The following is a 57,671-nucleotide window of genomic DNA, read 5'->3' as shown; positions in this document are numbered from 1 at the left end:
TGTCCAGGAAATGCCAGAACAGGCTCAGGCAGGCCAGACGCGTGCTGTTGCGCGGGGTCAGGCCGTTCTTGGAGATCTGGATCACCAGCACTGCCATCCACAACAGACCCGAGGCCACGTGCAGACCGTGCGTGCCCACCAGGGTGAAGAAGGCCGACAGGAACGCGCTGCGTCCCGGGCCGGCACCTTCGTGGATCAGGTGGTTGAACTCCCACACTTCCATGCACAGAAAGCCGATGCCCAGCAGCGCGGTGACGCCCAACCAGGCATACAGCCCGGTCATGCTGCGCTTGTGCGCGGAAATCATCGCGACGCCGAAGCTCAGGCTGCTGAACAACAGCAGGAAGGTTTCCACCAGCACGAACTTCAGGTCGAACAACTCCTTGGCCGTCGGCCCGTCCACCGTGGCGCCCGAGAGCACCGCATAGGTGGCGAACAGACCGGCGAACAGCAGGCAGTCGCTCATCAGGTAGACCCAGAACCCGAAGACGGTGTTGCCACCGGCGTCGTGATGCTCGTGGTCGTCGTGGCCGCCCGCGTGGGCGGCGTGGTCAAGCGTGGTCGAGGAAGACATGGTCATACCACCTTCGCGGCCTGCGCCGCATGTTGCTGTTCGAGCAGGGCAAAGCGCGCGTTTTCGATGCGCTCCACTTCGTCGGCCGGCACCCAGTAATCGATGTCGTCATCGAAGGTACGTGCGATGAAGCTGCCGATCATGCCGACCAGGCCAATGATCGCCAGCCACCAGATGTGCCAGATCAACCCGAAGCCCATCAGCACGCTGAAGGCACCGATATACACGCCTGCACCAGTGTTGCGCGGCATGTGGATCGCTTCGTACTTGGACGGACGCACCCAGCCCTTGCCGTTCTGCTTGTCGGCCCAGAACTGATCGCGGTCGTCGATATGCGGCAGCACGGCGAAGTTGTAGAACGGCGGCGGCGAAGAGGTTGCCCACTCCAGCGTGCGGCCATCCCACGGATCGCCCGTGTAATCCATGTGCTCCTTGCGCTTCCAGACGCTGTAACCGATCTGCACCAGGTTCAGGAAGATACCCATGCCGATGATCGCAGCACCCGCAGCGGCCACGTACAGCCACGGCGCCCACTCGGGGTGGTTGTAGGTGTTCATGCGGCGGGTCATGCCCATGAAGCCGAGCACGTACAGCGGCATGAAGGCCACGAAGAAGCCGATGATCCAGCACCAGAACGAGGCCTTGCCGATCTTCTCGTTGAGCTTGAAGCCGAACGCCTTCGGGAACCAGTAGGTCAGACCTGCCAGGTAACCGAACACCACGCCGCCGATGATCACGTTATGGAAATGCGCGATCAGGAACAGGCTGTTGTGCAGCACGAAGTCCACCGCCGGAATCGCCAGCATCACGCCGGTCATGCCGCCGATGGTGAAGGTGATGATGAAGCCGATCGTCCACAGCACCGGCGAGGTCATGTGCACACGACCGCGGAACATGGTGAACAGCCAGTTGAAGATCTTCACACCGGTCGGGATCGAGATGATCATCGTCGTGATGCCGAAGAAGGCATTGACGTTGGCACCCGAGCCCATGGTGAAGAAGTGGTGCAACCACACCACGAACGACAGCACGCCGATGCACGAGGTGGCGTAGACCATCGAGGTGTAGCCGAACAGCCGCTTGCGGCTGTAGGTCGCGATCAACTCGGAGAAGATGCCGAACGCCGGCAGGATCAGGATGTAGACTTCCGGGTGGCCCCAGATCCAGATCAGGTTGACGTACATCATGGCGTTGCCGCCACCGTCGTTGGTGAAGAAGTGCGTGCCCAGGTAACGGTCGGCACCCAGCAATGCCAGCGCCACGGTCAGGATCGGGAACGCGGCGATGATCAGGATGTTGGTGATCAACGCGGTCCAGGTGAAGATCGGCATGCGCATCAGGGTCATGCCCGGCGCGCGCATCCGCATGATCGTCACGAAGAAGTTGATGCCGGTCAGCAACGTGCCTAAACCTGAGACCTGCAACGCCCAGATGTAGTAATCGACACCAACCCCTGGACTGTATTCCAGCCCCGACAACGGCGGATACGCCAACCAGCCGGTCTGCGCGAATTCACCGACACCCAACGAGATGTTGATCAGCGCCGCACCGGCTACGAACAGCCAGAAGCTCAGCGAGTTCAGGAACGGGAACGCCACGTCGCGTGCGCCGATCTGCAGCGGCACGATCAGATTCAACAAGCCCGTCATGAACGGCATGGCCATGAAGAAAATCATGATCACGCCGTGCGCGGTAAAGATCTGGTCGTAGTGATGCGGCGGCAGCACACCTTCGCCGCCGTTACCCGCCAACGCCTGCTGGGCACGCATCATCGCCGCATCGGCAAAGCCGCGCAGCAGCATGACCAGCGCCACGATGATGTACATCACACCGATGCGCTTGTGATCCACCGAGGTGAACCACTCGTTCCACAGGTAGCCCCACAGCTTGTACTTGGTGATGGCGCCCGCGATGAGCAGGCCGAGCAGGCCGGCGCCACCGAGAGCGACCATGATGATCGGCTCGTGGTACGGAACCGCCTCGAGCGTAAGTTTGCCTAGCATCACTTGTCTCCAGAAGTGCACATGGCAACCGGCTCTGCAGCCGATGCCTGATGGTCGCCGTGGCCTTCGCCATGGCCTTGCGGACCGTGACCCGGACCATTCATGTATTTGTCGACCAGCGAGCGGAACATGCCGTCCTGCACCGACGAGTAGTAGGTGACCGGATACTGTTCTTTATCGTTGCGATTGGCGGCCAGCACCTGGTACTCAGCGGCAGTCAGCGCCTTCGGCGATGCCTTGACCTTGGCTACCCATGCATCGAAGCCGGCCTGATCGACCGCATGCGCCTTGAAGCTCATCTTCGAAAAACCGTGACCGCTGTAGTTGGTCGACAGGCCGAAGTATTCGCCCGGCTCGTTGGCCACCAGATGCAGCTTGGTTTCCATACCGGCCATCGCGTAGATCATCGTGCCCAGGTGCGGGATGAAGAACGAATTCATCACCGTGTCTGAGGTGATCTTGAAGTTCAGCGGCGTGTGCACCGGGAAGGCGATTTCATTGACCGTGGCGATGTTCTGATCCGGGTAGATGAACATCCACTTCCAGTCCAGCGAGACCGCTTCGATGGTGAGCGGCTTGACGTCCGAATCCAGCGGCCGGTACGGATCCAGCGCATGCGAGGAGCGCCAGGTCAGCACCGCCAGCACCAGGATAATCACGCACGGGATCGACCACACCACCACTTCGATGGCGGTGGAGTGTGACCAATCCGGCTCGTAGCGCGCCTTCGTGTTGGACGCGCGGTATTTCCACGCGAACGCGATCGTCATCACGATCACCGGGATGACCACGATCAGCATCAGCACCACCGAGGTGATCAGCAGTTGCTTCTCGTCGTGGCCGATCTGGCCTTTCGGATTGAGGATGGCCGAGTTGCAGCCTGCCAACAGCAGGAACGGCAACATCAGGCCTGGACGAAGTACACGCCCGAGATGTTTCAACGGAATCATCGGTCGATCCAAGTGCGAAGGAACGCCAGCCTCATGCGTCGCATCCCCTTTCGGGACATGTCCGGCAGCGCTCTTCCTGAAGAAAGATGACCGCGCAGACCGAAGACACGGGTTAGCTTCCTAATTTTAAACTTTGCTGCACCTGCACGAAACCCATCGGCCATGATCTGCCGCAATTAATACGCGCAAACGTATGCGACATGTTGTCGCAGCGCTGCGCAGGGCAGAAATGATGCGATTGCGGACCTGCGCAATCAGGCCTGCGTAATGTGCAACGTCTATGGCTGCGCGTGCGCTGAGGTGTACGTGCATCCGTCCAAAACGCAACTGGGCCGACCAATGGCCGACCCAGTATTGAAGCGATGGTGCCGGAAATAGGAATCGAACCTACGACCTACGCATTACGAATGCGCCGCTCTACCAACTGAGCTATTCCGGCGAGCCGTGAATTGTAGGAGCGGAGCCAGTCCCCGGTCAATCGCCGCAGTTGGCGGGCTGGGCATGGCGGTAGCCGGCATTGCGTCATGTCCTGGCGACTGCCGGCTGTCTCCCAGCGCGAAAATCCGTCAACCAATCGCTGCATCCATCACACCGATCAACTCGGCCTACTCGACTAAAACGCAGGCGGTCGTCTGAAGGCAACCCGGCAAGCGGGTCAGCCGACTTCAGCTAACCAGACGCAACCGCAGTTCCTTGGGCAGCGCGAACACCATCGATTCCGGCTCGCCCTCCAGCTCGGAGACGCCCTCGGCGCCCAGTTCGCGCAACCGTGCCAGCACACCGTCGACCAACACCTGCGGCGCGGAAGCGCCGGCGGTCAGGCCGATGTGCTGCTTGCCGACGATCCAGGCCGGGTCGATCTCGCTGGCGTTGTCGATCAGGTAAGACTCCACCCCGTCGCGTCGTGCCAGCTCGCTGAGACGGTTGGAGTTGGAGCTATTGGGCGAACCGACCACCAGCACCAGATCGCATTGGCGCGCGAGATCGCGCACCGCGTCCTGGCGGTTCTGGGTGGCGTAACAGATATCGTCGTGGCGCGGCCCCTGCATCGCCGGGAAGCGCGCACGCAGGGCCTCGATGATGCCCATGGTGTCGTCCACCGACAGCGTGGTCTGGGTGGTGTAGGCAAGGTTTTCAGGCTGGCGGATCTGCAGCGTGGCGACCTGCTCGATGTCTTCGACCAGATAGATCGTGCCCGGGCCGCGCTCACGGCTCCACTGCCCCATCGTGCCTTCCACTTCCGGATGCCCGGCATGGCCGATCAGCACCACATCGCGGCCGGCCCGGCAGTGCCGCGCCACCTCGAAGTGCACCTTGGTCACCAGCGGGCAGGTCGCGTCGAACACCTTGAGCCCGCGGCGCTCGGCCTCCAAACGCACAGCTTGCGAGACGCCGTGTGCGCTGAAGATCACCGTGGCGTTGTCGGGCACCTCGTCGAGTTCTTCGACGAAGACCGCGCCGCGCTGCTTGAGGTCGTCGACCACGAAACGATTGTGCACGACTTCATGGCGCACATAGATCGGCGCGCCCAGCGTCTCGATCGCACGCTTGACGATCTCGATCGCACGGTCGACGCCGGCACAAAAACCACGGGGATTGGCGAGCAGGACTTCCATGGCGGGCATTCTACGGGAATGGGGAATCAGGAATCGGACCGGGCGGCGTGCGCCCGCAGGAACACTTCAGCCTCGATTGCTAATTTTTGATCCCTGACTCCCGTTTGCCGCCCTTGTCGAACAGCCCGAACACTGCGATGCCGATGGCGCCGCCCACGATCGCCGAGTCGGCGATATTGAACGACGGCCAGGTGTGGCTGCCGATGTACCACTGGATGAAATCGACCACGTGGCCATGCATCAGGCGATCGATCACATTGCCGATCGCCCCGCCGATCACCAGCGCATACGGCAGCGCGCTACGCCACTCGCCGCGCGCGGTGCGCGACAGCCAGAACGCCAGCAGCCCGCTGATGCCCACCGCCAGCGCGGTGAAGAACCACAGCTGCCAGCCGCCGGCATCGCTCAGAAAGCTGAAGGCCGCGCCGGTGTTATAGGTGCGGTACCAGTTCCAGAAGCCGTCGATCACCGGCACGGCGGTGTACTCGGGCAGGCTGGACAGCACCCAGGCCTTGCTCCACTGGTCCAGCCCGACCACAAGCGCAGACAACAGCAACCAGATCAGGGCGGAGGGTTTGGGGCGTTGACTCATGTCGAGAGGTCGCAATTGGTTGTGATTTCTCCGACGCCGGAGAAGATGCCTGGATGGCGTTGGAGATGGCGAAAACTAAACAACGATGATCAAAGGTGGATGACAGGCAAGCGAGGATGGCATGGACGCTTCAGCCAGCTGCCCTGCCCCGCTCTGCCGCAAGCGCGAGCTTCAGCAAGCGCCACAACGCATCAGGCATAGCGGTCAGCGCCGCGTAAGCGTGTGGCGCAGTAGCCTGCAAATAAAGCAGCGGCCCGTTCCAGCGCAGCACGTTCTACGAAAAACATCGGCAACGTGTCGCGGAATCTTCCGCGACGCGTTGCCGTCGATGCGCGCATCAGAACCAGCGACGCGCCTCGCCCGGGCCTTCGAGATTGCTCACGCAGCGGCTGCACAGTTCCGGGTGACGCGGATCGCTGCCCACGCTGGCCTGGTGGTGCCAACAGCGCACGCACTTGGCCTTGGTGGTCGGCTGCGCGCTGACGAAGATGTCGTCGGTGCTGGCTGCGGTGACGGTGACATCGCCACTGATGAACAAAAAGCGCAGCTCCTCGGCCAGCGGCTGCCAGCGCGCGGCGGTCTGCGCATCGGCGGCGACGGTGATCTCCGCTTCCAGCGCCGCACCGATCGCGCCATTGGCACGCATCGGCTCCAGCACCTTGGCCACCTGCTCGCGCAAGGCCAGCAATTTGTCGAAGTCGGCACTGGTCAACGCTGCAGCGGCCGGCAGTGGCGCCAGGCCGTCGTACCAAGTGGCGAACAGCACGTTGTCGGTGTGCTTGCCCGGCAGATAGCCCCACAGTTCTTCGGCAGTGAAGCTCAGCACCGGCGCGATCCAGCGCACGAACGCCTCGGCCACGTGATACATCGCGCTCTGCGCCGAACGGCGGCCGCGCGCATCCTCGGCCATCGTGTACAAGCGGTCCTTGGTCACATCCAGATACAGCGAACCCAGGTCCACGCTGCAGAAATTCAGCAGCGCCTGCACGATCTCGGCGAAGTCGTAACGCGCATACGCGGCGGCGATCTTTTCCTGCAGCTCGTGCGCGCGATGCACGATCCAGCGGTCCAGCAGCACCATGTCGTCCAGCGCCACCAGATGCTGCAACGGATCGAATCCATGCAGATTGCCGAGCAGAAAGCGCGCGGTATTGCGCAGGCGGCGATACGCATCGGCGTTGCGCTTGAGGATCTCCTGCGACAGCGACATCTCGTTGCTGTAATCGGCCGAGGCGATCCACAGGCGCAGGATGTCCGCGCCCAGGGTCTTCATGATGTCCTGCGGCTCGATGCCGTTGCCCAGCGACTTGGACATCTTGCGGCCGTGCTCGTCCACGGTGAAGCCGTGGGTCAGGCACTGCTTGTACGGTGCGGCCTTGTCCATCGCCACGCCGGTCAGCAGCGAGGACTGGAACCAGCCACGGTGCTGATCGGAGCCTTCCAGATACAGGTCGGCCGGCTTGGGCAGGCCGCGATCCACCAGCACTGTTTCATGGGTCACGCCGGAGTCGAACCACACGTCCAGGATGTCGGTGATCTTGTCGTAATCGGCCGCCTCATCACCCAGCAGCTCGGCCGCGTCCAGCGTGTACCACACGTCCACACCGCCCAGTTCCACCCTGTCGGCGACCTGGCGCAGCAACTCGGTGCTGCGCGGATGCGGCTCGCCGGTTTCGCGATGCACGAACAAGGCGATCGGCACGCCCCAGGTGCGCTGGCGCGAAATCGTCCAGTCCGGGCGCCCGTCGACCATGCCGGCGATGCGCGCCTGGCCCCAGGACGGATACCAATGCACGTTTTCGATCGCCTTGAGCGCATCGGCGCGCAGGTTGGCCTGCTCCATCGAGATGAACCACTGCGGCGTAGCGCGGAACGCGATCGGCGTCTTGTGGCGCCAGCAATGCGGATAGCTGTGCTCCATCTTGCTGGCGGCCAGCAGCACGCCGGTGTCGCGCAACGCATCGATGATGATGTCGTTGGCCTTCCAGATATGCAGCCCGGCCAGCACGGTGTCGCCCAGCGGCGGCGTCGACGGCAGATACACGCCGCGCCCATCCACCGGGTTGATCTGCGCAGCGCCGTAGCGCTCCAGCAACCCATACTGCTTGGAAACCTGATAGTCCTCCTGACCATGACCGGGTGCGGTATGTACAGCGCCGGTACCGTCTTCGGCGGACACGTGATCGCCCAGCAGCAGCGGGATCTCGCGCTCGGCATAGAACGGGTGGTTCAGCAGCATCTGTTCCAGCGCCGCGCCCTTGGCATGGCCGTGCACTACCACTGTTTCCACGCCGTAACGCAGCAGTGCCTTGCCGGCCAACGCCTCGGCGATCACCAACCAACGCGGCTGGCCGCGATCGGCCGGGCCTTCGACCAGCACGTAATCCAGGTCCGCGCCCAGGCTCACCGCCAGCGAGGCCGGCAGCGTCCACGGGGTGGTGGTCCAGATCGGCACCGCCACGCCCACGCCCGCCGGTAGCGTCGCGCCGAATGCGGCAGCGACAGCGCCCGGATCGCGCGCCGGATAGGCGATATCCACCGTCGGCGACACCTTGTCGGCGTATTCGATCTCGGCCTCGGCCAAGGCCGAGCCGCAATCGAAGCACCAGTGCACCGGCTTCACGCCGCGGGTCAGATGGCCGTTGTCGACCACCTTGGCCAGCGCGCGGATTTCATTGGCTTCGAAGCGGAAATCCAGCGTCTTGTACGGGTTGTCCCAATCGCCGATCACGCCCAGGCGCTTGAAGTCGCGCCGCTGCAGATCGATCTGCTCGGTGGCGTATTCGCGGCACTTCTGGCGGAACTGCGCCGCATCCAGCTTGACGCCGACCTTGCCGTACTTCTTCTCGATCGCGATCTCGATCGGCAGGCCGTGGCAGTCCCAGCCCGGGATGTACGGCGCATCGAAGCCAGCCAGATACTTCGACTTGACGATGATGTCCTTGAGGATCTTGTTGACCGCATGGCCCAGATGGATCTGACCGTTGGCATACGGCGGGCCGTCGTGCAGCACGAACAGCGGGCGCCCGGCCGCGTTGGCGCGCAGTTGCGCATACAGCCCCTCGCGCTCCCAGCGTTCCAGCATCGCCGGCTCACGCTTGGGCAGGTCGCCGCGCATCGGAAATTCCGTCGCGGGCAGATGGAGCGTGGCTTTGTAGTCGTGGGTCACAGGTCTCTACCGTTGCGCTGCGTTGTCTGAAGCGTCTGCACTTGCATGTGCAGACGTTTGCGAGGAGCTCGCATGTTTATTGTCCGCACATGGAGGTGCGGGCTCTCGCGAGGGACTCGCATTAAGTACCGCACGCGCCTGCTCGGCATCGCGATGCATCTGCACGGTCAATGCCTCCAAGCCATCGAACTTTTCTTCGTCGCGCAGCTTGGCGACGAATTCGACTTCGAGGTGGCGGCCGTACAAATCGCCCTGAAAATCGAACAGATGCGCTTCCAGCAGCGGTTCCACACCGGCCACCGTCGGTCGCGTGCCAAAGCTCGAGACCGACGGCCACGGCCGATCGGCCACACCATGCACCCAGGTCGCGTAGATACCCGACAGCGCCGGCGTGCGCGGAAAGCGCAAGTTGGCAGTGGGGTAACCCAGCGTGCGGCCGAGTTGCTTGCCGCGCACCACCCGCCCGCCGATGGCGTACGGGCGGCCAAGCAGTTCGCCGGCATGCGCAAACTCGCCCGTGCCCAGCAGCTCGCGAATGCGCGTGGCAGAAATACGCTCGCCGCGCAGATGCACCGGGGCGATCTCGCCGGCCGCGAAGCCGTACCGCTCACCGAGCGCGCGCAGCAGGCCGATATCACCGCCACGCCGATGGCCGAAGCGGAATTCCGGGCCGATCCAAACCTCTTTGGCGCACAGCCGGCCAACCAATGCCAGCCGTACGAAATCCTCAGCGCTCATTGCCGCCAAGTGGCCGTCGAAACGGATCATGCCCACGCTGTCGGCGCCCAGGCCGTACAGCCCTTCGATCTTGGCGCGGGCCAGCGTCAACCGCGGCGGCGGCGCTGCCGGAGCAAAAAATTCGCGCGGCAACGGCTCGAAGCTCACTGCCACTGCCGGCACGCCCAGCGCGCGCGCGCGTTCGACCGCGTGCTGCACCAATGCCCGATGCCCCAGATGCAGGCCATCGAAGGCGCCGATGCAGACCACGCTTCCGTGCGGGAACAGCGTCCCGCCCTCGACGTCTCTAAACAGCCTGCTCATTGCTCGATCCAAACAGATGCCGGCCTGCGGGCCGACCCTCACTGATACATAACCTGCAAGTATAGCCGTGCCTGTCAACCCGCATGGGCGCGCGCCGCGCAGTGAGCAACGCTTGGCCAGGCGCAATGAGTATTCCGGCTGCGCGAAGTCAGAATTCCGCACAACACAGGCGGCTTCGCAGTGCGCTTGGCCGGTCCGCTAGGCTGCCTACCCTTCGCGCAGATGCCGCGGCCGCAGCCCCAATGCCAGCTGCGCCGCCAGATAGGTGGCCCCACCGCTGCCGACCAGCACCGCCAGCCAGCCGATGCGATCCCACTTTTCCATCACGGTGAACGAGGGCAACCACCACAGCAGGCCCAACAGCACCACCACCATCGCCGCACAGGCTAGCAGCAGGCGCAGCGCATAGCCGCCCCAGCCCGGCCGCCGCTGGTACACGCCGGACTTGCCCAGCCAATACCACAGCAAGCCCAGGTTGAGATAACTCGACAACGCACTGGCGATCCCCAGCGCCAGATGCAGGCCCGGCTGCTTGCCCAGCGCCTGCATCACGCCCTGCGCCTTGAGCTCGGGCGGCACCATGACCTGGTAGACCACCGCCAGCAGCGCGAAGTTGAACACCATGTTGGCGATCAGCGCCGCCACACCCGCGCGCACCGGCGTACGGGTGTCCTGGCGCGCGTAGAACGCCGGCAGCACCACCTTGAGCATGGCGTAGGCCGGCAGGCCGAAACTCAGGCCGTAGACCGACATTGCGGTCATGCGCGTCTCGAACGCGGTGAACTGACCGTACTGGAACAACGTCGCCACCAGCGGTTCGGCCAGCAACAGCAATCCGAGCATCGCCGGCATCGCGATCAATAGCGTGGTGCGAAAGCCCCAATCCAGCGCGCCGGAAAACGCGCTGCGGTCGGTCTTGACGTGATGGCGCGCCAGCGCCGGCAGGATCACCGTGCCCAGCGCTATCCCGAACACGCCCAGCGGCAGTTCCAGGAACCGGTCGGCCAGCGACAACCACGACTGCGAGCCATCGGCCAGCCGCGCGGCGATCACCGTGTCCAACAGCAGGTTGATCTGCGCTACCGATGAGCCGAACAGGGTCGGCACCATCAGGGTCAGCACCTTGCGCACGCCCGGATGTCGCCAGCCCCAGCGCGGCAGGATCAGCAGGTTGATCCCTTTCAGCGAAGGCAGCTGGAACAGCAACTGCAGCATGCCCGCCGCCAGCACCGCCCAGCCCAGTGCGAGGATCTGCTTCTCGGGAGTTCCGCCCAGCCGCGGCGCCAGCCACAAGGCGCCGGCGATCATGCATAGGTTGAGGATCACCGGGGTCAGCGCCGGCATGGCGAACTTCTGGAAACTGTTCAGTGCCCCGCCGGCCAGCGCGGTCAGCGAGACGAACAGCAGGAACGGGAAGGTCAGACGGAACAGGTCCACCAGCAGGCCATGCTTGGCCGGGTCGGTATCGACGCCGCTGGAGAACAGCGTGGCCAGCTGCGGCGCAAAGATCAGCGCCAGCGCAGTGACCAACAGCAGCACTCCTCCGAGGGTACCGGCCACGCGCGACATCAGTTCGCGCAGATCGTCATGCGGCCGGGTTTCCTTGACCTCGGTGAACACCGGCACGAAGGCGGTGGCGAAGGAGCCTTCGGCAAACAGCCGACGCAGGAAATTGGGGACCCGGAAGGCCGTCCAGAACGCATCGGTCAGCGCATTGGTGCCGAAGGTGGTGGTGATGACCTGGTCGCGCACCAGCCCCAACACCCGCGACACCATGGTCATGCTGCTAAATGAGAGCAGGCTTCTCAACATGCCGGGCTTGCTCACGCTGTATCCCTCTTGACAACTGACTTGACGTACATAACTAAGTCCATCATACTTTCCCGCTTGCTTTTTCCACCATACCGATTTTTCAGGAACCCACCACCGTGGCCAATATCAAGTCCGCCAAGAAGCGCGCCAAGCAGACCGTCGTGCGCAATGAGCGCAACACCGGCCAGCGTTCGATGCTGCGCACCGCCGTCAAGAAGGTGATCAAGGCCCTTGACGCCAACGATGCTGCAGGCGCCGAAGCTGCTTTCGCCGTTGCTCAGCCCATCCTCGACCGTTTCAGCGCCCGTGGCCTGATTCACAAGAACAAGGCTGCGCGTCATAAGAGCCGTCTGACCGCTCGCATCAAGGCCATCAAGGCCGCGTAAGCGATCGGTTTCGGCACTACCGGAAGCCTGGCTTTCGGTGGAACAGAAAAACCCGGCCTTGGCCGGGTTTTTTGCTTGGCTGCGATACCACTCAGCCGGCATTGCGCGCCTCGAGTTCGTCCTCGCGCTGACGGTCGAAGAACGCCATGATGTCCTTCATGATCGGGAAGGTGCCATCGCGGCCCAACGCCGAGACCAGATACCACGGCGAGGTCCAGCCAAGTTCGGCCACGATCGCCTCTGCCGCCGTACGCGCCTCGTCCTCGAACATCAGGTCGGCCTTGTTGAGCACCAGCCAACGCGGCTTGGCCAGCAACTCCGGATCGTGCCGCTCCAGCTCGCGCTCGAGGGTACGCACCTGATCGGCCGGCGACACGCCATCCACGCCACCTTCCATGGGCGAGATGTCTACGAGGTGCAGCAGCAAACGCGTGCGCTGCAGATGGCGCAGGAACTGCGTGCCTAGCCCCGCACCATCGGCCGCGCCCTCGATCAGGCCCGGGACGTCGGCGATGACGAAGCTGCGATACGCCTCGACACTGACCACGCCCAGATTCGGATACAAGGTGGTGAACGGGTAATCGGCCACCTTCGGCGTTGCCGAAGACACCGCGCGGATCAGCGTGCTCTTGCCGGCATTGGGGAAGCCCAGCAGGCCGACGTCGGCCAGCAGCTTCAACTCCAGCTTGAGCAGACGCTCCTCGCCCTCTTCGCCGGTGGTGGACTGGCGCGGGGCGCGATTGATCGAGCTCTTGAAATGCATGTTGCCCAGGCCGCCCTTGCCGCCCTTGGCCACCAGCAGACGATCGCCGTTCTGGGTCAGGTCGCCGATGATTTCATCGGTCTGCACGTTCATCACCACGGTGCCGACCGGCACCACGATGATGCGGTCTTCGCCGCCCTTGCCGTAGGCCTGACGGCCCATGCCATTCTCGCCGCGCTGCGCCTTGAAGGTGCGCTCATGCCGGAAGTCGACCAGGGTGTTGACGTTCTCGTCGGCCACGATCCACACGCTGCCGCCACTGCCGCCATCACCACCATCCGGCCCACCGAGCGGGATGAACTTCTCGCGGCGAAAGCCGACACAGCCATTGCCGCCATTGCCGGCACTGACCAGGATTTCCGCTTCGTCGACTAACTTCATGAGATTTGGGATTCGTAATTTGGGATTGGTAACACCACCGCAGGACGCCGCTTGGCGGCCGCGGAAACAGCAGGAAGCGACGGCATCGGGACTATCGAAATCCGCCGTTGCGAATCCCAACTCCCGAATCCCCACTCCCGGCCGTCAAACGAAAAACCCCGCAAAAGCGGGGCTTTCCGTCTCGTCCGTCAGGCATCGGTGCCTGGCGGACTGGCCTGCATGGAGCGGGCGATTACGCCTCGACAACCACGCTGACGGTACGACGCTTCTTCGCACCCTTGACCGAGAACTCCACCTTGCCGTTCACCAGGGCGAACAGGGTGTGGTCACGGCCGAGGCCAACGCCGCTACCCGGGTGGAACTGGGTGCCGCGCTGACGCACGATGATGTTGCCGGCATCGATGGCCTGGCCACCGAAGATCTTCACGCCCAGGTACTTCGGGTTGGAATCGCGACCGTTGCGCGAGGAACCTACGCCTTTTTTATGTGCCATGACTGGTTCTCCTTACTTCTTATCGCCACCGGCAATGCCGGTGATCTCGATTTCGGTGTAGTACTGACGGTGTCCCTGACGCTTCATGTGGTGCTTGCGGCGACGGAACTTGATGATGCGCACCTTGTCGGCGCGGCCATGGGCCACAACCTTTGCGGTGACCGAGGCGCCCTTCAGCGCATCGCCCAGCTTGATGCCATCGCTATCGCCCAACATCAGGACGGTGTCGAACTTGATCTCGTCGCCAGCTTCGACTTCGAGCTTTTCCACGCGGAGCGTTTCGCCCTGCGCGACGCGGTATTGCTTACCGCCGGTTACCAGAACTGCGTACATGACCAGGTTTTCCTCTGTAGTTATTATGGTCGCACTGACGTGCCCTAGGGCAGACAGGAGCGGGATTGTACTGGCATATCGGGTTTTGGGTCAACCCGCAAGCCTGGCGCCGGCCGGTTTCCGATCGACGGCACGTCGACCTGCCGCAGGCGACATCGATCCGGCTCCATGCAACGCATCATCCGGCCGCCACAACGCTCCGGTCAGACTGGCATTTCGGGCAATTGCCCTCACCTAGGTCGGCGGGTAGGCTGATCGACTGCCACTCATTCCTGCTGAGCACGCTCGCACCACCGCCGGTTCGCCGGCCCGACATCGGATCCCCCATGGCGATGGATTTCATCCGCATCCGCGGCGCGCGGACGCACAACCTCAAGAACATCGACCTCGACCTGCCTCGCGACAAATTGATCGTGATCACCGGCCTGTCCGGCTCGGGCAAGTCGTCGTTGGCGTTCGACACCATTTATGCGGAGGGCCAGCGCCGCTACGTCGAGTCGCTGTCGGCGTATGCGCGCCAGTTCCTCAGCGTGATGGAAAAGCCCGACCTGGACCATATCGAAGGTCTGTCCCCGGCGATTTCGATCGAACAGAAATCGACCTCGCACAACCCGCGCTCCACGGTCGGCACGATCACCGAGATCTACGACTACCTGCGCCTGCTGTACGCGCGCGTCGGTCAGCCGCGTTGCCCGGACCATGGGTTCCCGCTGGAGGCGCAGACGGTCAGCCAGATGGTCGACCACATGCTCAACCAGGACCAGGAGCAGCGCTACATGCTGCTGGCGCCGGTGATCCGCGACCGCAAGGGCGAGCATGCGCAGGTGTTCGAGCAACTGCGTGCGCAGGGCTTCGTGCGCGTGCGCGTGGACGGCGAGTTGTACGAGATCGATGCGGTGCCGGCCTTGGCGCTGCGCCAGAAGCACACCATCGAAGCGGTGATCGACCGCTTCCGTCCGCGCGAAGACATCAAGCAGCGGCTGGCGGAAAGTTTCGAGACCGCGCTCAAGCTTGGCGAAGGCATGGTCGCAGTGCAGTCGCTGGACGATGCGGCCGCCGCGCCGCATCTGTTCTCGTCCAAGTACAGCTGCCCGGTCTGCGATTACTCGCTGCCCGAGCTGGAACCGCGGCTATTTTCGTTCAACGCACCGGTGGGCGCCTGCCCGAGTTGCGATGGCCTGGGCGTGGCCGAATTCTTCGATCCGGATCGCGTGGTGGTGCATCCGGAGCTGTCGCTGTCGGCCGGTGCGGTGCGTGGTTGGGATCGGCGCAATGCCTATTATTTCCAGCTAATCGCCTCGCTCGCCAAGCACTACAAGTTCGACGTGGACGCAGTGTGGAACTCGCTGCCGGCCAAGGTGCGCCAGGCTGTGCTGTTCGGCAGCGGCGATGAGGTGATCAGCTTCACCTACTTCACCGATGCGGGCGGGCGCACCACGCGCAAGCACCGTTTCGAAGGCATTTTGCCGAACCTGGAACGGCGCTACCGCGAGACCGAATCGCCGGCTGTGCGCGAAGAGCTGACCAAGTACGTCAGCCAGCAGCCCTGCCCTGCGTGTAACGGCACGCGTCTGAATCGTGCTGCGCGCAATGTGTTCGTGGCCGACCGACCGCTGCCCGAATTGGTGGTGCTGCCGGTCAACGAGGCGCTGAGCTTTTTCCGCGGTTTGTCGTTGCCCGGTTGGCGCGGCGAGATCGCCAGCAAGATCGTCAAGGAGATCGGCGAGCGGCTGGGCTTCCTGGTCGATGTGGGCCTGGATTACCTGACCCTGGAGCGCAAGGCCGACACCTTGTCCGGTGGCGAGGCGCAACGCATTCGTCTGGCCAGCCAGATCGGCGCCGGCCTGGTCGGTGTGATGTATGTGCTGGACGAGCCCTCGATCGGCCTGCATCAGCGCGACAACGAACGCCTGCTCGGCACGCTGACGCGGCTGCGCGATCTGGGCAATACGGTGATCGTGGTCGAGCATGACGAAGACGCGATCCGCCTGGCCGATTATGTGCTGGACATCGGCCCCGGCGCCGGCGTGCACGGCGGCGAAATCTGCGCGCAAGGCACGCTGCAGGACATTCTGGATGCGCCGCGTTCGCTGACCGGTCAGTACCTGTCGGGCAAGCGCCGCATCGAGATTCCCAAGCAGCGCCACAAGCCCAACCCGAAGATGATGCTGCATCTGCGCGGGGCGACCGGCAACAACCTGAAGAATGTCGATCTGGGCATTCCGGCCGGCCTGTTGACCTGTATCACCGGCGTGTCCGGCTCGGGCAAGTCCACGCTGATCAACGACACGCTGTTTTCGCTGGCGGCCAACGAGATCAACGGTGCGTCGCATCCGGTAGCGGCGCATCGCGAGGTGGAGAATCTGGACCTGTTCGACAAGGTCGTGGATATCGACCAGTCGCCGATCGGGCGTACGCCGCGCTCCAATCCGGCTACCTATACCGGCATGTTCACGCCATTGCGCGAGCTGTTCGCGCAGGTGCCGGAATCGCGCGCACGCGGCTATTCGCCTGGACGTTTCAGTTTCAACGTGCGTGGCGGGCGCTGCGAAGCCTGCCAGGGCGATGGCCTGATCAAGGTGGAGATGCACTTCCTGCCCGACGTCTACGTGCCTTGCGATGTCTGCCACGGCAAGCGCTACAACCGCGAGACGCTAGAGATTCGCTACAAGGGCTACAACATCAGCGACGTGCTGCAGATGACCGTGGAAGATGCGCTGCGCCTATTCGAGCCGGTGCCGTCGATCGCGCGCAAGCTGGAAACGCTGGTCGATGTCGGCCTGAGCTACATCAAGCTGGGGCAGAGCGCGACCACGCTGTCCGGCGGTGAAGCGCAGCGCGTGAAATTGTCGAAGGAGCTATCGCGTCGCGATACCGGACGCACCTTGTACATCCTCGACGAGCCGACCACCGGCTTGCACTTCCACGACATCGAAGCGCTGCTCGGCGTGCTGCACAAGCTGCGCGACGAGGGCAACACGGTGGTGGTGATCGAACACAATCTGGACGTGATCAAGACCGCCGACTGGATCGTGGATCTGGGCCCGGAAGGCGGCCACCGCGGTGGCAGCATCCTGGTCTCCGGCACGCCGGAAGAGGTGGCTGCACACAAGGCGTCCTACACCGGGCAATTCCTGGCCAAGATGCTGCCGTCGGTAAAGGCGCGCGAGACGCGTCCGGCGGCAATGGCCAACAAGCCCGATGCGCGCCCGCCGCGCAAGATCAAACCGGAAAAGGTGGCGAAAGTCGCCAAATCCGCCACCAAGAAAACCGCAAAGAAGAAGGCAAGCTGATGAGCGAAGAGCACAAGGTGTTGGCACGCATCCCGATCAGCGTGCGCTGGCGCGACATGGACAGCATGGGCCATGTCAACAACGCCAAGTACATTTCCTATCTGGAAGAAGCGCGTGTGCGCTGGATGCTGGGCGTTGAAGGCGTGTCGATGACCGATCGCATCGCGCCGGTGGTCGCGGCCACCAACGTCAACTACAAGCGCCCGCTGGTGTGGCCGAACGACATCCTGGTGGAACTGTTCGTCGAGCGACTGGGCAGCAGCAGCATCACCATTGGCCACCGCATCCTCGACCAGAAAGACCAGAGCGTGCTGTATTCGGATGGCAATGTGGTCGTGGTGTGGATCGATACCCAGACCGGTAAAAGCGCGTCGCTGCCGGATGCGGTGCGCGCTGCCAGCAGCTGAGATTTTATCGGCCCGGTTGCCGAGTTTTCCCAGCGCTAAAGATCGGCGGCGGCTCTTTCGGGAGCCGCCGTTTTCGTTTTCGAATGACGGCGTGATTACGTTACTTCGTACTACCGCACGTTTGCAGCATGTAGTGACTGTGCTGCCGCAGCGACTTCATGCCTGCAGCGTGGTGAGCTGGCACCGCAGCCTGATTAAGCAGCGCCTTCTACGCGCCGTTCGAATGCTTTGCCGAAATCATTGGATCAAGCAACGCTGCTGCCAACGGCAGCATCCATGCTGCCGTCTTCGCTCTACAGCCAGCTGCGCTCCCTCACGAACCCGGCGCGCGCTTGCGTGCTTCCAGCGTGGCCTTGATCTCGCGACCATCCTGCAAGGTAAAGGTCACTGGCACCCATGTGCCCTCCTGCAGCGGCGCGCTCGCCTCCATCAGCATCAGATGCAAGCCGCCCGGCGCCAGCATCACCGACTTGCCGGCCGGCAGCGGCAACTCGGGCACCGCACGCATGCGACTGACGCCATTGGTTTGCGTGGTCTCGTGAATGGAGACATCGGCGAACACGCTGCTCTTGGCCGCGGTGACCTTCAGCGGCTGCGCGCAGCCGTTATGGAATTGCCCGAACCCCGCCGCCATGGCCATGCCCCCGGGCGGTGGAATGCGAACCCAGCCATCCTTGAATTCAGGCAGGCACTGCGCCCAGGCGCCTGCACTTGCCAACACCGCCAACGCACCGAGCAGCACGCGTGCGTACATGCGCTGCCTGCTTCGACTGCCGTCTATCATGACCCGACCTCCAGGAGCCCCGAATGAGCATCCAGATCTTAGACCATGGCCGTCTTCGCGAAATCCGTCTGGCCCGCCCGCCGGTCAATGCACTGGACAGCACGCTGTGCCAGGCCTTGAGCGTTGCAGTGCAGCAGGCCGGCGATGAGACCGATGGCATCGTGCTGTCGGGCAGCGAGCGGATTTTTTCCGGTGGCATGGACGTGCCGCATCTGCTGGGGCACGGCACCGACCGCGCGGCATTGCTGGCCAGCTGGACGGCCTTCTTCGACGCTGCGCAAGCGCTGGCCAATAGCCGCGTGCCGGTTGTGGCGGCCATCGGCGGGCATGCGCCGGCCGGCGGCTGCGTGTTGGCGCTGTGCTGCGACTACCGGGTGATGGCGCGCAGTGCCGACACCGCCAAACCCTATGCGATCGGCCTGAACGAAGTGCAGGTGGGCCTGGCGGCGCCCGAAGGCATCCAGCGCCTGTTGCGCCGCGTGGTCGGTGCGCACCGCGCCGAGCGCCTGCTGATCTCCGGCCAGCTGCTACCGGCCGAACAGGCGGTCACGATCGGCCTGGTCGACGAGCTGGCCGATGGCGAGCTGGTCACCGCGCGCGCGGTTGCCTGGCTGCAGGATCTGCAGCGACTGCCGCGCCAGCCCATGCTGACCACGCGCGCCATCGCCCGCGCCGATCTGCGCGCCGCGCTGGCACCCGAGCTGATCCAGCTGGAGCGTTTCATCGACGGCTGGTACGCACCGGATGCGCAGGCGGCGCTGCATGGCCTGGTCGCGCGCCTGCAAAAGGCCTGAGCACGCGCCTTGCGCATGGTGGCGACGGGGCGGCCGGTATAATCGCGGTCCGTCGCACGCCCAGGCCAGCCCTTTGTCCGCCACTGCCGAACCCGTCGTCTCCGAACTGATCAACCTGCTGTCGCTGGAGCGCCTGGAAGACAACCTGTTTCGCGGCCAAAGCCGCGATATCGGCACCAAGTACGTGTTCGGTGGGCAGGTGCTGGGGCAGGCGCTGGCCGCCGCGCAGGCCACGGTGGAAAACGGCCGCCAGGCGCACTCGTTGCATGCCTACTTTCTGCGCGCCGGGGATATCGATCACCCGATCGTCTACGACGTCGATCGCACCCGCGATGGCGGCAGTTTCTCGGTACGACGGGTCACCGCGATCCAGCATGGCAAGGTGATCTTTTTCTGCGCAGCGTCGTTTCAGGAACACGAAGACGGCGCCGAGCATCAGTCGGTGATGCCGGTGGTGCCGCCACCGGAAGACATCGAACCCACCGCGCCGCTGGCACCGGAAGTGCTGGCGAAACTGCCGGCCAAGGTGCAGCGCTGGCTCTCGCGTGGCGGCCCGTTCGAATTCCGCCACGTCTTTCCGCGCGACGAACTCAGACCACCCAAGCGCCCGCCGTTCCAGCAGATGTGGCTACGTCTGAGCGACCCGGTCGGCGACGATGTCGGCCTGCATCGCGCCTTGTTGGCGTATGCCTCGGATTTTCAGCTGCTGGGCACCTCGACGTTTCCGCACGGCATCAGTTATTACACGCCGAACGTGCAGATGGCCTCGCTCGACCATGCGCTGTGGTTCCACCGCCCGTTCCGTACCGACGACTGGCTTCTTTATTCGCTCGACAGCCCCACCGCGCAGGGATCGCGCGGCCTGGCGCGCGGGCAGTTTTTCACCCGCGATGGCGTGCTGGTCGCCAGCACCACGCAGGAAGGCTTGATCCGCGTGGTGCCCGATGGCAGCGCAATTGCCGTGCCGGCGAAGGACTAGCCGTGCCCGTGCCTAAACAACAACTTTCGCTGAGCGCAGACAGGCCTGCTGCCGCTTTTTCCGGTTGTGGACCGACGTCCACGCCACTCTTCTTCCATGTCTCGAACACGCGCACCCGCAGCGCGATGCGTTCGGCAATCGCTGGCACACCTTAAGCATGCGCAAGATCTTCAGCAGTCAACGTATCGAAACCGCCGAAGGCGTCGCCAACCTGTTGCGCGATGCCGGCATCGATGTGCGCATGAGCAATGGCCGCTCCTACGAAAGCAAGCGCACCGGCCAGTTCAGCTATCTCGAACACAGCAACGCACAGAGCTATCCCACCGTGTGGATCGTGCATGCCGACGACCAGCCACGCGCGCGCGAGCTGCTGCGCGACGCGCGCCTGCTCGACACCACCCGTCGCGACCTGCCGAACGTGGAATACACCTTTCGCGAAGGCGAAAACGGCTCAACTTCCAGCGCGCGCAGCTGGGCCTGGCGTATCCGGCTGGTGCTGCTGTTGGTGATCGGCGCGGTTGCAATGTTCGTGGTGCTGCGCCATCGCAGCGCGCCTGCACCGGTGGCTCAACCGGCATCGCAGCAAGCGGCGCCTGCCAACGCGACACCACCGGCGGCAGAGGATGAAGAAGTGCGCGTGCGGATCCAGCCGGCGCGCTGAGCGCGGCGGACGCAGCACCTGCATCAACCGGCATCGCATCGGTCACATCTGCCGCTCCCATGCGTCATGCTGGGACCAGGACATGGATTGCGCCGATGCACACCGACACGCTGGACCTGATGTTGCAACGCGAACTGCCGCATGCCGCGGCCGGCTGCCAACAGGCCTATGGCCGCATCGTGCGTGCCTGCCAGAACACGGTGACCGCCATCGCGCTGGCGATCACCCGCGATATCGCCGCCAGCGAAGACATCGCCCAGGAGGCCTTTCTGCGCGCCTGGCAGCGGTTGGCACAACTCAGCCAACCGGCCAGCTTCCTGCCATGGCTGCGCCAGATCACCCGCAACCTGGCGCGCGACTGGCTGCGCGCCAACCGGCATCGCGCGCTCAGTGGCGAAGCAGCCGACCTCGCCATCGCGATGGCGGCCGACCCCGCACCCTCGCCCGCCGAGCACCTGCTGCAGGTGGAAGAAGAAATTGCCGCGCTCGACATCATTTCCGCACTGCCCGAAGAAAGCCGCGAGACGCTGCTGCTGTATTACCGCGAAGGCCAGAGTTCGCAGCAGGTGGCCTCGCTGCTCGGCCTCAGCGATGCCGCCGTGCGCAAGCGCTTGTCGCGGGCACGTGCCAGCGTGCGCGAGGAGCTGCTGCGCCGGTTCGGCGCGTTCGCGCGTGGCAGCGCACCCAGCGTGGCCTTTGCCACTGCGGTGACCTCGGCAACGATGCTGGCAACTCCGGGAACTGCGAGCGCGGCCATTGTGTTGGGCGGCATCGGTGGCGCCGGCAAGCTGGGCATGGGCGGGTTGACCGGCTCTGCCGTTGGCGGTGGCGGCGCAGCCGGTGCGTTGAGCGTCTGGTTCGGCATGCCGGCGCTGTTTGCGGCAGGCAGCGTGCTGGTTGCCGCACTGGGAACTTACTGGTCGGGCTGGTATCTGCTGCGCTTTGCCGAGACAGCTCGCGAAACCGCAGGTATCCACCGCTTCATGCTCACAAGCACCCTGACGTCGGTGATCGTGTGCGGCAGCACGTTGCTACTGAACCGACTCAGCAACCAACCCTGGTCGGCCTTGCTGGTGCTGTGCGCAGGCATGGTCGTGATCAACTATCAAACGCTGCGCGTGCTGCCCCGGGTGATGCGCCCCATGCTGGAACGCGATGCACAACGGCGCGGCACCACGCAGGCACCATTGCTTTACCGCTGCATGTTCAGTCCAAGCGCAATGCTCATGAGCACGCTGGCGGTCCTGCTGCCAATCCTGCATCACTCCATCAAGTCGGGGATGCTATGACGTACTTGAAAGCCAGGATCAGCCTGCGCGGCGGTCGAGCGAGAAAGGCAGCGATCCAGCATCCTCGCATCACGCTTGCAACCGGCATGCGCCATGTTTTCACGAAACACGCAGCTGCGCTCTACGTAAGGCCTCCCGCTTGCCGGGAGGCATCGCAACCAATAGCCCCTGCCGATACACCCACCGCCTGCAGCAAAGAATGAGAAGGTGCGCGTGCGGATCCGCAGGCGCGCTGAGCGCCGGCGAATATCCGCGTCGTGAACGGCACGGCCCCATCACAGCGTGGCTGAGCCGCATTTTTTGACTGTATCCCAATGAATTTCATTGCAACTGCTTCTCTGCGAGTATTCCAGCGGCTTTGCGACTGCAACAGTGCAGTTTCGGCACACGGCGCTTGAAAAAGACCAGGAGAGCAATGCAGTGAAAACGATCGTGACCGCAGGCCTGATGCTGCTGAGCAGCGCTGGCGCGCACGCGGAAGGACTGACAACCTCGCCCGACGGCCAGACGCTGACCGTGAGCTTTGGAGAACCCACCGTCAAACAGGTGCTCCACTATCGCAAGATGTACGAGAAAAAGCCGTTTCCCGATGCGGAGATTTATTACTACGGCAACGGCATGTACAAGATCATTTCGCAGGGCGAGAACCACTACGGCGTCTACGTTCTGCAAGGCAGTTTCGACGACGAAACCTGCACGGTGAAGTTCATCTCACTCCCCTCTCCAGACTGGGGCAACAAAACCGCCTTCCACCAGCTGACCTTCATCCGCAGCGGCAAGGAAAACGTCTTCATTCAAAACGCCATCGTCGAGACGGGTGAAGCCATTGCGCAGCAGAACGGAACCTACACGCAGGAAAAGAACACGCTCGCCAATCCTGTCCACAAGGAGTGGCACAGCAAATGACAACCTGCGCTGGCGTCACGGTAATGCCGAGCGCCCGAATCGGCACTGTTCTTGTCGCCTGAGAGTATTCCAACGCTGCCGGGACCTGACGGCAGGCCGCGGTGCTGCACCGGCTGGAACACACTGGCACATCGCGCTGTCGGTACCCGTGCGACTTGCCATTACGGCATGAGCTCGCCTTTTCCAGCAACCGCCGAGGTGACCGCAGCGCATCCGGCAGCCCAATGAAAAAAAGCCTCCCTTGCGGGAGGCCATGGGTCGATCGGCGCCTTGTTGCATCATCCGTGTGACTGACGTCCTTACCGCTACGGTTGACGCGGCACGTGTTCAGCCACGTGCCGCGTCAACACGTGCTCAGTTGGCCGTAGCGGGCTTGGCCGGCATCGGACGCTTGCCGTGATCACCACGCTCGCCATGCTCGCCCGGACCACGCGGACCGTGCTCGCCACGCTGCTTGGAGGCCGCATCGAACTCGGCCTTGCTCAACTTGCCGTCCTTGTCGGTATCGGCCTTGGCAAACCACGCATCGCGATGCTGCTGCATGCGCAACGCACGGTCGGCGCGATCGACAAAGCCGTCCTTGTTGACGTCCATCTCATCGAAGCGCGCGGCGAACTTCGGGTCGGCCTTGGCTTCTTCGCGGCTGATGCGGCCGTCCTTGTTGGTATCGAACTTGCTCAGCCATTCGCCGCGCCCGTCGCGTCCATCACGACCCGGGCCCCGATGATGCGGACGCTCATCGCGCGACAGCTTGCCGTCCTTGTTGGTGTCCAACGTATCGAACTGCGCAGCCAGCTTCGGATCGGCCGCCGCTTCGCTGCGGTCGATCACGCCATCGCCGTTCTTGTCGAGCTTGGCAGGACGCGGCGCATCGCCAGCGGCAGGCGGAGCGGCGAACACCGCGCCGGTGGACAGGGAGGCCAGCATGGCCAATGCGAGAAACGGTTTGCGAGACGTCATGAGAAACTCCTGGGATGTGAGAACCACACGCGGCACCTGCATGGGCCGCATCGCGTGGATGGCGCATCCGGATCCACCGTGCGCTGCCACCAACACCCACATCAACGAGCGATCGGCACACGCGTTGACGCGGCCACCGGCCGTATTCATCCGGCGGACAGTCGCCGCTGTTGCGACACGCAGGCGCTATCCTGCGTACATGGCCATCCACGCCGACACCCACGACGACCTGCGCCTGTTCCAGACCGGCGAGCATGCCTGCGGCTACTGGCCGGATCGGCGTGCGCGCGACCTGGTGCTGGACCCGCACGATCCGCGTCTGGGCGCAATTTATCCGCAGGCATTGGCGTGGGGATTTCGGCGCTCCGGCGATCTGGTCTACCGGCCGCATTGCGAACGTTGCCGCGCCTGCGTGCCGGTGCGCATTGCCGTGGATGCGTTCCGGCACGATCGCAGTCAGCGCCGCTGCCTGGCGCGCAACCAGGACCTGGTGGTGCGCGTGGTCGCCGCCGAACGCACCGACGAACAACTTGCGTTGTATCGGCAGTACCTCAAGCACCGCCATCCCGGCGGCGGCATGGACGAACATGGCGCCACCGAATTCGACCAGTTCCTGATCGGCGGCTGGTCGCACGGGCGCTTTCTTGAGATACGCGAACCGGCGGTGGCGCACGCGCCGGGGCGATTGCTCGCCGTTGCGGTCACCGATGTCACCGAGCACGCGTTGTCGGCGGTCTATACGTTCTACGCGCCGGATGCCGCCGCGCGCAGTCTGGGCACCTTCGCGATCCTGCAGCAGATCCAGTGGGCGCAACGCGAGCGGCGCGCGCATGTGTATCTGGGCTACTGGATCGACGGCCACGCGAAGATGAATTACAAGCGCCATTTCAGCGCACTGGAAGCTTACGACGGCCGTCAATGGCGCGGGCTCCCCGCCCCTGCACCGGCAGGTTGAACCACCGGACGACGACATCGGCCTGTCGTCTCCCGCATGCGAGAATGTCGCGATGATCAAACCCATCCTGCTGCTTGCGCTGACCATGCTCTGCGCTGCTTGCGCGCATCGCGCGCCCTCCTCCGATACCGCGCCCGGCGCTTCCGCTGCCGCGCCTGAACCTGCTCACTTGCGCATCGCGACCTACAACACCTCGCTGTATTCCGACGAGGCCGGCGGCCTGGTGCGCGAACTGCAGGGCGACAGCGCGCATGCGCGCAAGATCGCCGCCGTGCTGCAACGGGTGCGCCCGGATCTGGTGCTGCTCAACGAGTTCGATTTCGACCCCGAGCATCGCGCCGCCGATCTGTTTCAGCAGCGCTATCTGCAGGTCGCCCAGCCGGGCGGCGGCGAAGCGCTGCGCTATCCGTATCGCTACCTGGCGCCAGTGAATACCGGCGTGCCGAGTGGGCTGGATCTGGACAACAACGGCACTGTCGGTGGCGATGGCCGCTCGCGTGGCAACGATGCCTGGGGGTATGGGTTGCACCCAGGCCAGTACGGCATGCTGGTGCTGTCGCGCTATCCGATCGATGCGCAGGCGGTGCGCAGTTTCCAGCTGCTGAAATGGAGCGCGTTGCCGGGTGCGTTGCGCCCCACCGATCCGTCCAGCAAGAAATCGTTTTATCGCGATGCGATCTGGGCGCAACTGCGGCTGTCGTCCAAATCGCATTGGGACGTGCCGGTGCGCACGCCGCTGGGCGTGGTGCACGCGCTGGTGTCGCATCCCACACCGCCGGTGTTCGACGGTGCCGAGAAGCGCAACGCCGCCCGCAATCACGACGAACTGCGGCTATGGCGCGAGTATCTGGATAACCCAAAAGACGCCGCATGGCTATGCGACGACCAGGGCCGCTGCGGTGGTCTGCCGGCCGACGCACGCTTTGTGATCCTGGGCGATCTCAATAACGACCCGGTCGATGGCGCCGGCCGCCACGATGCGATCCGCGCACTGATCACGCATCCACGCGTCTTGCAGTACCCCACCCCGCACAGCGACGGCGGCCCGGAAAAAACCGCCGAGTACGCCGCGCTAGGTATCGCGCATACCGGCGACCCGCAGCAGGTCACCGGCGACTTCGGCCCGCAGGCCGGCACGATGCGTCTGGACTACGTGCTGCCATCGCGCCAGTTCACCCTGATCGGCAGCGGCATCTTCTGGCCCGCGAGCAGCACGCCGGAAGCGGCGATTGCCGATGGCAGCGACCATCATGCGGTGTGGGTGGATGTGGCTGAGAAGCCGTGATTCGGGGATTCGGGAATCGGGATTCGAAGCATCTGGCTCTGAGCTGACTCAGGCTTCTCCTGCGGACGATCCGTTGAACAGTGGCAGCTGCGGCAGGAGCACGGGGGTGCTCGTGCCGCAGTATATTGAAGACGTGCCGGGATGCGGTCGGCGGTCGTCAATGCCGGGCTAGCGCGGTCGGTGACGAGAGCGCCCACCCGAGTCGCCAGAGCAGGGAGCGGTTCTTTGCTGCCGCTACAGCCCCGCCCCGACACGCATTGCGCCTCAGGCGTCCAGCCGGATCGCCAGCGCCTCAGCCGCCACACGTGCCTTCTCACGCGCAGCATCGATGCTGTCGGCACGCGCCAGCGTGACACCGACACGGCGATGGCCATCTACGCGCGGCTTGCCGAACAAACGGAGTGCGGTATCCGGGTCGCGCAGTACATCGGCAACGTTATCGAAGACCGGCACGCCGTGGCCGTGTGCGAGCAGGGCACACGATGCCGATGGCCCGCTCTGACGAATTACGCCACCGTTGTCGGCACCGACCGGCAGGCCGAGAATGGCGCGCGCGTGCAGCGCGAATTCGCTTAACTCCTGCGATACCAGCGTGACCAGGCCGGTGTCGTGCGGTCGCGGCGAGACTTCACTGAACCAGACTTCGTCGCCCTTGACGAACAGCTCCACACCGAACAACCCCCAGCCGCCAAGGTCATCGGTGATCGCCTGCGCGATCTGCTGCGAGCGCTGCAGCGCGGCCGGCGACATCGGCTGCGGCTGCCAGCTCTCGCGGTAGTCGCCATCTTTCTGCCAATGCCCGATCGGATCGCAGAACGAAGTACCGCCGGCATGCCGCACGGTCAACAAGGTGATCTCGTAATCGAAGTCGATAAAGCCTTCGACGATGCAACGGCCGGCACCGGCACGCCCGCCGGTTTGCGCGTAGTCCCACGCCGCATCAATGTCCGCTTCGCTGCGCAAGGTGCTCTGCCCCTTGCCCGAGGACGACATCACCGGCTTGACCACGCACGGCAGGCCGACGGCGGCGATGGCGTCGCGGTATTCGGCAGCCGTGTCGACGAAACGATACGGCGAGGTCGGCAGGCCCAGGGTTTCGGCCGCCAGACGACGGATGCCTTCGCGGTCCATGGTCAGGCGTGCGGCGCGCGCAGTCGGGATGACCTTCTGCCCTTGCTCGCGCTCCAGCGCGACCAGCGTTTCGGTATGGATCGCCTCGATCTCCGGCACGATCAGATGCGGCTGCTCTTTGGCGATCAGCGCGCGCAGTGCCTGCGAGTCGAGCATGTCCAGCACGTGCGAACGATGCGCCACCTGCATCGCCGGCGCATTGGCGTAACGGTCGGCAGCGATCACTTCCACCCCGAAGCGCTGCAATTCGATCGCCACTTCCTTGCCCAGTTCGCCCGAGCCCAGCAACAGCACGCGGGTGGCGGAAGGCGACAACGGCGTGCCGAGAGTAGTCATGAGCGCGGTCCAGATCGGAAGGGGGCCGCCATTCTAACGGGCCGTCACCCAGACCGCCGGTCAGAGCCCTTGCGTCGCATGATATCAATTTGATATCTTTTTTTCCACTCCCCAAGGACACCTGACTCATGAAAGAGAAGCCGATCAGCTCACTGCCGGGCATTCCCGTCATCCTCGCCGCCGGCGCGGCGTTCGCAGGCGCGGCGTGGTTCATCCTCACCTCGATGGCTGCCACCACCACAACGCCGGGCGGGTTTCTCACTTCGCTGCTGGTGGTGGCGGTGGGCATCTTCATGCTGGCCGGCCTGTACACGCTGGAGCCGAACCAGGCCGCAGTGCTGAGCCTGTTCGGCAAGTACGTCGGCACGGTCAAGGACCCGGGGCTGCGCTGGAACAACCCCTTCTATGCAAAACGTCGCGTCAGCCAGCGCGTGCGCAACTTCGAAAGCGGCCGGCTCAAGGTCAACGAACTGGATGGCAGCCCGATCGAGATTGCCGCCGTGATCGTGTGGCAGGTGCTGGACGCATCCGAAGCGGTCTACAACGTGGACGACTACGAAAGCTTCGTGCATATCCAGTCCGAAGCGGCGCTGCGCGCGATGGCCACCAGCTACCCCTACGACCAGCACGAAGACGATCAGATCTCGCTGCGCAGCCACCCGGCCGAAATCAGCGAGCAACTCAAGCGCCATCTGGACGAGCGCCTGACCCAGGCCGGTGTGGATGTGATCGAAGCGCGCATCAGCCACCTCGCTTACGCACCGGAAATCGCCCAGGCCATGCTGCAGCGGCAGCAGGCCAATGCGGTGATCGCCGCACGCACGCGCATCGTCGCCGGTGCGGTGGGCATGGTCGAAATGGCGCTGTCCGAACTGCAGAAAAATGGTGTGGTGCAGCTGGACGAAGAGCGCAAGGCGCACATGGTCAGCAACCTGCTCACGGTGTTGTGTTCTGATCGTGGCACCCAACCGGTGGTCAACGCCGGCTCGCTGTATTGAGGTGATGCGATGAATGTGATGGTGCCGTTGGTGGTCGCGCTCTCCGGCTTGCCCGCGCTGGCAATCGCCGCCTCCATCGGGGCGGACGAGGACGACCGTGCGCGTGGCCTGGGCCTGCGCTGGGCGCTGATCGGCCTGGTGATCCTGATCGGTGCCGCATGCCTGTACTGGGCCGGCGACAACCGCGCCGGTATCTACGCGGTGGTGATCGGCATGCTCGTCGGCGTGAACGTGTTGATCGTCTCGATGGTGATGCACCTGCGCCGCCACAGCGGCCGCGGGGAGCGCGAGTGAACGAAAAGAAGGCCTATCCGCTGCGCATCAACGCCGACGTCCTGGCCGCCGTGCAGCGCTGGTCAGACGACGAACTGCGCAGCCTCAATGCACAGATCGAATACGTGTTGCGCGATGCGCTGCGCAAGGCCGGCCGGCTGCCGAAGCCGCGCGACGACAAGGAACCGCAAGCATGAGCAAACGCTGGAACTATCTGACCATCGAGTTGAAGCCGTCGTTTATCGGCACGATCAAGAGCGAGGACATCCAGGCCGAACTGGTCAAGCAGGGCAACCTCGGCTGGGAGCTGGTCAACATCCTCATGCATATGCCGCTTGGCACAGCGCTGCTGGTGTTCAAGAAGGAACTCTGACATCGGCGCGCCAGCGCGCCTCGGCGGCTGGCGCGCAGTGGCCGCTCGTGCGCTGCGTTGATGACGGACGTGGCGGCAGTGGTCGCCGAGCTCTCGCAGCCACGGCTACCCGCCGCTGTACCAGGATTTGCCTTCGCTGGCCGCGCTGGCCACTTCGGCCTACCCTGTGCCGATGCCGATACGTCCCGTGCCGACCCTGCTGCTCAATACCCGCTCGATCGAACTGGTGCCAGCCGCCCTTCTGCACGCGCGCAGCAATGCCGACGCGCGCGTGCTGGCGCAGGCCGACTGGCTGCTAAGGCGCAAGCGCGATGGGCGCTATCTGGCCGCGCAACTGGCGCAAGGGCTGATGCCGCTGGTGCCGCGGCTGGCACGCGAGCCCGGCCTGGATGAGGCGCTGGATCAGTTGGATGCCGGCACGCCCCGCCTGCCGCCCCGCGCCACCACGCTCCCGATCGACGGCCTGCAACGCCGTCTGGCGCAGCTGGGCATTGCCCAAGACGATTACGTCAGCCAGACCGGCCTGATGCTGATCGCCGAACCGTCCGTGCTGCAGCATGCCGGCCGCGACCGCTTCGGTCGGCCACTCTGGCTCAGCCACGGCGCCGCCCGCGCCTGGCACCGCATGCGCATCGATGCGGCACGCACGGGCGTCCTGCTCGATGCGATCTCAGGCTATCGCAGTCACGACTATCAACTGGGCATCTTCGAACGCAAGTTCGCGCGCGGCCTCACGCTTGCCCAGATTCTGGCCGTCAACGCAGCGCCAGGCTTCAGCGAACACCACAGCGGCGATGCACTGGATATCGGCACGCCAAGCGAGCCGCCGGCCGAAGACGCCTTCGAAGCGACGCCGGCATTCGCGTGGTTGCGTACGCATGCCGCGCAGTTCGGCTTTCGCCTGAGTTATCCGCGCGACAACCCGCATGGCATCGTCTACGAGCCGTGGCACTGGCGTTGGTCGGCGACGTAAGCCGGCCGCGCGTCATGCCTTACGCGACGCAGCGCGACACGACCACCCAGCTTGTCTACCACCCTTGCGCGCGAGCTACTCCTGCGAGCGCGGCGTCGGCACCTTGGCCGCCACGCTGAAGTCGGCGATCTTCCACAGATAGAACGCGGCGTAGCTGCGATACGGGCCCCAGCGTTCGCCGCGTGCGGCCAGTTCCTTCGGCGTCGGCATCTGCTCCTGCTTGTCCACGCGCTGCGCGCCTTTGCGCACGCCAAGGTCGTCGATCGGCAGCAGATCCGGGCGACCCAGGCGAAACATCAGCATCATTTCCACCGTCCAGCGGCCGATGCCACGCACCGGTATCAGCGCCTGGACAATCGCTTCGTCGTCCATGAAAGCGAGCTTGCGTAACGAGGGAATCTCGCCTTCCAGTTCGCGCCGCGCCAGATCGCGCAATGCCAGCGCCTTGTTGCCGGACACGCCGCAGGCGCGCAATGCCGCATCGTCGATACGAGCGAGCGTATCCGCATGCAACCGCTGCGCACCGATCGCCACTTCCACCCGCGCCACGATCGTGGAGGCCGCCTTGCCGCTGAGTTGCTGGAACAGGATCGCGCGCGCCAATGCATCCACCGGATCGAACGGCTTGCGCCAACCCGGCTGCGGCGCGATCGGGCCGATGCGCTTCATCCACGCACCCAGCGCGCGGTCGCGCCGGGTCAAGTGCGCGAACGCAGCTTCCACATCGAATCCGCGGGCATGGCGCGGCATGCTCAGCGCCTCAACGCGCCGATCGCCAGCACCACCCAGCCCAGCATCAGGCTGACCCCGCCAACCGGCGCCAGGCTGGTGGGCCACTGCAGCAGCGCGCCACCGACCAGGCTACCGGCAAACAGCAGCGTGCCGATCAACAGCAGATACAGACCGATCCGACCCAGCGCGCGTGTTTCGGTGGTGCCGAGCACGGCCAGAACGGCGCCATGCCCGAATGCGTACAGCGACGCCAGTTGCAGCCGCGATTGCAGCACTGCATCGGCCACGCCATGCGAGGCATAGGCCGACAACCCCACCGCGATGGCGGCCAGCAACGCGCCGCAGAACGCCAGCTGCGAGGGATGTTTCTTACGACGTTCGAGCAGGGACATGAGGGCAGGCTCCATTGCAGCGCCGTGGCGCAAAAAAAAACGCGCCGCAAGGCTGCGGCGCGTTTTCGTCTGGATCAACTCATCGTGGTGAAACGATTACTTGATGGCCCAGTAAACATCGTAGACACCTTCCGGCGTAAACGACTTGTCCACGCCTGCCTTCCACGACTCGTACGGACGCTCGGTCACGTCGTTGCCGTTGGTGGCAGACCAGGCACGCAGCGAGCTACGCACTGCATCCAGACCGGCCATGTGGCCTGCGTAGGTTGCATAGGCAGAGCGATGCGCCTTGGTGCGCTCGTACTTCACCGGTGCTTCGGTCGGGATATTGACCTTCAGCTCTTCGCCAGTGGCGGCGACCGGCGTTGCATCGACCGGAGCAGCGGCAGCGGCGTCGTCCTTCTTGGCAGCGTCCTTGGCCGCATCCGGCTTGGGAGCCGCACCGGCACGCTTGCGCACCGGCTGCACGACGTCGAAGGCGTACTTGTCGGAGGCGAAGTCGGTGGTGACGATGCGCACCGGACCCGCAGCCTCAAGGCCGTTGGAATCCATCACACGCTTGATCCACTCCTGGTTGTCCTTGATCGACTTCTTGATCGTCTCGTTGTCACGATCGATGTTGCCTGCGGTGACGACCAACAGGTCCTCGGCCGGCACATCGACGATCTTGAGATCGCTCAACACCGGCTTGCCATCCAGCTCGGCGCGGTAGTCGAAATTGGGAACGGTGGCCAGTGCGGTCGCCAGGCGCGACAGACCCAGTTTCAGGTCGTCACCCACGTGGCGGCTGACATACAAGCCGGCATAACGACCGAACAGGTTCCAGCCGTACTTGACGCTGTAGTCCTGGGTGATCTTGACGTTCTTGTTGTTCTTGCCGGTCGGCACCAGGGTGAAATTGGTGACCTTGTCATAGCCCTTGGTGGGATCGTCGATCGAAATCTCAACGCGCTCGTTCTTGACGCTGTTGGTGATCTCCCAGCTGCCCTTGCCGATGTAACCTTCGGTGGAGCTGTACTCGATACGTGCACCCTTGCCCTCTTCAGGGCCGGCCAGCTTCAGCTGGAGCTTGGGGTCACGCAGCACGAGCGGGTTCCAATCCTTGAAACGACGGAAGCTGTTCACGGTGTCGTAAACAATCGTCATTCTGCGGTTGGTCTCAACACTCTCGGACATCTGCCGCTCCGAGGGCAACACCAGGCCCACTACGACAAACAGGCCAGCCACGATCCCCAAGGCGATCAGGAACTCGATAATACGGGTCATTCAGGAGGTCTCCGGGGCCGATCCCACGGCCGGGTTGAGTGAAGCGAAGCCGCCATCCTAGCAGGCTTCGAGAAAGATGTTCAGTTGTGCGACGGGTAGCGCGGTCTTGCGGTGTCATCCAGCGCAAGACACGCCGTTGCACAACGACGCAATCCTAATCCAGGCAGGGGTTTGGACGGATTGCGCGCCGCTATCATGCACATCGCGCGATGCCTGTGTGTGATGCAGCGATGGCATGGCGCATTCGCCCTGCTCCTCAGCCTGTTGCCACGCAGATGCACAGCAACGCGCCACGGTGAATCGCACCACAGTGAATCAGGCACACCCGCGGGGTGAAACGCGCCGCCTCGGCGCCGTACCCCTCAGCGCCGAGGCGGGTTCAACGCCGCCCGGCGACGCTCTCAGACTAACTGCAGCTCGAAGGCCTTCAATACCGCGCGGGTGCGATCGCGCACGCCGAGCTTGGACAGAATGTTGGAGACGTGATTCTTGATGGTGCCCTCGGCCACGCCCAGCGAATTGGCGATCTCCTTGTTGGAAAACCCGCTGGCCATCAGCCGCAGGATCTCGGTCTCGCGATCGGTCAGCGGGTCGGGCCGGTCCAGGCTGACGAACTCGTTGCGCATGTGTTCCAGGCCCGACAGCAGGCGCTGGGTCACCGCCGGCTGCACCAGCGAGCCGCCGCCGGCCACGGTGCGGATCGCGCCGACCAGTTGTTCCAGCGAGACATCCTTGAGCAGATAGCCCTTGGCGCCGGCCTTGAGCCCGGCCAGTACCAGTTGGTCGTCGTCGAAGGTGGTCAGGATGATCGTCGGCGGCAGCGTGCCGTTGCGCGAGAGCATCTGCAGCGCCTCCAGCCCGGACATCACCGGCATGCGCATGTCCATCAGCACCACATCGGGCTGAATCTGCGGAATCTGCTCGACCGCCTGCTTGCCATCGGAGGCCTCGGCGACCACTTCGATGCCGTTGTCCAGCGCCAGCAGCGAGCGGATGCCCTGGCGTACCAGGGTTTGGTCGTCGACCAGGCACACACGGATCATCTAGAACACTCCTTGGGTCACGGCCGCAGGCATCAGTGCCGGCGCGCCTGGAACGGAGATGCGCAGGCCGAAGCCGTCACCCCGCCGGGTTTGAATCTCGAGCTGGCCACCATACTGGTTCAGGCGTTCGCGCATGCCGCGCAACCCGTTGCCGGGCGCCACGGTGTCGGCGCCGTGGCCGTCGTCGCGGGCGTCGATCAGCACGGTGTCGGCATCGCGGCGCACCTGGATCCACAGGTTGCGCGCACCGGCATGGCGCACCGCATTGGTGATGATTTCCTGGGTACAGCGCAGCAGCACGTGGGCGCGCTCGGGGTCGTCCAGGGTCAGCGGCTGGGCGATGTCCAGATGGATGTCCAGTGAGGGCACCTGGGTCACCAGCGGGCGCAAGGCCGCTTCCAGATCGATGGCGCCGCTGTCGCGCAGGTGGCTGACCGCTTCGCGCACGTCGGTGAGCAGCAGCTTGGCCAGCGTATGCGCCTGGCGCACGTGTTCCTGGGCCTGGCCCTCGGTGATGTGGCCGGCCACCTCCAGATTCAGGCTCAGCGCGGTGAGGTGGTGGCCGAGCAGGTCGTGCAGCTCGCGCGAGATGCGGGTGCGCTCGTTGATGCGGGCGCTTTCGGCCAGCAGCGCGCGGGTGGCGCGCAGTTCGGCATTGAGCCGGCGCTGTTCTTCGCGCGCATCGGTCTGCTGGCGCGCGACCAGGCTGGTCACGAAGATGAACATCGAAAAGCCGCCGTACAACAGCGACTGCATCAGCGCGGCGAACAGGGTGAAGTCCGGGCGCAGGTAGTAGAACACCGGCAGCACCGCCAGCTGGCTGAGCACCAGCCAGGCCACCCCGATGCGCAGCGGCAGCAGCCACGGGATCACCCCGGCCGCCACCATCATCAGGATGCTGCCCAGCCCGGTTCCGCTCAGATAGCTGACCGCCAGCGCGAAGATGGTGAGCAGCAGCAGAATCAGCCGGTCGTACCAGTGCGCGTGGCCGCCACTGTTCAAACCGCGGGTCAACCAGAAGTAGCTGGCGCCGAAGCCGACGAAGAAGCCCGACATCAGCAGGGCTTCGGCCACACTGCGGTGGTCGCCCTCTTCGGCAACCGGCCAGTAGGTGTACACCAACGGCATGGCGATCATCGCCCAGGTGAACAGGCCGGCGAAGCGCAGGACGCGCGTATGACTGAGGTATCCCAACATGTACGCATCTTAGGCGTAACGCGCGGCCCTGCCCTCTTGCCGGAAGTCATGCATCGGCGCGTTGGCAACAAGTTGCACTCCGACATCGGCGCGCCGCTGCAGCCTTCTCGTCCGCATGCCCTGCGGAGCGCGCATGCCGGGTCGCCGCTTCAGGCCACGCATGTAATAATCCGACGCAGATCCGATTTCGGGTCGAGAGCGTTACCCCACGGAGTCCCAATGTCGATCGTTATCCGCGACGTGCGCGAGCACGAGCTCGATTCCGTCCTGGCCCTGAACAACAATGCCGGACTGGCAATCCTGCCGCTGGATCCAAACAAGCTGCAGCGCTTCTACGAGCAGGCCGAATATTTCCGCGTCGCCGAGCGCGACGGCAACCTGGCCGGGTTTCTGGTCGGGTTCGGTAGCGGCAGTGCGCATGACAGCAGCAATTTCGCCTGGTTCCGGGACCGTCATCCGGAATTTTTCTACATCGACCGCATCGTGGTCGCCAGCCGCCGTCGCGGTGGTGGCGTCGGGCGTGCGTTCTATGCCGATGTGCAGAGCTACACCGAGTTGCGCTACCCGCAACTGGCCTGCGAGGTGTTCCTGGACCATGGCGCCGATGCGGCGTTGTTGTTCCATGGCAGCTTCGGCTTCCGCGAGGTCGGCCAGAACACCATGGCCGATGTGGAAGTGCGCGCCAGCATGCTGATGAAAGACATGTGCAGCTATCCGTGGGTCAAGGAGACCTATGGCGGCAAGTTGCCCGAGCAGTTGCCGTGGGTCGGCCGGCCGCGTCATGCCGCCACCACCGACAACGCATCGACGGGGAGCTGAGGCGTGGCGAGCGTGAATGTGGATTTTGAACAAGCCGGCGAACTGAAGATCGGCCAGGTGGGCATCGCCAATCTGCGCGTGCGCACGCTGGATGTGCCGCGCCTGCTGCGCGAGATGCAGGAACGGGTGACCCGCGCGCCCAAGTTGTTCGGGCGTGCGGCGGTGATCCTGGATTTCGGTGGGCTGTCGCAATTGCCCGACGTGACCACCGCCAAGGCGCTGCTGGATGGTCTGCGTGCGGCCGGCGTGCTGCCGGTTGCATTGGCCTACGGCACCAGCGAGATCGATCTGCTGTCGCAACAGCTCGGCGTGCCGCTGCTGGCCAAGTTCCGTGCGCAATACGAACCCACTGCGGTGAGCCCACCGCCTCCGCCGCCGCCACCTGCACGCGCCGAACCCGCAGCGCCTGTCGTGCGCCCGGCACCTGGCCGCATGCAACGCAACGCAGTGCGTTCGGGCCAGCAGCTGTATGCGGAGAACTGCGACCTGACCGTACTCAGTACGGTGGGTGCCGGCGCCGAGGTGATCGCCGACGGCAGCATCCATATCTACGGTACCCTGCGTGGCCGCGCGTTGGCCGGTGCGCAAGGCAATACCGACGCGCGCATCTTCTGCCGCGATTTCCACGCCGAACTGGTCGCCATCGCTGGCCACTACAAGGTGCTGGACGATGTCCCCATGGAACTGCGTGGCAAGGCCGTCCAGGTCTGGCTGGAGCAGGATCAGATCAAGATCGCTGCGCTGGACTGACGCAGCCCAACCACTGAAATATTTCGGAGAAATCCTTTGGCTGAAATCATCGTAGTCACCTCCGGCAAGGGCGGCGTCGGCAAGACCACCACCAGCGCGAGCCTGGCCTGCGGGCTGGCAAAGCGCGGCAAGAAGGTCGCCGTCATCGACTTCGACGTCGGTCTGCGCAACCTGGACCTGATCATGGGCTGCGAGCGGCGCGTGGTGTACGACTTCGTCAACGTCGTGCATGGCGAAGCCACGCTCAAGCAGTCGCTGATCAAGGACAAGCGCTTCGACAACCTGTACGTGCTGGCTGCCTCGCAGACCCGCGACAAGGATGCGCTGACCCAGGAAGGCGTGGAGAAGGTGCTCAAGGATCTGGTTGCCGACGGCTTCGAGTACATCGTCTGCGATTCGCCGGCCGGCATCGAAAAAGGCGCGTTCCTGGCGATGTATTTTGCCGACCGCGCGGTGGTGGTGGTCAACCCGGAAGTGTCTTCGGTGCGCGACTCCGACCGCATCATCGGCCTGCTCGATTCCAAGACCCGCAAGGCCGAGGAAGGCAAGACCGTTCCTGCGTTCCTGCTGCTGACCCGCTACAGCCCGGGCCGCGTGGAAGGTGGCGAAATGCTCAGCATCACCGACGTGGAAGAAGTGCTCGGCCTCAAGGCCATCGGCATCATTCCCGAATCCGGCGATGTGCTCAACGCTTCCAACAAGGGCGAGCCGGTGATCCTGGATGCCGAGTCGCCGGCCGGCATGGCGTACGACGACGCGGTCGCCCGCATCATGGGCGAAGACCGCCCGATGCGATTCACATCCGTGGAGAAGAAAGGCTTCTTCAGCAAGCTGTTCGGAGGGTAAGCATGGGCCTGCTCGATTTTCTCAAGAGCAAGAAGAACACCGCCGAGACGGCCAAAAACCGCCTGCAGATCATCATTGCGCAGGAGCGCAACCATCGCGGAGGTCCGGACTACCTGCCACTGCTGCAGCGCGAATTGCTGGAAGTGATCAAGAAGTACGTCAACATCGATGCCGATGCGGTGCGGGTTGATCTGGTCAAGGACGGCGAACACGACGTGCTGGATATCTCGGTCGCGTTGCCGGAAGACGGCGACAAGTAAGAGTGGCTGGCAAAACGACTGCGATCACCGCCAGGCTGCTCGCGACGTTGTGTTAGCCACTCCACATCCTCTGGACGGCACCGTGTTTGCACGGTGCCGTTTTAACGTGTGACCCGACCGCGAGCTCTCCCGCGTGACCATCGATTCTTCTTCCGCATTCGACTCCGAATCCCAATCTGCCACTGTAATGTGTGTGGCCGATATCGGCCTGGACGCACCCGCCGCGCTGCTCGCACGTTATGGCCTGCGCCTGCATCGCGTGGACGTCGGCGCGCCGATACCGGGCAGTTTCTGGGGCGAGCCGGAGGCCGGCATTATCGGTTGCGATGTCTACGTGCGCGACGACACGCCAGTGCATTCGCTGCTGCATGAGGCCGGGCATCTGATCGTGTTGCCGGCAGACAAGCGTGCCGCCGTGCATACCGATGCTACCGATTCGGTGGATGAAGAAGACGCGACCTGTTATCTGCAGATCCTGCTGGCCGATCAGTTGCCCGGTGTGGGCAGCGCGCGCCTGATGACCGATATGGATACCTGGGGCTATACGTACCGGCTGGGATCCACGCGTGCATGGTTCGAGCAGGATGCGGAGAACGCGCATCGCTGGTTGAGCGAGCGCGGGTTGTTGCCGGCTTAAGTGCTGCGCGGTCTTGATAAAACTGCGGATTCGCGATTCACGCTACTGACGTAGTCGGCGATGCAGCGTGGTTCGTCATGCAGTTTTTCTCTCGATCGAGCGGCACTCAGCAGCACGCGCACGGCCGCCGATGCGATGAGCGCTACGCGCACAACACGCATCGCGACTATTTATCCCTGTAGCCCGGTCGCAATCGTCGAGCCGGACAGATCCAGCGTCGCCACCGTGCCCTGCCCTGCGCTGGAATCCAGATGCAGATGCCAGCCCAGGTGCTCGCATAGGCGCCCGATCAACTCCAGCCCGATGCCGTTGCCCTGGCGTGCATTGCCGCGTGCCAGCCGCGCATAGATGGCACTGATTTCTTCCGGCGTCATGCCATGGCCCGGGTCGGCGATGCGCACCACGCCCGGTGGAGAGAGCGAGACGCGGATGATGCCGCGGTCGCTGTTTTCGATCGCGTTGCGCAGCAGGTTGCCGATGGCGGTCTGCACGATGGCTACCGGCGCGGTCAGGCTGCACGGCGGCAGTGGGTCGATGAGCACCAGCAGATCCTTGTCGGCGCATAGATGCGCGTGGTCGGCGACGATCTCAGGCAATAGCTGATCCAGGCGCAGCGTGTCGTTGCCGCAGCTCAGCCGCCCGGGGTCCTTGGCCAGCACCAGCAACAAGGTGATCAGCTGCTCCACCGCACCGCTGGTATGCGCGATGCGCTCAAGCTGATGACGCACCGCAGGCGGTGTACCGGGCTGTTCCAGCGCCAGTTCGGCGGCGTTGCCGATCACCGCGATCGGGGTGCGCAACTCATGGCTGGCGCTGTCGATGAAGGCGCGTTCGCGCTCCACGAACTGGCCGTTGCGCTCGAGATAATCGTTGAGCGCATCGGCGATGACGTACAGCTCGGCACTGCCCTGCGGGCCCACGGCGATACGTTGCGCGCGCCGCTCCGGGCGCAGCGCGCCGATATCGCGTGCCAGCTCGACCAGCGGCCGCACCAGCCGCGCCATCGCATAGGTACCCATCACCAAGGTGACGCTGATCAGCGCGATGCCCGCGGCGAGCATCCAGCGGGTGAGAAATTTTTCTAGCGCTTCGAAATCGGTGATGTCCAGCACCAGCGCCAGGCGGCCGGCCTGCGCGGTGTCGCGCACCATCACAGCACTCTGGCGGCCGGCGATTTCCAGCTCGTCGTGCAGGCCAGGATGCAAAGTACGCAACACCGGCGGCAGCGCCGCACTGTCATCGACACGGTACAGCCGCAAGGTATCCGAATCCTGCCAGCGGTAACCCGGATCCTGCGCGCTGCGGTCCAGAATGCTGTCCAGTTCGGAGTTGAGCAGCGAGCGCCAGACGCCGTGTTCGGCGCGCTCGTGCAGATACTGCGCGGTGCCGAACACCGCCAGCGTCATCAACAACGTGTAGCCGAACAACCACACCAGGACGCGGCGGCCCAACGGTCGCTGCTTAGCCATCGATGGATTCGCCTGTGGCAAGCGCGCTGGTGCCATCCAGCACCGCCAGCCGGTAGCCGAGCCGCGGCAAGGTGTGGATCAACTTCTGCGCAAACGGGCCGTCCACGCTGCGGCGCAATTCGTAGATATGCGAGCGCAGCATGTCGCCATCGGGCGGGTCGTCGGCCCACAACGATTGCTCCAGCCGCTGCCGGGTGACGGCGGCGGGGCTGGCCTGCATCAGCACTTCCAGCAACTTGCGGCAGGCCGGATACAGATGCAGCGCCTGGCCGGCGCGGGTGGCTTCCAGCGTGGACAGATCCAGCCGCAGGTCGGCCACCTGCAGCAGCTTGCCGCGACGACGGCCATGCGCACGCGCCAGCAAGGCCTCGATGCGCACTTCCAGTTCGGGCAGCGCGAAGGGCTTGGTCAGATAGTCGTCGGCTCCGGCGCGGAACCCGGCGATCTTGTCGGGCAACTCGTCGCGCGCGGTGAGCATGATCACCGGCAACTCGGACTGGTGCTGCTCGCGCAGGCGGCGCAGCACTTCCGGGCCGTCCATGCGCGGCATCATCCAGTCCAGCACCAGCGCGTCGTAATGCTGGGTGGTGGCCAGGTGCAGGCCGGTGACGCCGTCCGGCGCGGCGTCCAGGGTGTGCCCACGCGCTTCGAAATACTCGAACAGATTGGCAACCATGTTGCGGTTGTCTTCGATGACCAGCAGCCGCATGAGCAGGTTTCCAGGGCGGCCCGGCAGGGGCGATTTGCGCATCCTAACCGAGCCTGGCCAAACGCAACCGTTACCGGTGCTTCCGACAGAATTCCGACCCGCTTGCCGGATAGTGTTCCGCCACTTTCATCAGAGCGTGCACGTGTCGCCTGCCATCTCTGCCGCTGTGTCCCGTCAACGCATGCTGCTGGTTGCGCTGGCGCTGATCGTTGTCAGCCTGCTGGCCGGCCTTGGCTTACGTCAGCCCAATCCGCCGGACGAGCCGCGCTTTGTGCTGGCCGCACGCGGCATGGTCGAGACCGGTCAGTGGCTGCTGCCGCATCGCGGTAGCGAGCTGTATGCCGAAAAACCACCGGTGTTCATGTGGTTGCAGGCCGCCAATTATCAGCTGGTGCCGCACTGGCCCGTCGCGTTTTTACTTCCTTCGCTGCTGGCGGCCCTGGCCACGCTGTGGCTGACCTGGGACCTGACGCGGCGGTTATGGAATCGGCGCGTGGCGCGCCATGCGCTACTGGCGTTGTTTGCGGTGCTGCAGTTCGGCCTGATGGCCAAGCGTGCGCAGATCGACATGGTGCTGGTGGCGCTGACCACGCTGTCGTTGTGGGGGATGCTGCGGCATCTGCTGCGCGGGCCGGACTGGCGTGCGTGGACGCTGGGAGTGTTCGCGGCCGGCGTGGGAACGGTGACCAAGGGCGTGGGCTTTTTGCCACTGCTGCTGTTGCTGCCGTGGATGGCGTTGCCGCGCAAGCACTGGTGTGTGTTGCCGGCACGTGCGCAGGCAGGGCGCAGCTGGTTGTTGGTACTGCCGGCGTTTCTGGCCGGAACTGCGGTGTGGCTGGGGCCGCTTTGCATCGCGCTACTGCAAAGCAACGACCCGGTGCTGCATGCGTACGCGCATGAGTTGTTGTTCAAGCAGACGGGCACCCGTTACGCACACGCGTGGCATCACGTGAAGCCGGTCTGGTACTACCTGCAGGTGATCGCCACGCTGTGGTTGCCCGGCTGCCTGTTGTTGCCCTGGTTGCTGCCGGCCTGGTGGCGACGACTACGGCGCGGCGATCCGCGCTATGTGCTGCTGCTTGCCTGGAGCGTGTTGGTGCTGGTGTTCTTCAGCGCCAGCCCGGGCAAGCGTGAGGTGTATATCTTTCCGATGCTGCCGGCGTTGTGTATTGCCGCCGCACCGCTATTGGCCGGGCTACTGCGCAAGCGCGGCATCCGCGTGCTGCTGACCGGCTATGTGCTGCTGCTTGCGGTGGCCGCACTGGTATTGGGTATCGGGATCGCATTGCATCTGCATTGGGCGGAAAACACCGCGCTCAAGCGCGGAATGGATCTGGCCTCGATGCAGTCGGTGGGTGTCTGGTTGATCGCCCTGGGCGTGGTCGGCCTGGCAGCGATCGCATGGTCGCGCGGCAAACGCGCCGGCACTGCGGTGGTGGTGGTGACCGCAGCGCTGTGGATCGTATATGGCCTGGGTTTGATGCCGGCATTGGATCCCTATAGCTCGGCGGCGCGCTTGATGCAGCGCGTCGGTCAGCGCATCGGCCCGGATGCCGAGCTCGGCATGCTGGCCTGGCGCGAGCAGAATATGCTGCAGGCGGATCGGGCAGTGACCGACTTCGGCTTCAAGGCGTCTTGGCAGCAGCAATGGGACAAGGCCGGTCCGTGGCTTGCAAACGCGCCGGAGAAACGTTGGTTATTCGTGCTCAAACAGGCTGTACCGGCGTGTATCGCTCCGGCGCAACGCATCGATATCGGCGAATCCAATCGCAATCAATGGCAACTGGTGCCGGGCACCGCGTGGCACGCCGGTTGCATCGCCACTGCGTCCGACACCGAACAAACCGGTAGCGATGGCGATACAGACTGAATGCTCGGTGTCGATTAACGGCTGGGCAACTCCGGTCCGACCGCTCTCCGACATCCGGGTTTCGAAGATGCCGGGCAATGACACAGACCGACATTCCGATGAGCACGCTTCCCGTCCGTGCGCCAGTTCTGGTGCGCATCGCCCCTGATGTGCGGGCGCGTTTTTTTGTTCGCCATCTATGGATGCCGCTGACGGGTGTGCTGTTGCTCAGCGCACTGCTGATGGGCGCCGGTGGCGACCAGTGGATTGCCGATGTGCTGTATCGCCTGGAAGGCGGGCAATGGCTGCTCAAGGAGCATTGGTTTACCAGCGGCGTTGTGCATCGCGTCGGCAAATGGTTGAGCACAACTGCCGGAGTTTGCGTGTTACTGCTGGCTGTGGCCGCCTGGTTTGCTCCGCGCAGGCGTGCACTGCGCTGGCCACTGACGTATCTCGCCGCATCGATCGCACTGTCGACCTCGCTGGTGTCGCTCCTTAAATCCTGGACAGCGATGGATTGCCCCTGGGATCTGAGCCGTTATGGCGGCACGCAGGCAATGATCGGTTTATTTGAGTCGCGCCATGGCATTGCTGCGTCAGGGTGTTTTCCCGCCGGCCATGCAAGCGCCGGTTATGCCTGGGTGGCGCTGTATTTTTGTGCGCTGTCTCTACGTCCTGCATGGCGCTTTACAGCTTTGTTCGCAGGTCTAGCAGCAGGTCTCATTTTCGGTATTGCACAACAACTGCGCGGCGCACACTTTCTCTCGCACGACCTATGGTCGTTGGCGGTGTGTTGGGTGAGCGCACTGGCACTGTACTGCGTGATGCTGGCTCGGCCGCATCGCGCGCGTGGTTTGATGTTGCAATCGGGGGATGCAGCATGAGTACCTGGCTACCGGAACCGCAAGGGCAAGCGCGCCCGCGTGCGCTGACCTGGAGTACGCGGCCGACCGTGTCGACCGAGACGCTGGTCCTGCTGTCGAGCCTGTTTTTCGCTCTGGTGTGCAATCAGTTGTTCTGGCGCACGGCGATGGCGACACATCCAGGCAGCATTGGATTTGCCATCTCGTTGATGGCGCTGCTGCTTGCCGTGCATGCCTTGCTGTTGGGCTTGCTGGTTTGGCGCTGGAATGCAAAACCGCTACTGACGGTGCTGCTGTTCACCACCGCGTTGGCTGCGCATTACATGGACAGCTACAACGTCTATCTGGATGCGGACATGCTGCGCAACGTGCTGCATACCGACCACAAGGAATCGCGCGAACTGCTCACCCCTGGCTTGATCCTGCCGCTGGTGTGCTACTTCCTGATCCCCACAACGCTGTTGTGGCGCACCCGGTTGCGCGCACGCAGCACCGGCAAGTCGCTGGCGATTCGCGCCGGCTTTCTACTGATCGTGGCAGTGGTGGGCGCGGCTGGCACGATGCTGTCGTTCCAGGATATTTCCGCGTTGATGCGCAATCACCGCGAGGTGCGTTACCTGGCCACGCCGATCAATTACATCGTGGCGTTGCGACAGAACCTCAAATCCGATTCGCCGATCAAGCACGTGCCCAAGCAGCCGATCGAACACGATGCAATGGCCACGCCACGTGCTGCCGGCAGTCGCCCACGTTTGCTACTGGTGGTCCTGGGCGAGACCGCGCGTGCGCAGAACTGGGGCCTTAATGGTTACGCACGCCAGACCACGCCGGAGCTGGCGCAGGCCGGGGTGATCAACTTCCCGGACATGCATTCGTGCGGCACCAGCACCGAAGTCTCGGTGCCATGCATGTTCTCGCCGTTTGGCCGGCGCGATTACAACGAAGACATGATCCGCGGCCATCAGTCGCTGCTGCATGTACTCGATCACGCCGGCATTTCCACGCTGTGGCGCGACAACCAGTCTGGCTGCAAGGGCGTGTGCGACGGCCTGGAGCTTCAGAAGCTGGACGATGCCACCACACCGGGATTATGTGCCGACGGCCGCTGCATGGACGAGATTCTTCTCAGCGACCTGGCTGCACAGGTGCGCGCCAAGCCCGGCGATCGCGTCGTGGTGCTGCATCAATTGGGCAGCCATGGACCGAGTTACTTCGAACGCTACCCGGCGCATTTCGAACGCTTCAAACCAGTGTGTAAAACCGCCGATCTGGGCAGCTGCAGCCGCCAGGACATCGTCAACGCCTACGACAATTCCATCGGCTATACCGATCACTTCCTCAATCAGGCCATCCACACGCTGCGCGGTTTGCAGGACTATGACACCGCGATGATCTACGTCTCCGATCACGGCGAATCACTCGGCGAAAAAGGCCTGTATCTGCATGGCGTGCCGTATGCGATCGCGCCCAAGGAGCAGACCCACGTGCCGATGGTGATGTGGTTCTCGCCGGAGTTCGCGCGCGATCGCGGCCTGGATGAAACCTGCCTGCGTCACCGCGCCGGTCAGTACACCGATCACGATGCCTTGTTCCCCTCGATCCTGGGTCTGATGCAGGTCAAAACTAGTGTCTACGCACGCGAGCGCGATCTGTTTGCACAATGCGCAGGATGAACGCAGTTTCGATATTTCCAAGCGGAACCGGCGAGAAGATCACGCCTGCCGCGCTGGTTCGCGTACGGATGGACGAGTCCAGAGCCCAAAGCAATGAGTCGAGGGCGCGGTGCCCTCGCCGCTCGCGGGACACGCCGCAAGTACGTCCATGTAGGCTCGGTGGCGGCATCCATGCCGCCACACGGTCCCGCAAGCGGCGAGGACACCGCACCAGAAAGTGAGTCGGCTGCTTGTTGAAAGCCTGCCTGTTGATCTCGTTGCGTTGCGAAGCTGATCGGATGCACAGTTATCCAGACAACGCGTGTCATGCCTTGCTTGCAAACATGCACACTGACCATCTCGACTGGTCCTTGCCCGCTCACCGTCGCGGGACCTTACGCGGCACGGATGCCGCGTAAGAGCCTACATGGACGTACTTGCGGCGTGTCCCGCGACGGTGGGCGGGCAAGAGCCCTGCAGCTAGCCCGAAGATCAGCCGCTCTGCCACCGACGCATTCATGACGTCCAATCACTCCGAGACAACTGGATATCTCACGTTCTTATCAATTTCTGATAATTAGCTGACAAACGTCGCGAGCAATGGGCAGGCAAGTATGGACAGCGCACTCAAGGTCCCAATGCCCGCGCGATTCATGCCGCAACGAACACAGGCCGCGCCCGTCTGGCAGTGAGCCAGTAGTTTTGTTGGCTGCTCCACTAGCCACACATGGATTGGCAGCTATCCGCATCGCATGCACGGCGACACCGCTTGCCCTGAGTCGCGGCGCGCTCTAGCCTTCGTCGGACTTCACCGCAAGGACCATCCGTGAATCCTCGTTTGCTTTTGCTGGCATTGACTGTCGCTGCCGGCACCCTGTCGTTGTCGGCCTGCCGCCAGGATGCGGCCCCGCCGGCCAAACCCGCCGCCACCAAGGCCGCCCCTGCCGAAAGCGCCGACCAGTTCGTTGCGCGCATCAGCGCCGAATACAAAGCCGCATATCCGGAGCTCACCGCAGCGCAGTGGCTGTCATCGACCTACATCACTGGCGACTCGCAGTTGCTGGCCGCCAAGGCCAACGAACGCCAGCTGGCGCAGCTGGATCGCTGGATCGAACAATCCAAGCAATACGCCGGCCTGCCGATGTCGGCCGACAGCGCGCGCGCGTTGAAATTACTGACATTGATGAGCGCCCTGCCCGCCCCACACGACCCGACCAAGCTGGCCGAACTAACCCAGATCGCCGCCAAGATGGAAGGCGATTACGGCGCGGCGCGCTACTGCATCGGCGAGGGCGAACAGCGCCGCTGCCGCCAGCTGGGCGAGCTGGAACAGGTGCTGGCGCGCAGCCGCGACTACAACGAACAACTCGACGCCTGGCAAGGTTGGCACGCCACCGCACAACCCATGCGCAAGGATTACCAACGCTTTGCCGAGCTCGCTAACGAAGGCGCGCGCGGCTTGGGTTTCGCCGATGTCGGCGTGCTGTGGCGCAGTGGTTACGACATGCCGCCAGCGCAGCTTGCCAGCGAAACCGACCGTTTGTGGGAGCAGGTCAAACCGCTGTACGCGCAACTGCAATGCTACGCACGCGGCAAGCTCGATACGCAGTATGGCAAGGACAAGGGCGAGATCGCCGGCGGCATGTTGCCCGCGCATCTGATGGGCAACATGTGGCAGCAGGACTGGAGCAACCTGTGGGATCTGCTGCAGCCGTATCCGGGCGCTGGCGATCTGGACATCACCGCTGCGCTGGAAAAACAGTACCAGGGCAATCTGAGCGCGGTGCTGGCACGCAACGTAGCCAATACCAGCGAAGGCGGTAGCGGTGCACGCTTCCAGGCCGAGCGCGAAGCGCAACTGCGTACCGCAAAACAGATGACCGAGCGTGCGCAGGACTTCTACACCTCGCTCGGCATGCCCAAACTTCCCGACACCTACTGGCAACGCTCGCAGTTCATCAAACCGCTGGATCGCGACGTGGTCTGTCACGCCAGCGCGTGGGATATGAACATGGGCGGCGAGGCGAACCAGAACATCGGCGCGGACGTGCGTACCAAGATGTGCATCAACCCGACCGAAGAAGACTTCACCACCATCTATCACGAGTTGGGCCACATCTATTACGACCTGGCCTATAACCCGCTGCCGCCGCTGTTTCAGAATGGCGCCAACGATGGTTTCCACGAAGCGATCGGCGACACCATCGTGCTGGCGATGACGCCCAAGTATCTGCAGTCGATCGGCATGGTGGGCGAACAGCAAACCGGCCGCGAGGCGCTGATCAATTCGCAGATGCGCATGGCGCTGAGCAAGGTCGCCTTTTTGCCGTTCGGCTTGATGATCGACCGCTGGCGCTGGGGCGTGTTCGATGGCTCGATCACGCCCGAGCATTACAACCAGGCCTGGTGGGAACTCAAGGCCAAGTACCAGGGCGTCGCGCCGGCAAGCGCGCGCGGCGAAGAGTTCTTCGATGCCGGCGCCAAATACCATGTGCCCGGCAATACGCCGTACACCCGTTATTTTCTTGCGCATATTCTGCAGTTTCAGTTCTACAAGGGCCTGTGCGAAGCCGCCGGCCATCACGGGCCGCTGTACGAATGTAGCTTTTACGGCAACAAGGACGCCGGGCAGAAATTCTGGTCGATGTTGCAGCGTGGCTCCAGCCAACCGTGGCAGACCACGCTGAAGGAACTCACCGGCAACGACCGCCTGGATGCCGGCCCGATGCTGGAATATTTCGCACCGATGAACGAATGGTTGAAGCAGCAGAATCAGGGGCAGCTGTGTGGCTGGCAGGCGACTGCGCCAGCTGCACCCACCAACGCGCCTGCGCCTGCCGCAACGCGCTGACGCCCCATCTACCCAGCGGCATGCGGTAGCCAGACACTGGCCGCCGCATAACATTCATTTGATAAACGTACAAAACGCCGGCGATATACTGCGCGCCCGCTGCACAGGCGCAGCATGCAGGACGCATCCAATGAACAACGCCTCCACCGGCCCGGACCAGCAGAACCTGGACCCCAACAAGCAGTTCATCGACGACGCGAACGATCGCGCGTTCGACCCGATCTACAGCAGCAAGAACACCGAATACTCGGCAGAACTGGGCAGCGCCACAGTCGCGTTGAACTCGACAGAGCAGTCGGTCAAGTATTCGCAGACCAGCGAGCAGAGCAACGGCAGTAAAACCCAGGCGTTGGGCGAGAACAGCCTGCGCACCAGCAGCGCGCTAGGCCTGGGCAAGCTCAGCGATGCCGACGCCAAGACCACCACCTTCAACCTCGAGGCCGACGCGCGCACCGGCCAGCAGCAAAGCCTGCAGACCAAGCTCGGCGACGGCAAGTTGAACATCGAAGCCAGCGTCAGTGCCGGGCAGCGCATGCGCTATTCACTGACGCTGCCCGGCGTCGACCAGCCTGCAGAGGCTGCCACACGCATCAATCCGCTGCAGCCGGAGAGCCTGCCGATCGGCGCGCGCGCAGTGATGGACACGCAGACCTACACCCAGCGCGATACCTCGGCGAGTCTGCACAACCTCACCATGCAGAGCGAGATCACCGAAGCCAGCGGCCGCAGCTATCTAATTGAGCGCGTGGACGAGCGCCACGTGCGTGTGGTGACCGGGCCCAACGCAGCCATCGAGGCAGTGAACGCGGTTGGCGTCAAGGTGGGACCGGCGCAGGCCCTGCTTGGGCGTGCCGACGCGCTGGGCCAGTCGCAGGTGCACAGCGCGCAGTTCGACCTCGCCGATCCGCGTGCGCTCGCGGCCATGGGCGACTTCGTGCGCGAGGGCAAGATTGCACCGGGCGTGCCGGGCGTCGATGAGCTACAGACGGTGGAGCGGATCAGTTTCAGCTCGCAGCAGCGTCTGCAGCTGGAATTGGGCCCGCTCAGTGCCGATCTGGCCGGCAGCCGCAACGAAGGCAGCCAGGTGCGCATCAGCACACCGGGCCAGGACGGCTACACGGTGGTACAACAGCTGCAATACGGCGGCAATGTGCCGCTGACGATCGTGCGCCAGTACGACGGCAACGAGACCGAACGCGTGCAGGAACGCAGCTACCGCTTCGAGATCGATGGCGATGTCGCCGCGCCCGGACTGATGCAGCGCCTGGGTGGCCGCAACGAGGCCAGCGAGGAAAAGGCGATCGCGCAAAATCTCAACAGCGCGCTGAGCGGCGAGATGGTGGGCACCGGTGCGATCAAGCCGGGGCAGAAGACCACGCTGGCATTCAGCGAGGTGCAGATGCAGGCGCTGATGGAGCAGACCCAGGCCAGCGTCGAGGCCAGCAAGATCGGCGGCAGCTCGCTGAGCTCGCTGGTCGGCGACCGCAACGCGCCGTCGCAGTCGCCCGAACACTTCGCGATCGCAATGGCCCGCAACGTGGGCGGCGAGCCTTATGCGTTCGTCGAGCGGCTGCAGCGCATTGCCGACGGCGCCGATGGAAAATACGACGGCCAGTTGCAGCGCATCGACACCGAAGCGCTGCCGCGCCAGGCGCCTGCAACAACCGCGGCTTCGGATCCGCGCCATCCGGCCAATCCGGACCATACGCTGCTGAAGCAATGCACCGCAGCGGTAGAGCAACTGGAGACCGCGCGCGGCCGCGTGCCCGATGCGGATAGCGAGCGCCTGGCAATGGGAGCCCTTGTCACCGCGCGTGAGCATGGGCTACAGCGCGTGGACCACGTGGTGCTCGGCCATGACCCGGCCCGGGGCTTCGTCGTCGAGGGAGCGCTCGATTCGCCCGCGCACCTGCGCGCAAGCTTCGATGCCCAGGCCGCGCAGCAAACGCCGCTGGAAAGCAGCGTGCAGCGCTTGCAGGCCGTACAGGCCGAGCAAGACCACAACGCCACCGTGCGCGAGCAGGCGCCGCAACAGGAACCGTCGCCGCACGCGCCTTCGCGCTGACACTTGCGGTTATTCCCGAAGACCATCCGGCAGCGCCAGCTGGGCTGCCGGATGCGGCGACAACGAGAGCAACCGCTCCGGCCTGACCCAGCTCGGCGCTGCGTCAGGCGTTGCATCGGTGACCCTGGCCACCGGCACAACTGCACCTCAATAGGCGAACGTCAGGCGACCGTCCTTGCCTGCATCGATGAACACACCGGCACGGGCCCATCGCTGGCCCATCACCCGCACGCCTCAGTGCGTACGCGTGGGCGCCAGCTTTTGCGAAAACTCGATCCGGAATGCCTCGAAATCCCTGCCGTCGGCGGCCGCCTCGGCATGCGCGGCATCTTTGAGCGCATCCGAATAGGTCAGCCGCACCGGCGTGCCCTGGCGTTCGTGCAGTTCGGCCGCGCGCATGATCAAGGCCAATACCTGCGCGGCGCTGGTGCTTTCGCCGGCGATGCGACCGTCCATGCCAAGCACCCATTCGCCGTCGCGGCGGACGATGCCGGCAAGTAGCGTGCGTTGCTGGTCGCGCAGTTCGGCATGCGCTTCGATCGGCGAATCGGCAGTGACCTTGGCAGCGGCCTGGTTGCGCTGGCGCTCGGCGGCGCGCTTGCGGGCGTCGCGGCGCAGCTTGGAATCGGTGGACATGCAGGCTCCTGTGAGGTCAGAGGTGGTCGGCCGGCTCCAGAGGCACTGCCTCTGCGGCCTGGCGGCGGCGAAGACGGCGGCCGCTGCGGCGCTCCCAGCGCCAGAATAGCCAGCCCAGCAAGAAAAAACCGGTCATGCCGATCGCCAGATGGCGCGGGTGTTCACTCAGCAGCGGCGACAGCACACCGGCTACCAGCGTATTGGTCATCAGCTGGGTGAAGGCCTGCAGCGAAGAGGCCAGGCCGCGCTGATGCGGGTACATGTCCAGCACCGCCAGCGCCAGGATCGGGAAGATCAGGGCCATGCCCATACCGGCCAGGAAGATCGGCAGCACCGCCCACGGCAGGCTGATCTGCGCCACCGACAAGGTGTAGCCAAGATTGGCCAGCGCCGCCACGCCGCAGCAGATGAAGCCAATACGAATCTGCCGCACCGGGTCCATGCTGCCGGCCATGCGCCCGGACAGGAACGAGCCCAGCGTCATGCCGCCGATGGTGGGGATGAACAACCAGGCGAAATCGCCCTCGCCCATGTGCAGGTGGCGCATGATCAACACCGGCGCCGAGGCGATGTACAGAAAAATGCCCGCGAAGTTGAATGCGCCGGCCGCCGCCAGCCGCTGAAAACGCGGGTTGAAGCCGATCCGCACGTAGTCGTGCATCAAGCTGCGCAGCTGCAGTGGCGTGCGCGCTTCCAGCGGATGGGTCTCCGGCAGCCAGGTCACTGTCGCAACCAGCAGCACCAGCCCGAACGCGACCAGAAACCAGAAGATCAGCGGCCAGCCCGCGCCGCTGAGCAGGATCCAGCCGCCGATGATCGGCGCAATCGCCGGGGCGATGCCGAAGATCATCGACACCTGGCTCATCAGCCGTTGCGCATCCGCACCGTGGAACAGATCGCGGATCACTGCCCGGCCGACGATCATGCCCACACCGGCCGACAGGCCCTGCAACGCGCGGAACGCCAGCAAGGTGGGCAGATCCTGCGACAGCGCACAGCCCACCGAGCCTGCGATGAACAGCACCAGCCCGCCCAGGATCACCCGCTTGCGGCCCCACGCATCGGACAGCGGCCCGTGCGCAATGCTCATCACCCCGTAGGCGAGCAGATAGACGCTGATGGTCTGCTGGATCGCCACCTCGTCCACCGCCAGGCTGCGGCTGAGCCGCGAAAACGCCGGAAAGATGGTGTCGATGGAAAACGGGCCGAACATCGCCAACCCGGCGAGCAGCAGCGCCATGCGACGGGTGGAAGGCGTGGTGGGGGTCATGCAGGAGTCCGAAACGTGGTGCATCGGGGACGCACACCAGCATCCGCGAGTCGCGGCGCCGGGATGAGCATAAGGGCGACGATGATAGGCGCTCGCCGTTGCAAGGTTAAGCGGACCCAAGCACAACAGCCGTGACGCGGCAGGCGCGGCGGGTGCGCCCGGTGGGTCGGACGCACGCTATAATCGTCCCGGCAACACGGTGGGAGAAGCGGCACTGCCGCTGCCGAAGGCGCAACAGCCCGTAATCGCTCAGGCCCGATACCATCCGCAGTACAACTCTGGAGAGACCGGCCGATGCCGGCGCCGAAGGGGCACGGAACGCAGGCAGGCCCAGCGCCACGCCGCGTTTTTAAACTCTCAGGCAAAAGGACAGAGGGGCGCGAGGAAGACTCTCGCTGCGACAGGAGGTGATGCGCTGTGCGCGTCACACCGGTTGTGGTGCTTGTCGACCATTCGTCTGCCCCTGCCCCGGATGCCCGCCATGTCCCAGACCACGTCTTCCCTGCGCGACCTCGAACACCACAGCGCGTTCGTCGAACGCCATATCGGCCCCAACGACGCAGAAATCGCACAGATGCTGGGCGTGGTCGGCCACGCCTCGCTGGATGCGCTGACCGACGCCATCGTGCCCTGCAACATCAAATCGCCGGCCGCACTCGCGCTGCCCGAGGCGATCACCGAAGAAGAAGCGCTGGCCAAGATCCGCGCCATCGCCAGCAAGAACCAGGTGCAGCGCACGTTTATCGGCCAGGGCTATTACGGCACCCATACGCCGAAGGTGATCCTGCGCAACATCCTGGAAAACCCGGCCTGGTACACCGCCTACACGCCGTACCAGGCAGAGATTTCGCAGGGCCGCATGGAAGCGCTGATCAACTTCCAGACCCTGTGTGCGGATCTCACCGGCATGCAGATCGCCAACGCCTCGCTGCTGGACGAAGCTACCGCCGCGGCCGAAGCGATGACGCTGGCCAAGCGCTCGGCCAAGTCGAAGTCGGACACCTTCTTCGTGCACGACGCGGTGCATCCGCAGACGCTGGAACTGCTGCGCACCCGCGCCGAGCCGCTGGGCATCGTGCTGCGCGTCGGCACGCCGGAAGAAGCGCTGCAGGCCGAGTGCTTCGGCGTGCTGCTGCAGTACCCGGACAGCTTCGGTCACATCGGCGACCACGCCGCATTGGCCGATGCCGTGCATGCGCAAGGCGGATTGGTGGCAGTGGCCACCGATCTGCTCGCACTGACCCTGATCGCCGCGCCTGGCGAATGGGGCGCGGATATCGTGGTCGGCAACTCGCAGCGCTTCGGCGTGCCGTTCGGTTTCGGTGGCCCGCATGCGGCCTTCATGGCCTGCCGCGATGCCTACAAGCGCTCGATGCCGGGCCGGTTGATCGGCGTGTCGATCGATGCCGCCGGCAATCCTGCCTACCGTTTGACGCTGCAGACGCGCGAGCAACATATCCGCCGCGAGAAGGCCACCTCCAACATCTGCACCGCGCAGGTGCTGCTGGCGGTGATGGCCTCGATGTACGCGGTCTACCACGGCCCCGAGGGCCTGACCCGCATCGCACGGCGCACGCATCGTCTGGCCGCAATCCTGGCTGCCGCGTTGCGCGGTGCCGGCGTCAACGTGGGCGAGCGTTTCTTCGACACCCTGCACGTCAAGGCGATCGATGCCGATGCCATCCACGCCAAGGCCCGTGCGGCCGGCATCAACCTGCGCGCGATCGACAGCGAAGCGGTCGGCATCAGCCTGGATGAAACCAGCACGCGCGCCGACGTGGTGACGCTGGCCCAGTTGTTCGGTGCCCAGGTCGATATCGATGCGCTGGATGCCGCCACCGCCGACGCATTGCCGCAAGGCCTGCTGCGCAGCAGCGCGTTCCTGACACACCCGGTATTCAACACCCACCACAGCGAGCACGAACTGCTGCGCTACATGCGCTCGCTGGCCGACAAGGATCTGGCGATGGATCGCACCATGATCCCGCTGGGCAGCTGCACCATGAAGCTCAACGCCACCGCCGAAATGATCCCGGTGACCTGGCCCGAGTTCGGCGCGATCCATCCGCTGGCGCCAGCCGAGCAGTCGGCCGGCTATGCGCAGCTGATCGACGAGCTGGAAGCGATGCTGGTCGAGTGCACAGGCTACGACGCGGTGAGCCTGCAGCCCAATTCCGGCGCGCAGGGCGAATACGCCGGCCTGCTGGCGATTCGTGCCTATCACCGCGCGCGTGGTGAAGCGCATCGCGATATCTGCCTGATTCCCGAATCCGCGCACGGCACCAACCCGGCCTCGGCACAGATGTGCGGCATGACGGTCGTCGTGACCAAGTGCGATGCCAACGGCAACGTCGATGTCGAAGACATCCGCGCCAAGGCGGAGAAGTATTCCGGGCGCCTGGCCGCGTTGATGATCACCTACCCGTCAACCCACGGCGTGTTCGAAGAAGACGTGGTGGCGATCTGCGAAGCGGTGCACGCGCATGGCGGCCAGGTCTATACCGACGGCGCCAACATGAATGCCCTGGTCGGCGTGGCCAAGCCCGGCAAGTGGGGCTCGGACGTCTCGCATCTCAACCTGCACAAGACCTTCTGCATTCCGCATGGCGGCGGTGGCCCGGGCGTGGGCCCGTGTGCGGTGAAGTCGCATCTGGCGCCCTATCTGCCCAAGACGCTTCCTAATGCCGGCATCCGTGCCGGCGAAAATCAAAAAGCTGCCATCCATGGCAGCGGATCCAACTTCGGCGAAGGCGATGTCGGCATGGTCAGCGCGGCCAGCTACGGCTCCGCCTCGATCCTGCCGATCAGCTGGATGTACGTGACCATGATGGGCAGTGGCGGGTTGCGCAAGGCGACCCAGGTGGCCTTGCTCAATGCCAACTACATCGCCAAGCGCCTGGCGCCGCACTACAAGACGCTGTACACCGGCCGTAACGGCCTGGTGGCGCACGAGTGCATCCTCGACATCCGCCCGCTGGAGAAGACCAGCGGCATCGGCGCCGAAGACATCGCCAAGCGCCTGATCGACTTCGGCTTCCACGCACCGACGTTGAGCTTCCCGGTTGCCGGCACCTTGATGGTGGAACCGACCGAAAGCGAATCGCAGCATGAGCTGGACCGCTTCATCGACGCGATGATCCAGATCCGCGAAGAGATCCGCGCCATCGAAGACGGCCGCCTGGACCGCGAGGACAACCCGCTCAAGCACGCACCGCACACCGCAACCCAGGTGTCGGCCAGCGAGTGGACCCACGCCTACCCGCGCGAACTGGCCGCCTTCCCGCTGCCCAGCCTCAAGCAGCAGAAGTACTGGCCGCCGGTGGCGCGCGTGGACAACGTCTACGGCGACAAGAACGTGATGTGCGCCTGCATCCCGGTGGATGCGTACAAGGATGATGTGGAGGCGTAAGCGCTGCCCTTTCGCGTTTACGTGTGGCATCGAAACCCAGCCCAGGGAATCCCGGGCTGGGTTTTTCGTTTTTAGCGGCAGCGGCTGCAGTGAAGTGTTCTGGAGACATCACGCGTTCGAGGCAAGCGACTGCGCCGTACTCGGCCACAGCTCGGGTCGGGAACATCACACGACGCTAAAACGCACTATCCCGGTCGCCTCGATAGGTGATTGAACGGCGTGGAGGCGTCAGTTGCAGAGCGGATGATCTGCGGCCTGGCTGCAGGGTCCTTGCCCGCCCACCATCGCAGGACACGCCGCAAGTACGTCCATGTAGGCTCTTCTGCGGCATCCATGCCGCATAAGGTCCCGCGACGGTGGGCGGGCAAGGACCTGTCGGAATGGTCGGAATGGGCGGTGTGCATGATTGCAAGCACTGCATGACGTGCATTGCTCGGATAACGGCGCGTCCGATCAGAGTTCTTCGATCCGACCAATGTCACTGCCATTGCTGACATCACTCCACTCGTCAGGCAGCCTCCTCGTTTTCCTTCCCTACACGTGCACTCGCGATGATGTGCGTCTGAGATAGGACACAACAGACAGTGATCAAGCTCGACAGACGCTCATTGCGACGCAGCCTGGCCTGCCTGCTGCTTGCAGGCCTGGCGTTGACTGCTTGCACGCCGCGCCGCCCTGGCGAGGTGCCGGCGCTGGTGCATGCGGCGGATGCGCAGGCCGAGGTGGTGCAGACCGATGCCGGTGCGCTACGCGGTGTGCGTAGTGCGCAAGGGCGGGTGTTTCTGGGCGTGCCATTCGCCGCGCCGCCGGTGGGTGCGTTGCGCTTCCGCGCGCCACAAGCTGCGCCAGCGTGGAAGGGAGTCCGCGATGCCACGCAGGCCGGGCCGGCGTGCCTGCCGCGTCATCGCTTCGGGCAAAAGCAGGTGTCCGAGGATTGCCTCACCCTCAACGTCTATGCACCACCCGGGCCGGCGCCGGCGCATCCGCGCGCGGTGATGGTGTGGATCTACGGCGGCGCGCTGGAGTTGGGCAGCAATGTCGACTACGACCTGAGTGCGTTGGCAGCCCGGCAGAACGTCATCGTGGTGGCGCCCAATTATCGGCTGGGGGTGTTTGGTTTTTATGCGCATCCCGCGTTGGGTGATGAAGGCGAAGGTGCGTACGCGTTGCTCGATCAACAGGCGGCGTTGCACTGGGTGCAGCGCAATATCGCCGCCTTTGGTGGCGATGCGCACAACGTCACCGTGTTCGGGGAATCGGCCGGCGCATGGAGCATCTGTTATCAGCTTGCTTCACCGGGCGCGGCGGGCCTGTTTCAACGTGCGATCCTGCAAAGCGGCAGTTGTCTTGCGAGCGATTCCAGCGTGCCGCGCAGCGAGGCCGAACGTGGTGGCGTGCGCATGGCGCAGACGCTTGGATGCGAGCGCGCAAGCGAGGTTGCCGCCTGCCTGCGCGCGCTCCCTGCCGACGCATTGGCCGATGCAAAACCCCAGCGACGTGGCTTGACCGGCAGCGATGCGTGGGCGCCGATGTCTGGTGGCGACGTCTTGCCATTGCCGCCTGCCGAGGCGATCGCCAATGGGCAGCACGCGCAGGTACCGGTGCTGATCGGCAACAATCGCGACGAAGGGCGCCTGTTCGCGCAACTGCTGTCCTATTTCGGCGCACTCACGTTGCGCAGCGGCTATGAGGCGCGCGTGCAACGCATGCATACCGATCCGACAGCGATCATGACGCAGTACGCAGATGTCGCTGCCCAATCGCGCTGGCACGCGTATGCCGACATCGTCACCGATGGTGGCTTCGCCTGCCCCACGCGTCGGCTAGGCCGGGCGTTGCGCGATCACGCAGCGGTCTATGCATACGAGTTCGACGACCCGCAGGCGCCGTACGGTTTGTTGCGCTTGCCGTTTTCGCAGCCACTGGGCGCCTATCACGCCTCCGAACTGGTGTATCTGTTCCAGCGCCCGTGGGTGCTCAGTGGCGAGCCGCAGTTCAGCCCGGCGCAGCAGGTGCTCGCTAACACCTTGCAGGATTACTGGGGCGCGTTTGCACGCACCGGCGATCCGAATGGTGGCGGCCGGCCGCCGTGGCCGCGCTTCGATGGCGACACGCCGTTGACGTTGTCGCCGGGCAGGATCGGGGCAACGCCCGACTTCGTGCAACGTCATCGCTGTACGTTCTGGGATGCGCAAGCGCACACCGCGTCCACATCCGTGCAGACACCGTTGCATTAGAGCGACCCGCACAGATGGCATGGTCGTTACACCAATCCAGCGTTATAGGAGTCACACATGTCCGAATCCACCTTGCAGCACTGCCCCGAGGTGCGCCTGCGCAATGGGCGCAACGTGCCCGCGCTCGGCCTGGGCTCGTGGAACCTGGGCCAGGGTCGACATACGCCGCAGCAGGAGATCGATGCGCTGCAGACCGGCCAACAGCTGGG

51 protein-coding genes, 1 tRNA gene and 1 riboswitch (2 of these 53 cut by a window edge) are annotated in these 57,671 nt (G+C 64.2%); of the genes, 28 read left to right on the top strand and 24 right to left on the bottom strand.

Annotation, left to right across the window (positions count from 1 at the left end; genetic code table 11):
• The 9 genes from cyoC to murJ all read right to left on the bottom strand — a co-directional run.
• Positions 1–580: the 5' portion of a cytochrome o ubiquinol oxidase subunit III gene (gene cyoC, locus NMB96_RS12715; RefSeq protein ID WP_006450194.1), read on the bottom strand. The gene continues 50 nt to the left of window position 1, outside the view; 580 of the gene's 630 nt are visible here — the first part of the coding sequence; the start codon lies at positions 578–580; the stop codon falls past the left edge of the window.
• The gene (gene cyoB / locus NMB96_RS12710; RefSeq protein ID WP_006450193.1) at positions 577–2,577 is read right to left on the bottom strand and encodes a cytochrome o ubiquinol oxidase subunit I; all 2,001 of its coding nucleotides are present in this window, start codon (positions 2,575–2,577) and stop codon (positions 577–579) included. The genes cyoC and cyoB overlap by 4 nt, the downstream gene beginning before the upstream one ends.
• The gene (cyoA, locus tag NMB96_RS12705) at positions 2,577–3,527 is read right to left on the bottom strand and encodes a ubiquinol oxidase subunit II (protein WP_104550311.1); all 951 of its coding nucleotides are present in this window, start codon (positions 3,525–3,527) and stop codon (positions 2,577–2,579) included. The genes cyoB and cyoA overlap by 1 nt, the downstream gene beginning before the upstream one ends.
• Before the next feature lie 363 nt (positions 3,528–3,890).
• A tRNA-Thr gene (locus tag NMB96_RS12700) sits at positions 3,891–3,966 on the bottom strand.
• Between the two features lie 226 nt (positions 3,967–4,192).
• The gene (ispH, locus tag NMB96_RS12695; RefSeq protein ID WP_074056941.1) at positions 4,193–5,143 is read right to left on the bottom strand and encodes a 4-hydroxy-3-methylbut-2-enyl diphosphate reductase; all 951 of its coding nucleotides are present in this window, start codon (positions 5,141–5,143) and stop codon (positions 4,193–4,195) included.
• A 79-nt stretch (positions 5,144–5,222) separates the two neighbouring features.
• Positions 5,223–5,735: a signal peptidase II gene (gene lspA, locus NMB96_RS12690; RefSeq protein WP_043889026.1), complete on the bottom strand. Its 513-nt coding sequence runs from the start codon at positions 5,733–5,735 to the stop codon at positions 5,223–5,225.
• A gap of 337 nt (positions 5,736–6,072) precedes the next feature.
• Positions 6,073–8,904: an isoleucine--tRNA ligase gene (ileS, locus tag NMB96_RS12685; RefSeq protein ID WP_023903127.1), complete on the bottom strand. Its 2,832-nt coding sequence runs from the start codon at positions 8,902–8,904 to the stop codon at positions 6,073–6,075.
• A gap of 6 nt (positions 8,905–8,910) precedes the next feature.
• A complete protein-coding gene (locus NMB96_RS12680; RefSeq protein WP_023903126.1) occupies positions 8,911–9,945 on the bottom strand; it encodes a bifunctional riboflavin kinase/FAD synthetase in 1,035 nt (344 codons plus the stop codon).
• A 207-nt stretch (positions 9,946–10,152) separates the two neighbouring features.
• Entirely contained in the window at positions 10,153–11,757 is a 1,605-nt protein-coding gene (gene murJ / locus NMB96_RS12675; protein WP_255086966.1) for a murein biosynthesis integral membrane protein MurJ, read from the bottom strand.
• 116 nt (positions 11,758–11,873) lie between these two features.
• Here murJ and rpsT point away from each other — a divergent pair, with 116 nt between their 5' ends.
• Positions 11,874–12,143, top strand: a complete 270-nt coding sequence (gene rpsT, locus NMB96_RS12670) for a 30S ribosomal protein S20 (RefSeq protein WP_002807888.1) — start codon at positions 11,874–11,876, stop codon at positions 12,141–12,143.
• Between the two features lie 91 nt (positions 12,144–12,234).
• On the opposite strand, the gene obgE is transcribed toward rpsT, so the two are convergent.
• From obgE to rplU, 3 genes are all read right to left on the bottom strand, one after another.
• Entirely contained in the window at positions 12,235–13,287 is a 1,053-nt protein-coding gene (obgE, locus tag NMB96_RS12665; RefSeq protein WP_006449999.1) for a GTPase ObgE, read from the bottom strand.
• Between the two features lie 232 nt (positions 13,288–13,519).
• On the bottom strand, positions 13,520–13,780 hold the full coding sequence (gene rpmA, locus NMB96_RS12660) for a 50S ribosomal protein L27 (RefSeq protein WP_006450000.1): 261 nt from the start codon (positions 13,778–13,780) through the stop codon (positions 13,520–13,522).
• 12 nt (positions 13,781–13,792) lie between these two features.
• Complete coding sequence (rplU, locus tag NMB96_RS12655; protein WP_006450001.1) at positions 13,793–14,113, bottom strand: 50S ribosomal protein L21; 321 nt, start codon at positions 14,111–14,113, stop codon at positions 13,793–13,795.
• 326 nt (positions 14,114–14,439) lie between these two features.
• On the opposite strand from rplU, the gene uvrA reads away from it, so the two are divergent.
• Together uvrA and NMB96_RS12645 are read left to right on the top strand one after the other, a co-directional pair.
• Positions 14,440–17,406, top strand: a complete 2,967-nt coding sequence (gene uvrA, locus NMB96_RS12650; protein ID WP_043889025.1) for an excinuclease ABC subunit UvrA — start codon at positions 14,440–14,442, stop codon at positions 17,404–17,406.
• Complete coding sequence (locus NMB96_RS12645; RefSeq protein ID WP_023903122.1) at positions 17,406–17,813, top strand: acyl-CoA thioesterase; 408 nt, start codon at positions 17,406–17,408, stop codon at positions 17,811–17,813. Before uvrA ends, NMB96_RS12645 begins: the two co-directional genes overlap by 1 nt.
• Before the next feature lie 313 nt (positions 17,814–18,126).
• Here NMB96_RS12645 and NMB96_RS12640 read toward each other — a convergent pair whose 3' ends face one another.
• A complete protein-coding gene (locus NMB96_RS12640; protein ID WP_043889714.1) occupies positions 18,127–18,555 on the bottom strand; it encodes a copper chaperone PCu(A)C in 429 nt (142 codons plus the stop codon).
• 65 nt (positions 18,556–18,620) lie between these two features.
• On the opposite strand from NMB96_RS12640, the gene NMB96_RS12635 reads away from it, so the two are divergent.
• The 5 genes from NMB96_RS12635 (at position 18,621) to NMB96_RS12615 (ending at position 23,226) form a co-directional block, all read left to right on the top strand.
• Positions 18,621–19,391 carry an enoyl-CoA hydratase/isomerase family protein gene (locus NMB96_RS12635; protein WP_023903120.1) on the top strand — a complete coding sequence of 257 codons (771 nt, stop codon included), beginning with the start codon at positions 18,621–18,623 and terminating at the stop codon, positions 19,389–19,391.
• A 73-nt stretch (positions 19,392–19,464) separates the two neighbouring features.
• Entirely contained in the window at positions 19,465–20,370 is a 906-nt protein-coding gene (tesB, locus tag NMB96_RS12630; protein ID WP_023903119.1) for an acyl-CoA thioesterase II, read from the top strand.
• Positions 20,371–20,527: 157 nt separating this feature from the next.
• Positions 20,528–21,031 carry a putative signal transducing protein gene (locus NMB96_RS12625; protein ID WP_043889024.1) on the top strand — a complete coding sequence of 168 codons (504 nt, stop codon included), beginning with the start codon at positions 20,528–20,530 and terminating at the stop codon, positions 21,029–21,031.
• A gap of 95 nt (positions 21,032–21,126) precedes the next feature.
• Positions 21,127–22,320, top strand: a complete 1,194-nt coding sequence (locus NMB96_RS12620) for an RNA polymerase sigma factor (protein ID WP_183086846.1) — start codon at positions 21,127–21,129, stop codon at positions 22,318–22,320.
• 447 nt (positions 22,321–22,767) lie between these two features.
• Positions 22,768–23,226 (top strand): hypothetical protein, encoded by a 459-nt coding sequence (locus tag NMB96_RS12615; RefSeq protein ID WP_183086879.1) that lies wholly within the window; start codon positions 22,768–22,770, stop codon positions 23,224–23,226.
• Between the two features lie 354 nt (positions 23,227–23,580).
• Here NMB96_RS12615 and NMB96_RS12610 read toward each other — a convergent pair whose 3' ends face one another.
• Complete coding sequence (locus NMB96_RS12610) at positions 23,581–24,186, bottom strand: EF-hand domain-containing protein (protein WP_255084970.1); 606 nt, start codon at positions 24,184–24,186, stop codon at positions 23,581–23,583.
• A 40-nt stretch (positions 24,187–24,226) separates the two neighbouring features.
• Between NMB96_RS12610 and NMB96_RS12605 the strand changes: the two genes are divergently transcribed.
• Together NMB96_RS12605 and NMB96_RS12600 are read left to right on the top strand one after the other, a co-directional pair.
• A complete protein-coding gene (locus NMB96_RS12605; RefSeq protein ID WP_255086965.1) occupies positions 24,227–25,141 on the top strand; it encodes an arginyltransferase in 915 nt (304 codons plus the stop codon).
• A 52-nt stretch (positions 25,142–25,193) separates the two neighbouring features.
• Positions 25,194–26,426, top strand: a complete 1,233-nt coding sequence (locus NMB96_RS12600) for an endonuclease/exonuclease/phosphatase family protein (protein WP_255084969.1) — start codon at positions 25,194–25,196, stop codon at positions 26,424–26,426.
• Positions 26,427–26,690: 264 nt separating this feature from the next.
• On the opposite strand, the gene purT is transcribed toward NMB96_RS12600, so the two are convergent.
• On the bottom strand, positions 26,691–27,893 hold the full coding sequence (gene purT, locus NMB96_RS12595; RefSeq protein ID WP_023903111.1) for a formate-dependent phosphoribosylglycinamide formyltransferase: 1,203 nt from the start codon (positions 27,891–27,893) through the stop codon (positions 26,691–26,693).
• Positions 27,894–28,021: 128 nt separating this feature from the next.
• Here purT and NMB96_RS12590 point away from each other — a divergent pair, with 128 nt between their 5' ends.
• From NMB96_RS12590 to NMB96_RS12570, 5 genes are all read left to right on the top strand, one after another.
• Complete coding sequence (locus tag NMB96_RS12590) at positions 28,022–28,891, top strand: SPFH domain-containing protein (RefSeq protein WP_006450013.1); 870 nt, start codon at positions 28,022–28,024, stop codon at positions 28,889–28,891.
• A gap of 9 nt (positions 28,892–28,900) precedes the next feature.
• Positions 28,901–29,185, top strand: coding sequence for a hypothetical protein (locus NMB96_RS12585; protein WP_006450014.1), 285 nt, complete (start codon positions 28,901–28,903; stop codon positions 29,183–29,185).
• Positions 29,182–29,361, top strand: coding sequence for a type II toxin-antitoxin system antitoxin (locus NMB96_RS12580; protein ID WP_006450015.1), 180 nt, complete (start codon positions 29,182–29,184; stop codon positions 29,359–29,361). Before NMB96_RS12585 ends, NMB96_RS12580 begins: the two co-directional genes overlap by 4 nt.
• Complete coding sequence (locus NMB96_RS12575; RefSeq protein WP_023903110.1) at positions 29,358–29,537, top strand: DUF4177 domain-containing protein; 180 nt, start codon at positions 29,358–29,360, stop codon at positions 29,535–29,537. Before NMB96_RS12580 ends, NMB96_RS12575 begins: the two co-directional genes overlap by 4 nt.
• Before the next feature lie 172 nt (positions 29,538–29,709).
• A complete protein-coding gene (locus tag NMB96_RS12570; RefSeq protein WP_043889712.1) occupies positions 29,710–30,510 on the top strand; it encodes a M15 family metallopeptidase in 801 nt (266 codons plus the stop codon).
• A 75-nt stretch (positions 30,511–30,585) separates the two neighbouring features.
• On the opposite strand, the gene NMB96_RS12565 is transcribed toward NMB96_RS12570, so the two are convergent.
• The 5 genes from NMB96_RS12565 to NMB96_RS12545 all read right to left on the bottom strand — a co-directional run bounded on the left by NMB96_RS12565 (position 30,586) and on the right by NMB96_RS12545 (position 35,140).
• Positions 30,586–31,260 (bottom strand): DNA-3-methyladenine glycosylase family protein, encoded by a 675-nt coding sequence (locus NMB96_RS12565; RefSeq protein ID WP_023903108.1) that lies wholly within the window; start codon positions 31,258–31,260, stop codon positions 30,586–30,588.
• Positions 31,261–31,262: 2 nt separating this feature from the next.
• Entirely contained in the window at positions 31,263–31,649 is a 387-nt protein-coding gene (locus tag NMB96_RS12560) for a DUF423 domain-containing protein (RefSeq protein WP_043889711.1), read from the bottom strand.
• A gap of 81 nt (positions 31,650–31,730) precedes the next feature.
• The gene (locus tag NMB96_RS12555; RefSeq protein WP_168957959.1) at positions 31,731–32,900 is read right to left on the bottom strand and encodes a polyketide cyclase; all 1,170 of its coding nucleotides are present in this window, start codon (positions 32,898–32,900) and stop codon (positions 31,731–31,733) included.
• 401 nt (positions 32,901–33,301) lie between these two features.
• Positions 33,302–33,943 (bottom strand): response regulator, encoded by a 642-nt coding sequence (locus NMB96_RS12550; RefSeq protein ID WP_006450021.1) that lies wholly within the window; start codon positions 33,941–33,943, stop codon positions 33,302–33,304.
• A complete protein-coding gene (locus NMB96_RS12545) occupies positions 33,944–35,140 on the bottom strand; it encodes a sensor histidine kinase (protein ID WP_006450022.1) in 1,197 nt (398 codons plus the stop codon). It lies immediately after the preceding gene.
• Between the two features lie 219 nt (positions 35,141–35,359).
• Here NMB96_RS12545 and NMB96_RS12540 point away from each other — a divergent pair, with 219 nt between their 5' ends.
• From NMB96_RS12540 to NMB96_RS12520, 5 genes are all read left to right on the top strand, one after another.
• Positions 35,360–35,959 carry a GNAT family N-acetyltransferase gene (locus tag NMB96_RS12540; protein WP_104552037.1) on the top strand — a complete coding sequence of 200 codons (600 nt, stop codon included), beginning with the start codon at positions 35,360–35,362 and terminating at the stop codon, positions 35,957–35,959.
• A 3-nt stretch (positions 35,960–35,962) separates the two neighbouring features.
• Positions 35,963–36,709 carry a septum site-determining protein MinC gene (gene minC / locus NMB96_RS12535; protein WP_168957960.1) on the top strand — a complete coding sequence of 249 codons (747 nt, stop codon included), beginning with the start codon at positions 35,963–35,965 and terminating at the stop codon, positions 36,707–36,709.
• A gap of 36 nt (positions 36,710–36,745) precedes the next feature.
• The gene (gene minD / locus NMB96_RS12530; RefSeq protein ID WP_006450025.1) at positions 36,746–37,555 is read left to right on the top strand and encodes a septum site-determining protein MinD; all 810 of its coding nucleotides are present in this window, start codon (positions 36,746–36,748) and stop codon (positions 37,553–37,555) included.
• Between the two features lie 2 nt (positions 37,556–37,557).
• Positions 37,558–37,815: a cell division topological specificity factor MinE gene (minE, locus tag NMB96_RS12525; RefSeq protein ID WP_005994583.1), complete on the top strand. Its 258-nt coding sequence runs from the start codon at positions 37,558–37,560 to the stop codon at positions 37,813–37,815.
• A 187-nt stretch (positions 37,816–38,002) separates the two neighbouring features.
• Positions 38,003–38,452 (top strand): hypothetical protein, encoded by a 450-nt coding sequence (locus NMB96_RS12520; protein ID WP_255086964.1) that lies wholly within the window; start codon positions 38,003–38,005, stop codon positions 38,450–38,452.
• A 170-nt stretch (positions 38,453–38,622) separates the two neighbouring features.
• Here NMB96_RS12520 and NMB96_RS12515 read toward each other — a convergent pair whose 3' ends face one another.
• Both NMB96_RS12515 and NMB96_RS12510 read right to left on the bottom strand, forming a co-directional pair.
• Entirely contained in the window at positions 38,623–39,921 is a 1,299-nt protein-coding gene (locus NMB96_RS12515; protein ID WP_255084968.1) for a sensor histidine kinase, read from the bottom strand.
• Positions 39,914–40,630, bottom strand: a complete 717-nt coding sequence (locus NMB96_RS12510; RefSeq protein ID WP_023903099.1) for a response regulator transcription factor — start codon at positions 40,628–40,630, stop codon at positions 39,914–39,916. Before NMB96_RS12510 ends, NMB96_RS12515 begins: the two co-directional genes overlap by 8 nt.
• A 136-nt stretch (positions 40,631–40,766) precedes the next feature.
• On the opposite strand from NMB96_RS12510, the gene NMB96_RS12505 reads away from it, so the two are divergent.
• The 5 genes from NMB96_RS12505 (at position 40,767) to NMB96_RS12485 (ending at position 49,910) form a co-directional block, all read left to right on the top strand.
• The gene (locus tag NMB96_RS12505; protein ID WP_255084967.1) at positions 40,767–42,500 is read left to right on the top strand and encodes an ArnT family glycosyltransferase; all 1,734 of its coding nucleotides are present in this window, start codon (positions 40,767–40,769) and stop codon (positions 42,498–42,500) included.
• A 98-nt stretch (positions 42,501–42,598) separates the two neighbouring features.
• Complete coding sequence (locus NMB96_RS12500) at positions 42,599–43,363, top strand: phosphatase PAP2 family protein (RefSeq protein ID WP_043889022.1); 765 nt, start codon at positions 42,599–42,601, stop codon at positions 43,361–43,363.
• Positions 43,360–45,015 (top strand): phosphoethanolamine transferase, encoded by a 1,656-nt coding sequence (locus NMB96_RS12495; RefSeq protein ID WP_183086849.1) that lies wholly within the window; start codon positions 43,360–43,362, stop codon positions 45,013–45,015. Before NMB96_RS12500 ends, NMB96_RS12495 begins: the two co-directional genes overlap by 4 nt.
• Positions 45,016–45,820: 805 nt before the next feature.
• Positions 45,821–47,845: a M2 family metallopeptidase gene (locus NMB96_RS12490; protein ID WP_023903095.1), complete on the top strand. Its 2,025-nt coding sequence runs from the start codon at positions 45,821–45,823 to the stop codon at positions 47,843–47,845.
• A gap of 130 nt (positions 47,846–47,975) precedes the next feature.
• Positions 47,976–49,910, top strand: a complete 1,935-nt coding sequence (locus NMB96_RS12485) for an XVIPCD domain-containing protein (RefSeq protein WP_023903094.1) — start codon at positions 47,976–47,978, stop codon at positions 49,908–49,910.
• 234 nt (positions 49,911–50,144) lie between these two features.
• Here NMB96_RS12485 and NMB96_RS12480 read toward each other — a convergent pair whose 3' ends face one another.
• Together NMB96_RS12480 and NMB96_RS12475 are read right to left on the bottom strand one after the other, a co-directional pair.
• Complete coding sequence (locus NMB96_RS12480) at positions 50,145–50,546, bottom strand: hypothetical protein (RefSeq protein ID WP_023903093.1); 402 nt, start codon at positions 50,544–50,546, stop codon at positions 50,145–50,147.
• A gap of 16 nt (positions 50,547–50,562) precedes the next feature.
• On the bottom strand, positions 50,563–51,816 hold the full coding sequence (locus tag NMB96_RS12475; protein WP_023903092.1) for a multidrug effflux MFS transporter: 1,254 nt from the start codon (positions 51,814–51,816) through the stop codon (positions 50,563–50,565).
• Between the two features lie 268 nt (positions 51,817–52,084).
• Positions 52,085–52,199: riboswitch (glycine riboswitch) on the top strand.
• Positions 52,200–52,297: 98 nt separating this feature from the next.
• On the opposite strand from NMB96_RS12475, the gene gcvP reads away from it, so the two are divergent.
• From gcvP to NMB96_RS12460, 3 genes are all read left to right on the top strand, one after another.
• Positions 52,298–55,225: an aminomethyl-transferring glycine dehydrogenase gene (gene gcvP, locus NMB96_RS12470; RefSeq protein WP_255084966.1), complete on the top strand. Its 2,928-nt coding sequence runs from the start codon at positions 52,298–52,300 to the stop codon at positions 55,223–55,225.
• A 608-nt stretch (positions 55,226–55,833) separates the two neighbouring features.
• Positions 55,834–57,462 (top strand): carboxylesterase/lipase family protein, encoded by a 1,629-nt coding sequence (locus NMB96_RS12465; RefSeq protein ID WP_043889020.1) that lies wholly within the window; start codon positions 55,834–55,836, stop codon positions 57,460–57,462.
• A gap of 57 nt (positions 57,463–57,519) precedes the next feature.
• Positions 57,520–57,671 carry the start of an aldo/keto reductase gene (locus NMB96_RS12460; RefSeq protein WP_255084965.1) on the top strand. Its footprint extends 703 nt past the window's final position, so only the first 152 of its 855 coding nucleotides appear in the window; its start codon is at positions 57,520–57,522; its stop codon lies off the right edge, out of view.

Source organism: Xanthomonas hortorum, from assembly GCF_024339125.1.
GTDB lineage: Bacteria > Pseudomonadota > Gammaproteobacteria > Xanthomonadales > Xanthomonadaceae > Xanthomonas > Xanthomonas hortorum.
The sequence above is the reverse complement of the archived record's forward strand: the minus strand, read 5'-3'. Positions and strand labels throughout refer to the sequence as shown.

Coding starts and splice junctions, on each gene's coding strand:
- cyoA (WP_104550311.1), bottom strand. CDS start 3,527: ATGATTCCGTTGAAACATCTCGGGCGTGTACTTCGTCCAGGCCTGATG.
- NMB96_RS12605 (WP_255086965.1), top strand. CDS start 24,227: ATGGGCCGCATCGCGTGGATGGCGCATCCGGATCCACCGTGCGCTGCC.
- NMB96_RS12635 (WP_023903120.1), top strand. CDS start 18,621: ATGAGCATCCAGATCTTAGACCATGGCCGTCTTCGCGAAATCCGTCTG.
- NMB96_RS12565 (WP_023903108.1), bottom strand. CDS start 31,260: ATGCCGCGCCATGCCCGCGGATTCGATGTGGAAGCTGCGTTCGCGCAC.
- NMB96_RS12520 (WP_255086964.1), top strand. CDS start 38,003: ATGTGTGTGGCCGATATCGGCCTGGACGCACCCGCCGCGCTGCTCGCA.
- lspA (WP_043889026.1), bottom strand. CDS start 5,735: ATGAGTCAACGCCCCAAACCCTCCGCCCTGATCTGGTTGCTGTTGTCT.
- NMB96_RS12510 (WP_023903099.1), bottom strand. CDS start 40,630: ATGCGGCTGCTGGTCATCGAAGACAACCGCAACATGGTTGCCAATCTG.
- minE (WP_005994583.1), top strand. CDS start 37,558: ATGGGCCTGCTCGATTTTCTCAAGAGCAAGAAGAACACCGCCGAGACG.
- NMB96_RS12645 (WP_023903122.1), top strand. CDS start 17,406: ATGAGCGAAGAGCACAAGGTGTTGGCACGCATCCCGATCAGCGTGCGC.
- NMB96_RS12480 (WP_023903093.1), bottom strand. CDS start 50,546: ATGTCCACCGATTCCAAGCTGCGCCGCGACGCCCGCAAGCGCGCCGCC.
- NMB96_RS12560 (WP_043889711.1), bottom strand. CDS start 31,649: ATGGAGCCTGCCCTCATGTCCCTGCTCGAACGTCGTAAGAAACATCCC.
- NMB96_RS12610 (WP_255084970.1), bottom strand. CDS start 24,186: ATGACGTCTCGCAAACCGTTTCTCGCATTGGCCATGCTGGCCTCCCTG.
- purT (WP_023903111.1), bottom strand. CDS start 27,893: ATGACTACTCTCGGCACGCCGTTGTCGCCTTCCGCCACCCGCGTGCTG.
- ispH (WP_074056941.1), bottom strand. CDS start 5,143: ATGGAAGTCCTGCTCGCCAATCCCCGTGGTTTTTGTGCCGGCGTCGAC.
- NMB96_RS12680 (WP_023903126.1), bottom strand. CDS start 9,945: ATGAGCAGGCTGTTTAGAGACGTCGAGGGCGGGACGCTGTTCCCGCAC.
- NMB96_RS12485 (WP_023903094.1), top strand. CDS start 47,976: ATGAACAACGCCTCCACCGGCCCGGACCAGCAGAACCTGGACCCCAAC.
- NMB96_RS12500 (WP_043889022.1), top strand. CDS start 42,599: ATGAGCACGCTTCCCGTCCGTGCGCCAGTTCTGGTGCGCATCGCCCCT.
- NMB96_RS12600 (WP_255084969.1), top strand. CDS start 25,194: ATGATCAAACCCATCCTGCTGCTTGCGCTGACCATGCTCTGCGCTGCT.
- NMB96_RS12540 (WP_104552037.1), top strand. CDS start 35,360: ATGTCGATCGTTATCCGCGACGTGCGCGAGCACGAGCTCGATTCCGTC.
- NMB96_RS12570 (WP_043889712.1), top strand. CDS start 29,710: ATGCCGATACGTCCCGTGCCGACCCTGCTGCTCAATACCCGCTCGATC.
- NMB96_RS12545 (WP_006450022.1), bottom strand. CDS start 35,140: ATGTTGGGATACCTCAGTCATACGCGCGTCCTGCGCTTCGCCGGCCTG.
- NMB96_RS12475 (WP_023903092.1), bottom strand. CDS start 51,816: ATGACCCCCACCACGCCTTCCACCCGTCGCATGGCGCTGCTGCTCGCC.
- gcvP (WP_255084966.1), top strand. CDS start 52,298: ATGTCCCAGACCACGTCTTCCCTGCGCGACCTCGAACACCACAGCGCG.
- NMB96_RS12590 (WP_006450013.1), top strand. CDS start 28,022: ATGAAAGAGAAGCCGATCAGCTCACTGCCGGGCATTCCCGTCATCCTC.
- cyoB (WP_006450193.1), bottom strand. CDS start 2,577: ATGCTAGGCAAACTTACGCTCGAGGCGGTTCCGTACCACGAGCCGATC.
- rpmA (WP_006450000.1), bottom strand. CDS start 13,780: ATGGCACATAAAAAAGGCGTAGGTTCCTCGCGCAACGGTCGCGATTCC.
- NMB96_RS12555 (WP_168957959.1), bottom strand. CDS start 32,900: ATGACCCGTATTATCGAGTTCCTGATCGCCTTGGGGATCGTGGCTGGC.
- NMB96_RS12550 (WP_006450021.1), bottom strand. CDS start 33,943: ATGATCCGTGTGTGCCTGGTCGACGACCAAACCCTGGTACGCCAGGGC.
- NMB96_RS12495 (WP_183086849.1), top strand. CDS start 43,360: ATGAGTACCTGGCTACCGGAACCGCAAGGGCAAGCGCGCCCGCGTGCG.
- NMB96_RS12615 (WP_183086879.1), top strand. CDS start 22,768: ATGCTGCTGAGCAGCGCTGGCGCGCACGCGGAAGGACTGACAACCTCG.
- rplU (WP_006450001.1), bottom strand. CDS start 14,113: ATGTACGCAGTTCTGGTAACCGGCGGTAAGCAATACCGCGTCGCGCAG.
- NMB96_RS12625 (WP_043889024.1), top strand. CDS start 20,528: ATGCGCAAGATCTTCAGCAGTCAACGTATCGAAACCGCCGAAGGCGTC.
- NMB96_RS12515 (WP_255084968.1), bottom strand. CDS start 39,921: ATGGCTAAGCAGCGACCGTTGGGCCGCCGCGTCCTGGTGTGGTTGTTC.
- uvrA (WP_043889025.1), top strand. CDS start 14,440: ATGGCGATGGATTTCATCCGCATCCGCGGCGCGCGGACGCACAACCTC.
- NMB96_RS12585 (WP_006450014.1), top strand. CDS start 28,901: ATGAATGTGATGGTGCCGTTGGTGGTCGCGCTCTCCGGCTTGCCCGCG.
- NMB96_RS12575 (WP_023903110.1), top strand. CDS start 29,358: ATGAGCAAACGCTGGAACTATCTGACCATCGAGTTGAAGCCGTCGTTT.
- obgE (WP_006449999.1), bottom strand. CDS start 13,287: ATGAAGTTAGTCGACGAAGCGGAAATCCTGGTCAGTGCCGGCAATGGC.
- NMB96_RS12620 (WP_183086846.1), top strand. CDS start 21,127: ATGCACACCGACACGCTGGACCTGATGTTGCAACGCGAACTGCCGCAT.
- murJ (WP_255086966.1), bottom strand. CDS start 11,757: ATGTTGAGAAGCCTGCTCTCATTTAGCAGCATGACCATGGTGTCGCGG.